This window comes from Micromonospora qiuiae (assembly GCF_016863555.1).
GTDB lineage: Bacteria > Actinomycetota > Actinomycetes > Mycobacteriales > Micromonosporaceae > Micromonospora > Micromonospora qiuiae.
Map to the genome: position 1 here is coordinate 55,157 of NZ_BOPC01000002.1, position 55,806 is coordinate 110,962.

The following is a 55,806-nucleotide window of genomic DNA, read 5'->3' on the forward strand; positions in this document are numbered from 1 at the left end:
CGGGGGTGGTTCAGCGGCGCACACTAACCTGGACCGGTGAGCGAGGAACTCGACGCCGAGACCCTGGAATTCGCGCACCGGATGTTCGACCTGGCGCGTGACGGCGTGACCGCGGAACTGGCCGCGTACGTCCATGCGGGGCTGCCGGTCAACCTGACCAACGAAAAGGGTGACAGCCTGCTGATCCTGGCGGCGTACCACGCCCATCCGGAGACGGTGACCGCGCTGCTGGCCCGGGGCGCCGACCACTCGCGCGCCAACGACCGGGGGCAGACGGCGCTGGCCGCGGCGGTGTTCCGTAGCAACGCCGAGGCGGTACGCGCACTGCTCGACGCCGGCGCCGACCCCGACGGAGGCGACCCGTCCGCGGTGGCGACCGCCGAGTTCTTCGACCTGCCCGAGATGCTCGCGCTCCTACGTTCCCGGTAAGGAAGGGCCCCTTTTTAACGCCTGGTGTAGAGGAAGGGCCCCTTTTTAACGCCGAGCCGCTCCCAAGCGCTCACCGACCGGAATCATCGCCGGTTCGTGTGGCCTCGATGAGAAAGCGGCGGGCGTGGGCGACGAAGCAGCCCTCGGCCCGGATCCGCTCATGCAGGCGCAACAGCGCGGGCCGGTGCGCCGCCACGGTGAAGCTGGGGACGGTCCAGATCACCTTGCGCAGAAACCAGACCACCGCCCCGATGTCGTGAAAAACGGTTCGCAGGGTCGCCTCGCGCAGGTCCACCACGGCCAGACCGGCGGCCCGGGCGGCGGCGACCGCCCGCTCCGGATGACGGTGCGCCGGCGGCGGCAGAGGCCCGAGGATCGCTTCGCTGAGTTCGCGTACGCTCCCCGGACCGATCTGTTGGGAGAGGAACGTACCGCCCGGACGCAGCACCCGTGCCACTTCCGGCCAGTCGGTGCGTACGGGATGCCGGCTGACCACCAGGTCAAAGGCGGCATCGCGGAACGGCAGTGGCGCGTCGGCGCTCACCGCCACCACCCTCGCCCTGATCGGGGCCAGGTTGACCCGCGCCACCGGCACGTTCGGCGGCCAGGCCTCGGTCGCGGCCAGCAGCCGGGGCGGGTGGGGCACCTCGGCCAGGACCTCTCCCCCGCCGGTGTCGATGTCCAACGCCGCGTCGGCACTCGCCATCCGCGCCGCCATCAGGCGCGCGTAGCCCCAGGGTGGACGCTCCTCGGTGGCACGCCCGGCGAGCCAGTCGAACGCCCACCCCTCGACCGGGGCGGTCGCCCCCTCGGCGATTAACTCCGCGAAGCTCTTGTCCCGCATCCGGGCAGCCTCCCCCGCGGACAACTGCTCGGCAACGGCTTAATGCGGTGCCTGCCCACACCGCATCCGCCGCAGTGGCACACCGCCTCGCGTCGGGCCCAGAGCCGCTCCGCACCGTGTCGGGCTCAGGACAGGTCACGCCGCATCAGACCCAAGACCGGATCGCACCGCATCAGACCCAGAACCGGGTCACGCCGGGTCGGGTTCCGGATCGGGTCGCGCCGGGTCGGCCGGTGGGACGCGGCGTGCCGAGCACGGCGTTAATAGGGGGCCCTTCCTCTACGTTAGGCGTTAAAAGGGGGCCCTTCCTTACATCAGGGTCGAAGTGGTGGATGAGGCGGGCGCCGAGACGTACGCCGACGCCGCCGACGGCGAGGGCGAGCAGTTCGAGGAACAGCAGCGCCGGCGCGGCGCTCCGGTGCGGGGCATCGGCCCGGACCAGGCAGGAGAGCAGGAACAGCCCGGCCATGCCGGCGTTGACCAGGTTGAAGGTGATCGCGGTGCGGCGGGTGCTGTCCGGCGGCACGTCCCACAGGTCGACCATTCCGGCGATCGCCGTCAGCGCCGCCGCCACCAGAGCGGCGACCGCCGTCCAGTAGCCGACCTCGCCGAGGAAGACCGGCCCGCCGGCCACGTCGGCGAGGTCGAAAATGGCCGCACAGACGAAAAGTCCGTAAGGGAAGGTCACCAGCATCGGTTGGATCGGATGCCCCTGCACCCGCAGCCGGCTCTGCATCTGTGTCCCCCTGGGATCGGCTCAGCCCGTCAGCCCAGGGTGCTACCCGGGCGCCAGCCGGGTGAAACGACCGGGTGTCAGTTGTCCCGGGGCCGGGACACGGTGCTCACCAGCCGCTCCGCCACCTCCCGCAACGGGATCGACAGGGACGCGGCGGCGCTGCGCAACACATCGAGGGCGTCCTCGGCCGGGCAGCCACGCTGCGTCATGATCACTCCGACGGCCTGGCCGATCACACCGTCACCGAGCATCGCGGCGTCCTGCTCGCCGGCCTGCGCCGCCCGCCGTTGCCGGTCGCGTACGGCGGCCAGCAGCAGGCCGGCATGCTCGGCGAGCAGCATCGCGGTCAACTGGTGACCGGTGGTCAGCGCGTCCGAGTCGCCGGCGTAGAGGTTGACCGCGCCGATGACCTGCTCGTCGACGTCGACCGGAGCCGAGATCACTCCGCGTACGCCCAGCTCGCGCGCTCGGGCGGTCCAGTCCGGCCAGCGGCGCTCCGCTTCCAGGTTCTCCGCGCCGACCATCTCCCGTCGCCGGATCGCGTCCAACGCCGGGGTGTCCGGGCCGTACCGCAGGTCGTCCAGTCCACTGAGCCGCGCATCGGAGGCAGCCACTCCAGCCGGCTCGCCGGCCCGCAGGGCGGTGAACCCGCACCAGCTCACTCCGGCCAGGGCGTCCCGGGTGATCCGTACCAGCGCGGAGAGCGCCTCGTCGAAGTCGTCCAGGGCGAGCAGCCCGGCGGTCAGTTCCCGCAGCAGCGCGGCCGTCTCCAGTACGCCGAGCGTCTCCACCAGTGGTGGCGTCGTCTTCAGGTTCACCGCCGCACAGCCCCCGTGCGCCTGGCCAGCGTCGTCACCCGTCTCCTCCTCGGCTCGTCCCGGCAAGCACCGCGCGTCGCGGCACGTCCGCACACCACGTGATTCTGTGCGCTCGTCCAGCGCCCGTGGCCGCACGGACGCGCCGTACTACCCACGGGAACATGGGTCGAAACGGTGCAAACCGGGGCCCCTCCCAGGGTACGGGTATCACCGGGAGGGGCGGACGCGGGCCGCCGAGACGGCCGCACGACAGCCCGCCGACGGGTGACGATCAGCGGATCCGGCACGCCGCGCGACACGCCCGCCGACGGGTGACGGACCAGCGGGATCCGGCACGCCGCGCGACACGCCCGCCGACGGGTGACGGACCAGCGGAATCCGGCACGCCGCGCGACACGCCCGCCGACGGTGACGGCTCAGCGGGATCCGGTGCCGCTGAGCCGGCGGCCGACCGAGGCGATCAGCCGGTCCAGCTCGGAACCGAACGGGTTGTCGTGCACGAGGTACGTCCAGGTCGCGCTCGGGCGGACCAGCTCGGCCTCGTCCGGCTCCCAGTCCTCGGTGAATTCGGTGTCGGCGAACGTGGCCAGAGTCCGGGCCTCGATCTCCGGAACCAGGTTGGTGAAGGCCGGCACCGCCGCCCGGTGGAACTCGTCGAGCGGGTCGAGCCGGCCCAGGGCGCGCAGGTGCACGCCCTCGCGGACCTCGGACAGCTCGGCCAGGTGCTCGGCCCAGAGCCGGTCGAGGTGGTAGAGCGCGATGGAGCGGGCCACCCGGGCGAGCAGGTCCTCGTCCATCTCGCCGGCCTTCTCGGGCGACTTGTCCAGCAGCATCAACGCCGCGACGTCGCTGGTCAGCAGCCGCTCGCGGCGCTCGGCCAGGGCCTTGCGCTGCTGCTCGATCACCACGCTGTAGCGCCAGGTGTTGCGGTGGATCTCGTGGTTGACGCCTTCGGCGACCCGCTGGGCGTGCTCCACGGCGTAGTCCACCTGCGGGTCGGTGACCAGGCCGTCGGCGTTCATCCGGGGCGACGGCGGCACTGTGTCGCCGGCGTGCCGGACGACCAGGTCGTCCTCCAGGCTGACGAAGAAGACCGACCCGCCCGGGTCGCCCTGCCGACCGGCCCGGCCGCGCAGCTGGTCGTCGACCCGGCGGCTGTCGTTGCGTCCGCTGCCGATCACGAACAGACCGCCGAGGCCGGCCACCCGATCCCGGTCAGCCTGGTCGCTGCCGCCGAGCCGGATGTCCACGCCCCGGCCGGCCATCTGGGTGGAGACGGTGACCGCGCCGTAGGCGCCGGCCTCGGCGATGATCGCCGCCTCTTCGTCGTCGTTCTTGGCGTTGAGCACCACGCACGGCACGCCGGCCGCGTTGAGGCCCACGGCCAACTGCTCGGACTCCTTGACGTCCAGGGTGCCCACCAGCACCGGCCGGCCGTCGGCGTGGCAGCGCTTGATCTCGTCGATCAGCGCCTCCTCCTTCTCCGCCCGAGTGGCGTAGATGCGGTCCGGCTCGTCCACCCGTACGCACGGGGTGTTCGGCGGGATCACCGCGACCTCCAGGCCGAAGAACTCCCGGAGCTGGTCGCCGACCAGCACCGCGGTCGCGGTCATCCCGCACACCTTCGGATAGAGGCCGATGTACGCCTGCACGGCGATGGTGCCGAGCACCTCGCCCTCGGCCGTGGCGTCCAGGCCCTCCTTGGCCTCCACCGCCGCCTGGAGCCCGTCGGGCCAGCGGCGCCGCTGGGCGACCCGGCCGCGCATCTCGTCGATCAGCTCGACGGTGTTGTCCCGGACGATGTAGTCCACGTCCCGGTGCAGCAGGGCGTGTGCGTGCAGCGCCACGTTCACCGCCGAGAGCTGCTCGACGTTCTCCTCGTCGTACAGGTCGATGCCGAGCTTGGCCTCGACGGCGGCCAGGCCGGCGGAGGTGAAGGCCACGCTGCGGCCGTCCTCGGCGACGGTGTAGTGCCGGCCCTTGCGCAGGCCGCGCACCAGCGCGGCGGCGGTGTGCACCGGATCCTGCTCGCCGGGCACCGAGCCGGCCAGCACCATCGGCACCCGGGCCTCGTCGATCAGGATCGAGTCGGCCTCGTCGACGATGGCCGTGCGAAGCGGCCGCTGCACCCGGTCGTCGATGTCGGTGACGAGTTGGTCGCGCAGGAAGTCGAAGCCGGCCTCGCTGACCGAGACGTAGGTCACGTCGCAGGCGTACGCGGCCCGCCGCTCGTTCGGCGTGGACGCCTCGTTGACCCAGCCCACGGTGAGCCCCAGCAGGGTGTAGACCGGCTCCATCCAGACCGCGTCGCGGCGGGCCAGGTAGTCGTTGACGGTGAGCACGTGCACCGGGCCGTTGCCGAGCCGCACGTGCCCGTAGGCGGCGATCGCGGCGGTCAGCGTCTTGCCCTCACCGGTGGCCATCTCGGCGACCTTGCCGGAGAGCAGCGACATCGCGCCGAGCAGCTGGACGTCGTACGGCCGCTGGTCGAGGCCGCGGCGGGCGGCCTCGCGGCCGAGCGCGCAGATCTCCTCGTAGCTCGACGCCGCGGCGGCCGCTTCGGTGAGCTCGGCGTCGTCGAAGGCCGACACCTCCTCCTCACGTGCCTCGATGGCCGGCAGCAGCTTCTCCAGCGGGGCCAGGTCGACCGTGGTCCCCGGGCGCTGGAGGAATCGGCGGAACCTGGTCTTCAACCGTTGCGACACACCCATGAGCCGCAACGGTACGCGACGCAACCGATCTTGAGGGTCCGCCCGCCCGCGTCATCGATCGCCGAGTCTCGGCGGTCCCGCATCTCCGGACCGGACAGAACGTGCCATCGGCACCCAACAGCGACCAGAAGTCGGGCGGATCAGCAGGTCAGGACCGTCTGGAGTTCGTGGCGGCGGTTTTCGGCCAGGGCGGTGAGGAGAGCGGGCGCTTCGGGGAACGGGACGACGGCCGAGATCAGGTGGGCGCGGATCGCCGCGCCGTCGGCGCGCAGCAGCTCGACCGTCTCGGCGGAGAGCCGTTCCCGATCCCAGACCGGCGCGAGCCCCCGGGGCACCCGGCCGATCTGGGCGCAGCGCACCGACAGACCGTTGTGGTGAAACTCCTCGCCGAGCCGGAGCGCGTCCGCGCCGGCCTGGTAGAAGGCGAGATCGATCACCGTGCCCTGGGGGCGCAGCAGGCGCAGCGCCAGGTGCAGCGCCCAGCCCTGCCCCCGGCACTGGAACACCACGTCCGCGCCCCGGTCGCCGGGTCCGTGCGCCCAGCGGGTCTTGAGCAGTACGGCCGGGTCGCCGTCGCCGGGATCGAGGGCCGCCAGACCGAGCGCGACGGCGACCTCGCGCCGCTTCGGCGTCGGGTCGAGCACCACCACCGGGGCGGCGCCGTGCCGCTGGGCGAACAGGGCGGTGACGAGTCCGACCGTACCCGCGCCGATGACCGCCACCCGGCGGCCGCGCACCCCGTCGCCGAGGTCACGGGCGCCGGCGCCGTACAGGTCGGCGGCCGCGTGCAACAGCCCGTTGGCGCAGATCGGCCCCAGGTGGGCGACGTAGATCCCGAGCATCGGATCGAGGTCGTCGGGCAGCGGCACGAAACGCGCGGTGACCGGATCGGCCACCGCGCCGCTGCGGTGGCCGTAGGTCATCGCGCCGACCGCGCCGACCGGCACCGCCGGGGTGTCGCTTTCCACCACCTGGGCCACCTGCATGTAGCCCAGGTTCCGCACCGGGTACGGGGTGCTCGCCGGACCGGGCGCGAACAGGCCCAGGTCGGCGTCCCAGCTGGCGTGCAGGTACGGGTTCGTGCCCTTGACGTAACTCAGCTCGGTGCCGGCGGAGATCCCGCTGTACCGCGTCCGGACCCGGAAGCCGCCGACCGGCAGCGGGGCGGGATCCTGCTCGACCAGCTCCACCCGCCCAGGGCCGGTGACCACCAGTACCCGCTCACGCATCGACCACCACCGGCACGGCCGCGGTGGCACCGGCGGACAGGCGGACGGTACGGCCGGTGGCGGCGGACTCCGCCACCGCCATGGCGAGCCGGTGGGTGGCCAGCGCCTCGGCGTACGGCACCCGAACGTCGTCGCCGACGCCGCGTACCGCGTCGATGAACGCCCGGTCCACCGCCACCCGGGCGCCGTCCGGGTCGGCGTCGACCTGCCGCTGCCCGTCGGCGTCGCAGATCACCAGGGCGTCCTCGGCGAGGGTGAGGGCCAGCCCGTCGGCCAGGACCTCCACTCCGGCCCGGTGCTTCCAGCCCAGCACGCAGGCGGCACCGAGGGTGCCCACGGCACCACCGGCGAAGCGCAGCGCCACCGCGGTCACCGAGTCGACGTCGGCGCCGTCGACCGGCGGTGGGCTGCCGTCGCCGTACGCGGTCAGCTCGGTCACCTCGCCGGCCAGCAGCCGGATCAGGTCCAGCACGTGGGCGGCCTGCTCGACCATCGGGCCCCCGGAGCGGTCCCGCCGGACCCACCAGTCGACCGGTGGCACCCGGTCCAGCCAGGCGCCGGTGACCAGGCGTACCGTCCGGCCGGCGAGCAGTTCGCGGGCCCGGGTCACGGCGTGCAGGTAGCGCCAGTGATGGCCGACGGCGGTGAGCAGTCCCCGCTGCGCCACCAGATCGGCGATCCGCTGGGCGGTGGGCAGGTCCACGGCCACCGGCTTCTCGACGAACATCGGTACCCCGGCGGCGACGACCGCCTCCTCGATCGGTCCGTGGGCGAACGGCGGTACGCAGACGTACGCCGCGTCCGGACCGGCCGCGAGCAGCTGCCCGATGTCGTCGTACGCCGGAATCCGGTGGGCGGTGGCCAGGTCGGCTGCGGCCCGGGCGGTCGCGTCGACCACGCCGATCAGCTCGACGTCGGGAAAGCCGGACAGCACCCGGGCGTGGCGTCGGGCGACTCCGCCGGCTCCCACCAGTCCCACCCGGCACACCCGCATCCGATCATCTCCTTCGTCGCCCCGCCGCCCGCGTACGGGCCCACGCCAGGCATACCGCTCGGTCCTCCCCCGGCCTGGCGCAATCAAACGTTCATCGGTCGACAACGTCTCGGGGGCAGGGTGCTGATCAAGCTTGGGGAACGGATCCGGTTAGCGTGCGGGGTGCTGGGAAATCCATCTCTCGGTTTACCCGCCATCAGGGGGTGCCTGTGCGGAACACTGAAAGTCTGGTCTCGCCCGTGGTCGAGGCCTGGGCCACCTATCGGACCAGTTCGCAGGCGGACTGGCCGACCCGGCGGCTGCTGCGCGCCAAGGGTGAGACGCGGGTCAGCGTGGTGCTGCCAGCGCGAAACGAGGAGGCCACCGTCGGGGCGATCGTGTCGACCATCCGCGAGCACCTGATGGACCGGATCTCGCTGGTCGACGAGCTGATCGTGGTCGACTCGCGGTCCACCGACCGCACCGCCCAGGTGGCTCGGGCGGCGGGCGCCGAGGTGGTTGGTCAGGACGCGATGACGCGCGGGCTGCCTCGGCTGACCGGCAAGGGCGACGCGCTGTGGGCCGGGCTGGCCGCGGCCGAGGGCGAAGTGGTGGCCTTCGTCGACGCCGATCTGCGGGAGTTCCGGCCGCACTTCGTCACGGGGCTGCTCGGGCCGTTGCTCACCGACGCCTCGGTCGACTTCGTGAAGGGCTTCTACCACCGGCCGCTGATCAGCAGCGGCGGCGTGGAGGCCGACGGCGGCGGTCGGGTGACGGAGCTGATGGCCCGGCCCGTGCTGAACCTGTTCTGGCCGGAACTGGCCGGTTTCGTGCAGCCGCTCGGCGGGGAGTACGCGGGCCGCCGCGAAGTGCTGGCGCGGGTGCCCTTCGTCTCCGGGTACGGCGTCGAGACCGCGATGTTGATCGACCTGCTGGAACTCGTCGGGCTGGACGCGCTGGCCCAGGTGGACCTCGGCGAGCGCAAGCATCGGCACCAGGACACCGCAGCACTGGGCCGGATGTCCGCCCAGATCATGCTGACCGTCTGGTCGCGGTTGCAGCGGCGGGGATGGGCGAACCCGGAGCTGCTGCCCACTGCCCTGTTGACCCAGTTCCGCCGGGGCGGCTCCGAGGCCCTGCCGAACCTGGACCGGGAGATCGTCGTCAGCGACGTCTCCGTGGCGGAGCGGCCACCCCTGGCCGAGCTGCGACACCTGCTACCGCGTCGGCGGGTCACCGCGGCGTGACCGGCGGCCATCGAGCCTGCCGTCGGCCGACCCGGTCACCGCTTCGCCCGAGGGGAGGCGCGACACGATGGGGCCCACCGTCCTGATGAACGCCGGTCCGTGGCTGCCCGTGCCGCCACGCGGCTACGGCGGGATCGAGAACGTGGTGGCCACCCTGGTGCCCGAGCTGCGGCGGCTCGGCGTCCGGGTGGTGCTCGCCTCGGTGGGCACCAGCACACTGCCCTGCGACGAGCGGGTCGCGGTCTTCGCCGAGGGCCAGTTCCCCGCCCTGCAACGGCCGTACAACCAGGTGTGCGGCATCGTCCAGGCGCACCTGGCGGGTGTGGTCCGCGAGCTGCGCGGCCGTGACGACATCGACCTGGTGCACGACCACGTGGAGGCGGTCGGCCTGGCCACCCTCGCCGCCATGGGTCCGGACGCGCCGCCGGTGCTGCACACCCTGCACTGGGACCTGGCCAAGCATCCCGAGCTGTACGGCGGCCTCGACGCAGGCGACCGGGTCCGCGTCAACGGGGTCTCCGCCGCCCAACTGGCCCGGGCGCCGAAGGCACTGCGGGACCACTCGGTCGGGTACGTGCACCTGGCCACCCCGCTGGCCGTCGAGGCGCACCGGGGACCGGGGCCGGAAAAGGGCGACCACGTGCTGGTGCTGGGCCGGATCACCCCGGGCAAGGGGCAGGACGTGGCGGCCCGGCTGGCGCGGCGGGTCGGCTTCCGGCTCGTACTGGCCGGGCCGGTCGGCCCGTACCACCGGCCCGACGATTTCGCGGCGGCCGACGCCGAGGCGCGGCAGAATCCGGACGTACGTTTCTTCCATGACGCGGTGGCCCCGCACGTCGACGGCGATCGGGTGCGCTGGGTCGGCACGGTGGCCGGCCGGGACCGCGACGAGTTGCTCGCCGGGGCGCGGGCCACGCTGTTCCCGCTGCGCTGGGAGGAGCCGGGCGGCACGGCGGTGGTGGAATCGCTGGCCCTGGGCACGCCGGTGGTGGCGATCGCCCGGGGCTGCCTGCCCGAGCTGGTCGAGCACGGACGCACCGGGCTGCTCACCGGTGACGAGGAGGAACTGGGCGACCTGGTGCTCGCCGCCGGCCTGCTGGAGCCCGACGAGTGCCGCCAGGAGGCCGCCACCCGGTTCACCCCGGCGGTGATGGCCCGCCGCTACGCCGCCCTCTACGACCAGCTGCGCCACGGCACGCCGGCCGCTCTGCGGGCCGCCTGATCCGCGTCGTCGAGGAACCGGCCGCGCGGTTTCGCGCGGCGGCCGGGGCCTGCAGCTGGTGCGGGCGCTCGCCGAGCGTTGGGGCAGCGCGCCGGGCGGCGGCGGCAAGGCCGTCTGGGCAACACTGCCGGCGAATTGACCGAAATTCCCTCTCTCGCCTGGTTACATGGTCGGCGGGGCGGGTAGCCACGCCCGTCCTTTTCCGTTCCTCAGCGGGGTGAGCACTCATGGCCAAGCGGGTAACCTCCGGATCCGGTCAGGATCGGGGGCCGGCCATCCTGGCGCCGGCCCGGTTCGGCGGCTACCCCGGCCCGGTCCGCAGCCCTCTGCGCGGCGGGTCGCTGATCAGGTTCCTGGGCACCACCGATCACAAGCGGATCGGGCTGCTCTACCTGATGACCTCGTTCGGCTTCTTCCTGGTGGCCGGGGTCGAGGCGATGCTGATCCGCGCCGAGTTGGCCCGGCCGGGCATGCAGTTGCTCTCCCCCGAGCAGTACAACCAGATGTTCACCTCGCACGGCGTGGTGATGCTGCTGCTGTTCGCCACGCCGGCGGCGCTGGGGTTCGCCAACTACATCGTGCCGATCCAGGTCGGCGCGCCGGACGTGGCGTTTCCCCGGCTGAACGCCATGGCGTACTGGCTCTTCCTCTTCGGTGGTCTGATGGTGATCGGCGGGTTCGCCACCCCGCAGGGGACAGCCGACTTCGGCTGGACCGCGTACACGCCACTGAGCACCGCGGACCACTCCCCCGGGCCCGGAGCGAACATGTGGGTGCTCGGCCTGGTCGTCTCCGGCCTGGGCACCATTCTCGGCGCGGTCAACCTGATCACCACGATCCTGACCCTGCGCGCGCCCGGCATGACCATGTTCCGGATGCCGATCTTCACCTGGAACATGCTCTTAACCAGCGTCCTGATCATCCTGGTCTTCCCGCTGCTGGCCGCCGCGCTGCTCGCGCTCGCCGCCGACCGGCTGCTCGGCGCGAACGTGTACAGCCCGAACACCGGCGGGCCGATGCTCTGGCAGCACCTGTTCTGGTTCTTCGGTCACCCCGAGGTTTACATCATCGCGCTGCCGTTCTTCGGCATCATCACCGAGATCATCCCGGTCTTCTCCCGCAAGCCGATCTTCGGCTACACCGGTCTGGTGCTGGCCACCATCGCGATCACCATCCTGTCGATGACGGTGTGGGCGCATCACATGTTCGCCACCGGGCAGGTGCTGCTGCCGTTCTTCGCCATCCTCAGTTATCTGATCGCCGTGCCGACCGGAGTGAAGTTCTTCAACTGGATCGGCACCATGTGGAAAGGCCAGCTCACCTTCGAGACGCCGATGCTGTTCGCTGTCGGCTTCCTGGTGACGTTCCTGCTCGGTGGCCTGACCGGCGTGCAGCTGGCCGCCCCGCCAGCCGACTTCCACGTCACGGACACCTACTTCGTGGTGGCCCACTTCCACTACGTCCTGTTCGGCACGGTGGTCTTCGCGCTCTTCGGCGGCTTCTACTTCTGGTGGCCGAAAATGACCGGCCGCCTGCTCGACGATCGCCTCGGCAAGCTGCACTTCTGGACGATGTTCCTCGGCTTCCACGGCACCTTCCTCGTGCAGCACTGGCTGGGCAACGAGGGAATGCCCCGGCGGTACGCCGACTACCTGCCCACCGACGGTTTCACCGGGCTCAACACCATCTCCAGCATCTCCGCCTTCGTGCTCGGCGCGTCCACCCTCTTCTTCATCTGGAACGCCTGGAAGTCCTGGCGGTTCGGCGCCCTGGTGACGGTGGACGACCCCTGGGGCTTCGGCAACTCCCTGGAGTGGGCGACCACCTGCCCGCCGCCGCTGCGCAACTTCGACCGGATGCCCCGGATCCGCTCCGAGCGCCCGGCCTTCGACGCCAAGTACGGCGAACTCGTCTCCGACCTGGGCCGCGACCTTCCACAGCGGACCACCAAGCCACCGCAGGAGTTCCGCGAGGAGTTTCACCGGGAGGCACACGTGCCGGAATCACCCAGCGCCGAGGGGGCGCACGGCGCGCGGGAGGCGGTCGACTACCATCCCGCACCGCAGTCCGGTGCCCGGCCGGTCGAGGTCCCATCGCCGGACGAGGTACGCCGGCCGGAATTCGAGGAGACCGACGAACCGGAACAGGATCCGCTGGGCGGCGGCCGAGGCCCGCAGCCCAACGACCGGTGGCGGCATCCGCGCGGGCACGGCGACACCCCGGAGAACTGACCCCCGCGGGGCGGCGCCGCTGTCGCGGCGCCGCCTCACGTCAGGCGTTCCGGCACCGCTGCGTCTACCGCGTCCTGGACGAGGCCGGGCCGGGCTGCTTCGCCTTCGACTCGGACTCGGCGGTGCCGTTCTGCCAGGGCGGCGGCGCGTCGGCGAGCATCGCCTGGCGCAGCCAGGTCAGCGCCCGCGACAGCAACCGCGACACGTGCATCTGGGAGATCCCGAACCGGGCCGCGATCTCGGCCTGGGTCTGGTTGCCGTAGAACCGCATGGCCAGGATGCGCCGCTCCCGCCAGGGCAGGCGATGCAGCAGGCCGCTGACGGTCACCCGGTCGTCCACCGACTCCAGCGCGATGTCCGACTCGCCGACCAGGTCGCCGAACTCGGCCGAACTCTCCCCGCCGACCGGGGCGTTGAGCGAGGCCGGGCTGTAGCCGGCCGCCGACTCCAGTGCGGCGAGGATCTCCTCCTCCGGCGTCTCCAGCCGCTTCGACAGTTCGGCGACCGTTGGTGCCCGGGACAGCTCGCTGGTCAACGTCGCCGTCGCCTGCCCGACCTCCAGAATCAGGTCGCGCAGCCGGCGGGGCACGTGCACACCCCAGGTGCGATCCCGGAAATGCCGCTTGATCTCACCAACGATGGTGATTGCGGCGTACGCGGTGAAGGAACCGCGTTCCGGGTCGTACCGGTCGACGGCGTTGACCAGGCCCAGCCGGGCCACCTGCTCCAGGTCCTCCAGCGGTTCCCCGCGCCCGCGGTAGCGGCGGGCCAGCCGGCCCGCGAACGGCAACGCGAAACGGACCAGGTCGTCGCGGGCCTCCTGACGCCGCTCCGGCGGCAGTCCCTCGATCCGCGCCGCGTACGCCAGCGCCGCCGCGTCGAGGTCCTCCAGGCCCCGATCGGTGGGTGGTGGTGTGGTCGTGCTGGTCTGTCCGAACATCCGCGCCTCCCTCAGGAAGGTCCCCGCCTGGATTCGCCGAACACCGGGCACGCGCGTGGACACGCACGGGCGGCGTGAGTGGGTTACGTGATTGGGATGCCAGCGGGCGACGGCGCCGTGCCACGCCAAGTGATCAGCCTGTCGCAGCCGGCGGTGTTCCCGCTCCGTAGGTACTCAATCACGGGATCACGGGTTCGCGAGGATGTTTCGCCAGCCCCGCTGCCCGGGCCTGCGGAAAGTCCTCGGTCTGCGCCTCGGGCGCCAGCTCACCGGGGAGGTAGCGGGTCTGCCGAGGGCCTAGCCGACGAGGAGGCCGTCCCGGCTGCCGGTTTCGCTCAACCGGGCCAGCGCGTCCGCCATCTCCAGCGGCGGCGGAGCGGGCAGGTCGCAGGGCTGGGCGCGGAGCACCTCGGTGGCCCGGCGGGTGGGCACCGAGGTGACCGGGTACCCCCGGGCGGAGGTGCGGTCCAGTGCCCGACGGCGTCGGCCGAACCCGGCCACCGCCAGCCACTGCGGCAGGCCGGCCAGCGCCGGCGAGCGGACCCCCGGCGGCTCCGGCAGCACGTCGACCGAGCTGAACGGCTCGCTGCCGGCCAACCACCACTCCACCTGCTCGACGCTGCGCCGGGTGGCGTTCTCGCACCAGTACGGCACCATCCCGGCCCGGAGCACCTGCCACGGGTCGAGCAGCCGGCCGCACTCGACCACCAACCGGTCACCGGTCTTGTCGGCAGCGCGCAGCCAGTGGCGGTACAGGTCGGCCACGGCCGCGCTGAGCACCTCTGGCGCCGGAAACAGCAGCCGCCGGACCCGATGGGCCTGCCGGCAGGCGAAGTCCCGGACGTCGAGTTCGAAACCGGCCTCCACGCCGTGCTCGGCGGGGGCCGGCGGGGCGCTGATCTCCGGCGGCTCCCAGTGTGCGCCGTTGCCGCCGGCGGACCGCAGCACCTGCCGCAGCGCGTGGCTGTCGGGGTGGAAGTCGACCGGTTCCAGCCCGCTGGCCGGGCAGCCCAGCTGGAAGCTGTGCCCGTCGGCGGCGTCGAGCACTGGCCAGGTGCGACCGTCACGCAGCACCAGCACCGACGCCCCCGGTGCGAGCCGCTCGGCCAGGAACCTCCGGTACGCCGCCGGGAGCCGGCGCCAGCGGGCAGCCAGCACCACCGTGGTGCCCGCCAGCACACCCCGGCTGGCCGGGCAGTGCACCTGACGCAAATGCAGGTCGGGGTTGCCGGCGAGCAGCCGCCCGGCGAGCCCGGCGCCGTGGTCCAGCGCCGCGCGGGGGCGGTCCACCGCGCCCTGCGGCCAGTGCGCGATGATTTCGAAGCCGGCGGGCAGCCACGGCATCCCGAGCGCCACCGCCAGGTGTGCGGCGGCGCCGTGCGGCGAGCCCACCAGCACCCCCGGGTAGCGGCGGGGCGGGTACTGGTCGGTGAACCAGCGGGCGACCCGCTCGGCGTCCACCGCGGCCGCCTGCCCGGCGGTCAGCGCGACCCGGCCGACGGCGCGGGCGGCCACGGCCCGGCGAACCGGTTCGGGCGTGCCGGCGAAGCGGGACACCGGCCCGGCGTGGCCGAGGTCGGCGCAGTCGGTGCCGCGAAGCGCGCGGGCGGTGGCCCCGACGAGGATCCGGGCGATGCTGCCGGCGGCCACGATCCGGTCGCCGGCCAGTCCGGCACCCTCGGCCGTCAGCCCCGGTCGCACCTTGCGCACCGGCCCCATTTTGCCCTGTTCGCTCGCCACGCGACCCGGCTTCCCGCCTCGATGCGGGTTAAACAGGGCATCACCTCACCGAACGGCATCAACCAGCGGATCTTGCCGATCCCGGCGACAGCGGTCAGGTCGGCGTCCGGAGCCACATCTCGGCATGCCGGCGAACAGCCGGCATACGCCCGGGTTCGCTGCGCTGCACCTGTGGGCGTGGAGAGGCCAGAGGCCGCTGCCCGGCTCGTACGCCTGGGCACCGCTGCGGTCAGGCGCCGTCCCGTCCCGGGGTGGCCCGGTCGACGTAGCGCAACACCGCACCGACCCCGTCCACCAGGTCCGGCGCCTCGTCCGGGCCCAGCACGGTCAACTCGGCGTCGGTACCGACCAGCGCGCGGACCAGCGCCGCGTCGGCGCGGACCCGTTGCGGGTCGGCGACGGCGGCCAACCGGTGCGGGTCGGTGGCGATGTCGGTGGCCGCCGGGCCGATCCAGAGCTCACCGTTGGCGGAAGGGTCGTCCACGATCAGCATCGTGTCGACCTGGTTGCGCTGCAACGCGGCCACCACGGCGTCGAGCCCGGCACCAACGTCCTCCTGCATGCCGAAGCGGTCCAGCGCGGCGGTCACCCGCTGGTCGGCGACCTCGGCGATGGTCTGCACGGTGACGTCGTCCAGCAGGGTCTGGTCGGCGCCGCCGGCCCGCGAACCCGCGTCGGTACGGACCACCAGGTCCTGCCAGCGCTCCGGCATCTGGGCGGCGATCATGCCGGTGGCCCGCACGTCACCGGCCACCACGACCACCTCGGCGCCGACCCGCTCGGCCAACTCCACGGTGGCGGCCGTGACGTCACCGGCGTTGTGATGCCACGCCTCCATGGCGGCGCGCTGGTAGCGCGACTGCGACCAGCCGCCGGGCTTGACCCGGCGCAGCTGATAGCTCTCCCGGCCGGTCACGTGGGCCCGGCGCGGTACGCCGCCGGCGCTGACCGACATCGCGTCGGCGCCGGTCCGGTCGGCCAACACCCGCACCCACGCCACCTGCTCGCCCCGTTGCGCCAGCAACGGCATCACGTGCGGCAGCGGGGCGTACGCGGCCAGATCGCGGCGCGGTGGTGCGTGCAGGTACTCGGAGAGCACGACATGTCCCTCGGCCGCGAAGACGGCCAGACCGTAGTCGCCGGGCATCGGGTCGTGGCCGCGTACCACCCGGTCGATGGCGGCGACGCTCGGCTCGTCGGCGCCCTGTTCGGCCAGTTGGCGTTGCAGGCCACGCCAGCGCAGATCGAGTGCCGGGTGCGCGTCCTGGGTGTCCAGCGAGGCGTCCAGGTAGACCGAGCACCATGGCCCCGGACGCTGGTAGAGCGGGCGCAGGAAGGACAGCTGCATGCTCGACCCCTTTCCAGCTCGGCCCACCGCTTACCCGCGCCCCCGGACTTGTCACCTGCCCGTCGCCGCGTGACCGGTTTTCATTCACGTCGTTCAACCCGAGGAATCGATACGATCTGTGCTCGTACGCAAACCCTCGGTGGTGATCATGGACACGACTTCGTACTCCCGGCGCAGCCTGCACCCCACCGGCCGGATCCTCACCGCCCAGGTCGTCCGCCTGATGGACGGCTACCCACGGGAGGTACGCGTGGGACAGCCGGTGCTGGTGGTGGTGCTCGCCGCCGCCGGGGTGGTCGGGCTGCTCGCCAAACTGGTCCGCGCCCTGCTCTCCGCCGGCTCCGGCACCGGCCGGCGAAAGTTCAAGGAGCTCAAGAAAGGCCCGGAGTTCCTGGTCACCCCGATCCGGCTACGCGACGCCGACGGCCGGACGTACGAGGTCGAACTGCACGGTCACCTGCCGCAGAGCGCGCTGCATCCGGCCGACCACGTCCAGCTGACCCTGCGCGACCAGGGCGACCCCGACCTGGCGCCGAAGATCGAACGGATCGTCAACCTGACCACCGGGCAGTTGCTGCGCCCGCGTACCGCCACGATGTGGTCGCACCTCGGCCCGCCGCTGCTGCTCCAGGCCGCGCTGGGCGGGCTGCTGCTCGCCGCGCTCGCCGCCTGCGCCGCGTTGACCTGAGGTCCTTCCGACGCGATCGCGGTGTCCCCCGGATCCGGCTCTCCAGCGGGCTGCCCTGCGGTCAGCCAACCGGAGCGGGCTTCGGGTCGGGCGGTCAGCCGACCGGGGCGGGCTCGCGGGCCGGCTCGGCGACGTCGAGCATGCCGCGCCGACGGGCCCAGCGTTCGAAGACCAGGGTGGCGAAGGGCGGCACCGCGCAGGCCAGCGCGACGGCGGTGGCCAGCAGGCTCCACCGGTGCACCCGGGCCACGGCCAGCACCAGCACGCCGTACGCCACGAAGAGCGCGCCGTGGATCGGCCCGAAGATCTGCACGCCCACCTCGTTGCCGGGCGGGCCGTACTTGACCGCCATGCCGGCCAGCAGGCCGGCCCAGGAGATCGCCTCCGCGATCGCCGCCACCACGAACAGCCGGGTCACCTTCTCGCGCACACCGGCCATGCTATCGGCGCCGCGACGTGGCGCACCGCATCCCGTGCCGGTGGCGCGACCGGCGTCACCGCACCGGAGTCTCCCGGCCCGGATCGAACGGGACTTCCGGGGCTGTACCGGATGGCATGGACGTGCGACGTTTGGGGTACCAGCGGTGGCAGGGTGGTGACCATGGGCAAGCAAGTCGGCGTGCAGACCTTCAGCCGTCAGGACCGGGCCCGCTACCGGGAGAAGGTGCGCCGCTGCCTCGACGTCTTCGCCGAGATGCTGCGCGAGTCCCGGTTCGACGTCGACCGGCCGATGACCGGGCTGGAGATCGAGCTGAACCTGGTCGACGAGGAGTCGATGCCGGCCATGCGCAACGCCGACGTGCTGCGGGCGGTGGCCGACCCGAGCTTCCAGACCGAGCTCGGCCAGTTCAACATCGAGATCAATGTGCCGCCCCGGCGGCTGACCGGCACCGGCAGCGCCGAGTTCGAGCAGAGCGTACGGGCCAGCCTGAACGCCGCCGACGAGCGGGCCCGGACAGTCGGCGCGCGGCTGGTGATGATCGGCATTCTGCCCACCGTGCGGCCCGAACACCTGACCGCGGCCACCCTGTCGGCCAACCCCCGCTACACGCTGCTCAATGAGCAGATCTTCGCCGCCCGGGGCGAGGATCTGCGGATCGCCATCAACGGGGTGGAGCGGTTGTCCGTCACCGCCGACACCATCACCCCGGAGGCGGCCTGCACCAGCACCCAGCTTCACCTCCAGGTCGGCCCGAACCAGTTCGCCGACTACTGGAACGCCGCCCAGGCCATCGCCGGCATCCAGGTGGCGCTGGGCGCGAACTCGCCGCTGTTCTTTGGCCGGGAGTTGTGGCGGGAGACCCGGATCCCGCTGTTTCAGCAGGCCACCGACACCCGGCCGGAGGAAATCAAGACGCAGGGGGTACGACCCCGGGTCTGGTTCGGGGAACGCTGGATCACCACGGTGTTCGACCTGTTCGAGGAGAACGTACGCTACTTCCCGGCGCTGCTGCCGGTCTGCCAGGCGGAGGATCCGGCCGAGACGCTCGCCGCCGGAGGGGTGCCGACCCTCGGCGAGTTGCGGCTGCACAACGGCACCGTCTACCGGTGGAACCGGCCGATCTACGACGTGTTCCGGGGCCGCCCGCACTTACGGGTGGAGAATCGCGTGCTGCCCGCCGGGCCGACCGTGCTGGACACCGTCGCCAACGCGGCGTTCTACTTCGGACTGGTCCGCGCGCTGGCCGAGGCGGACCGGCCGCTGTGGTCACAGATGTCGTTCAGCGCCGCCGAGGAGAACTTCCACACCTGCGCCCGGCACGGCATCGACGCCCACGTCTTCTGGCCGGGCCTGGGCTACCTGCCGGTCACCGAGCTGGTGCTGCGTCGCCTGCTGCCGCTGGCCCATCACGGCCTGGACCGCTGGGGGCTTGACCCGGGCGAGCGGGACCGGTTGCTCGACATCATCGAGCAGCGCTGCCTGACCGGCCGCAACGGGGCGAGCTGGCAGGTGGCGACCCTGCACCGGCTGGAGTCCGCTGACCATCTCGACCGGCCGGAGGCGCTGCGCGAGGTGGTCCGGCACTATGTGGAGTTGATGAACAGCAACCGTCCGGCCCACGAGTGGCCGATCCCCTGACCCACCACCACCTCCGCTGCGAAGGAAGGGCCCCTTCTTAACATCCGTTTGTTAAGAAGGGGCCCTTCCTCTACCTCAGGCGTTAATAGGGGGCCCTTCCTTTCACCGCAGGGCGGTGAGGGTTAGCTCGGCGGCGTGGGCGAGCAGGGTGTCGTCGCGCTCGGCGTCCTTGTCGGCCTTGCTGGAGAGCACGGCCAGCACGATCGGAGCCCGGTCCGGCGGCCAGATCACGGCGATGTCGTTGCGGGTGCCGTAGCCGCCGGAGCCGGTCTTGTCGCCCACCTGCCAGCCGTCCGGAGTGCCGGCCCGGATCGTCTTGTCGCCGGTGGTGTTGCGCTTGAGCCAGTCGACCAGCACCGCGCGGTCCTCGGCGGAGAGCGCGTCGTCGACGGCGTACGCCTTCAGCGAGGTGGCCAGGGCGCGGGGCGTACTGGTGTCGCGGATGTCGCCCGGGGTCGCCTCGTTGAGCACGGTCTCCATCCGCGATGGCTCGGTGACCTCGTCGCCGATGTCGCGCAGTGCCTGCTTGAAGCCGTCCGGGCCGCCGAGCCGGTCGAGCAGCAGGTTGCCGGCGGTGTTGTCGCTGTAGCGCACCGCCGCGTCGGCGATCGCCCGCAGCGACATGCCGGTCTGCACGTGCTGCTCGGTGATCGGCGAGTAGGTGACCAGGTCGTCGCGGGAGTAGGTGACGATCCGGTCCAGTTCCTCGGTGGAGGTGGCGGCGAGGACCGCGGCGGCGGCCAGGGCCTTGAACGTCGAGGCGTACGCGAAGCGCTCATCGGCCCGGTGCGCGACCGTGCGGCCGGTGCCGGTGTCGATCGCGTACACCCCGAGCCGGGCGTCGTACTGCTTCTCCAAGGGAGCGAAATCGACGGCCACCGGCGCGGCGGACGGCGGGGTGGCGGACGGCGACGCGGCAGACGGTGACGCTGGCGCGGCCGGAGTGCCGGGTGAGCATCCGGCCAGCAGGCCGAACGCCAGCGCGGCGGCGAGGGCGGTGATTCGGGTACGGCGGGTGGTGCTGGTCAAGACTGGTCCTTCCGTCGGTCGTCCCGGCGACCCGGAGACCTTCCCGGGTGGCCGGTAACCAGGCTCGCAGCGCTGGCCCATGCAGTCGAAGACGCCGACGGCGATACTGATGCTGTTTCAGCATAGGATCCCCGTGTGGACCTGGTGGCGGCCTGTCGGGCCTTCGTGTCGGTCGGCGATCACGGCAGCTTCACCGTCGGCGCGTCCGTCGCCCGCATCCCCCAGTCGGTGGCGAGCCGCCGGGTCGCCGCCCTGGAGCGGCACCTCGGCGGGCAACTGTTCGACCGCACGTCGCGCAGCGTCACACTCACCCCGTTCGGGCGGGACATGCTCCACTCCGCCCGGCGCATCGTGGACCTTGCCGAGGCGATGGAGCACGACGCGGAACGCGCCCGGCTGCGTCCGTTCCGGCTGGCCGTGCCGGCGGTCTGCGCGCCACGATCGCTGGCCGGCCTGGTGGTCGAGGCCCGGCGGCACGAGCTGCGCCTGGAGCTGCGCCGGGCCGAACCGGCGGAACGGGCACGGCTGCGCCAGAGCTTCGAGGTGCGCGCCGCGCTGGTCTGCGTACCGTCGGACGAGGCCGCGTGGCGGGTACCGCTGGGTCTCGCGAGCGGCACCGACCCGGGTGTCGAGGTGGTTCGCCTGGAGACGCTGCGCGCGCCGCGAGCCGACCGGCGAACCCGACGGCGGCGGGTCTGGATCTCGCCGGAGGACGACGTGCCGCACGTCCGCGACCCACTGACCCGCTTGCGCGACGCCGTCGGGCTGCAACCGGCCCAGGTGACGGTCTCGGCGTCCATGGTCGACGCCACCGCCGAGGCGCTCGCCGGCTCCGACCTGATGCTCTGCTCGCCCGCCGAGGCCCGCGAACTCGGGCTGCACTGGCGGCCTCTCGGCGACCTACGGCCGGTCCGCGGCTACCAGGTGATCGCCGGCGTACGCGAGGACGCCGAGCGGCTACGCGGCGTGCTGCGCGCCGCCATCGGCCGGTGCCTCGGCGCGGAAGAGCAGGTGCCCGAGGACCGCCCGGTGCACGGCTGGCGGGAGCCGGCATGACGGTCGGCCGGCTGCTCCGCACAGCTCGGGAGACGCTACGCGAGGCCGGGCTGCGCGGCTGCATCCTGGTCCGCGACCTCGACACCGGCGACGAGCTGGGGCTCGACAGCGACGTCGTCCTCCCGGTCGCGTCGCTGGTGAAGGTGCCGCTCGCGCTGGCCACCGTGGACCGGATCGAGCGCGGCGAACTCGACGGCGCCACCCCGATCACGGTGGCGCCCGGCCGGGTGCGGACACCGGGTCCGACCGGGCTGAGCCGGTTCCGGCACCCGGCCACCGTGGCAATCGACGACCTGCTCTATCTGAGCGTGGCGATCAGCGACGAGGGCGCCTCGGACGCGCTGTTCGCCCTCACCCCACCGGCGGAGGTCGCCGCCGCGCTGCGCCGGTTCGGCGTCGACGGGATCAGCGTCCGGCACCGCACCCGGGACCTCACCGATACTCCGGCCGAGCGCTTCGCCCCGGACGAGGTGCACCTCGCGCACTCCCTCGCCGCGTCCGCGACCACCGCCGGTCAAGGCCATCCGGTCCCCCAGCTCGACGTGGGCCGGGCCAACGCCGGCTCGGCCCGGGCCTTCGTCGAGCTGCTGCACGCCCTGTGGCGCCCGTCGCGCATCCCGGCGCCGGTCGCCGCCCGGGTACGCGAGCTGATGGGCGACAACCTGCTGCGGCAGCGGCTCGCCCCGGACTTCAGTTCCGACGCCTCCCGCTGGTCGTCGAAGACCGGCACCCTGCTCAACCTGCGGCACGAGGTCGGCGTGGTGGAACACGCCGACGGGCAGGCGTACGCGGTGGCCGCGCTCAGCGAGTCGACGGTGCCGGCCGCCGTGCAGCCGCAGGCGGAAGCGGCGCTGGCGCAGGTGGCGCGGGAACTGCACGACGCGCTTCGAGCCACCCACCGCTGACCCACCGGCGGGTCGCTGGGCGGGACCGGTCAGCGGCGTGGTCCCGCCCACCCGGACCGACGGTCACCCGCTGGCCAGCAGGTGCTTGCGCTCGTTCTCGATCGCGCTGAGGGTGGCGGGGTCCCGGGCGGCCCGCTGCGCCAGCCGGACCCGTACGTCGCTCACCAACCGCCGGCACTGCTCGACGTGGTGCACGGCCTGCGTGATCCGTTCCCGTACCGCCAAATCGGTGAAGATGTTGTCGAACCAGATGTCGACGAACCGGGTCAGGCCGCCGACGGCCAGCCGTGGCGCGATCACGTCGATGCCCGGCACGTCGGCGAGTTCGGTGCGCAGCGCGGCGAGGCACCGCTCGGCGCGGGCGGCGGCCTGCGCCGCGTCGTCCAGGCGGGAGTGTTTCATCGCGCTGGCCATCATCCCGCCGCCGAAGAAGGTGTCGTAGGTCGACCAGCCCGAGGCGCTGTCCAGCTTGCGCTGCACCTGCTCCAGGGCCTCCTGGGCAACGCGATGTGGTCATCGACACCGGCGGTGACCGTCCACTGTCGCTGCTGCGGCGCGCGCTCACCCCGCACGGGACGCTGGCGCTGGTCGGCGGCGACTGGACCAGGGGTCGGCTGCTCGGCGGCTACGGCCGACAGATGCTCGGGGCGCCGCTGCTGTCGGCAGTCGTCGGCCAACGGCTGCGCGCCGTCAGCGCCATGGAACGCACCGAGGATCTCGACGAGTTGGGTGACCTCCTCGGGTCCGGTGCGCTGACCCCACCGGTCGACCGCAGCTATCCACTCGCGGAAACGGTGGACGCGCTGCGCCACTTCGCCGACGGGCGCCCGGCCGGCAAGGTCGTCATCACCGTCGATCCACATTGGTGGCGTTGCCGAAACAGTGGTCGAAGTTGACGACTGACCCGGTGGGCCGCAGCGGCCTGGCGGTCCCACCCGGCCGTCACCGGGTGGGACCGCACCGGTCTTTAGGAGGAAGGCACGTACAACATCCGGTCGGTGGTGTTGGGCCGGGTGTTGAAGACCACTCCTGGTGTCGTGTCCGCCAGCACCCGGGCGTGCACCTGGGCCGGCGTCCAGGTCGGATTCGCGGCGAGGATCAGGGCGGCGGCACCGGCCACGTGCGGCGCGGCCATCGAGGTACCGGTCATCGTCGCCACCGCGGTGTCGCTGACGTGGCTTGCCGAGACGATGCTCTGTCCGGGCGCGAACAGGTCCACGCACGGGCCGTGGTTGCTCAGCCAGGCGGCACCGTCGTCCGGCCAGGTCGACCCGACGGTGAGCGCCGCCGGAATGAAGGCCGGCGTCTTCGAGCAGGCATCGCCGGCGTCGTTGCCGGCGGAGGCGACCACGGTCACGCCCGAGTTGATCAACCCGGTGGTCGCGGCCTCGTAGGCGCCGGGGCTCAGCGAGATCGCCCGGCCGAAGCTCATGTTGGCCACGGCGGGACGCTGCGCGTTCGCGGTGACCCAGTCGATCGCCTGGGTGGTCGTGGCGATGTCACCGGTGGCATCACACGCCCAGACACGCACCGCGACCAGGGTGACGTTCTTGGCCACCCCGTACGTCGCGCCCCCCAGCGTGCCAGCGACGTGGCTGCCGTGTCCGTAGCAGTCGTCCGCGGTCCCGCCGTCCACCACATCGATGCCGTTGACGACCCGACCGCCGAAGTCCTCGTGGGTGAAACGGATACCGGAGTCGATGACGTACGCGTGCACGCCCTGGCCACCCGAGGACGGGTAGCGGAAGGAGTTGTCCAACGGCAGGTGGCGCTGATCGACCCGGTCCAGTCCCCACGACGGCGGGTTCGGCTGCGTACCCGACGGGGTGGCGAAGGAAGCGGTGTCCGCCAACCGTACCCGGCGGTTCTGCTCGACGAAGGCCACCGACTCCTCGGCAGCGATACGCCTGGCCGCTTCCTCGCTGGTCCGGATGGTGAAGCCACGCAGGGCGGTTGCGTAGCGGTGCTCGACCGTGCCGCCGTGCCGGCCGACCAGCGCTCGCGCCGCCCGCTCCACCGCTTCGGCGGACGCGCGACGAGCCGATGCGGACATGACGCCTCGCGGCATTTGGCCGTCCCGCGCCAGCACGCCGCTGCCGCTGAGCACGACACTGTCCTTCAGCACCACGATGTAGCTGCCCGGCAGCGCGCTCGGCTCGCCGGCGCCGACGATCGTGGCGGGCTCCGCTGCCGCGGGTGCGGCGACGCCGACCAGCGACGCCATCGCGACCGCGACGGCCACCGCCGCCGCGGCGAGCCGTCGCGAGGTGACCTGCCCGTACGAGTTGACCTGCGGTAACCGCATCTGCTGCCCTTCCGACCGACCCCCGTTGCGGTCCCCGCTGTTCCGCTGCTGAACGGGAGCCATTGATCATCGGGGATGTTATCGGGCTGCGACCCATCTCGCCGACCCGGTCAGAATGCGTAGAGCACCGTCCGGAAGCCCCACAGCGCCGTGACGGCCAGCGTGGCCATCCCCACCGCGAAGGGCCACCAGCGACCGCTCGGGCGGACGACGGCGAGGGTGGCCGTGGCCAGGAGGAGCGCCGCGACGATCGCCGTCCAGAGGGTCGCGGTGGGCACCCGGTCGGCGCTCCGGCAGCCCGCGGGGGCGGGCAGCACCGCCGCGCACAGGTCGTAGCGGGGCACGGCCAGCCACCAGTAGCCCGCCCAGGCGAGCACCGCGACGCCGACGGCGGCGGCGATCCCGAGCCAGGAACCAACGCGCCCGGACCCACCCGAGCCGGAGGCTCCACTCATGCCGGTCAGTGTATTGGCCGGTTCCCGGCAGACCGCGCCCGATCAGTCGACGCCGAACTCCATGGCGGCGCGGTCGAGCGCCTCGTCCTCCGCCGGGGCCACGCCCCGGGAGGCGATCGCCTCGGCGCCGCCCTGCGGCATCGCGCCGATCAGCCCGGTCGAGGCCGCCTGGGCGGCACCGACCACCCGCTGCGGGGTGCCGCCGCCGACCATGCCGAGGCTCGCGTACTGCTCCAGCTTCGCACGGGAGTCGGCGATGTCCAGGTTGCGCATGGTGAGCTGGCCGATCCGGTCGGACGGGCCGAAGGCCGAGTCCTCGGTACGCTCCATCGACAGCTTGTCCGGGTGGTAGCTGAACGCCGGGCCGGTGGTGTCCAGGATCGAGTAGTCCTCGCCCCGGCGCAGCCGCAGCGTCACCTCACCGGTGATCGCGGTACCGACCCAGCGCTGCAACGACTCGCGCAACATCAGCGCCTGCGGGTCCAGCCAGCGGCCCTCGTACATCAGCCGGCCCAGGCGGCGGCCCTCGTTGTGGTAGTTGGCCAGGGTGTCCTCGTTGTGGATGGCGTTGACCAGCCGCTCGTACGCGGCGTGCAGCAGCGCCATGCCGGGCGCCTCGTAGATGCCCCGGCTCTTGGCCTCGATGATCCGGTTCTCGATCTGGTCGGACATGCCCAGGCCGTGCCGGCCGCCGATGGCGTTGGCCTCCAGCACCAGGTCGACCGCGCTGGCGAACTCCTTACCGTTGATCGTCACCGGGCGGCCCTGGTCGAAGCCGATGGTGACGTCCTCGGTGGGGATCTCCACCGACAGGTCCCAGAACCGGACGCCCATGATCGGGTTGACCGTCTCGACACCGGTGTCCAGGTGCTCCAGGGTCTTCGCCTCATGCGTGGCGCCCCAGATGTTGGCGTCGGTGGAGTACGCCTTCTCGGTGCTGTCCCGGTACGGCAGGCCGCGCTCGAGCAGCCACTCCGACATCTCCTTACGCCCACCCAGCTCGGTGACGAAGCTGGTGTCCAGCCACGGCTTGTAGATCCGTAGCTGCGGGTTGGCCAGCAGCCCGTAGCGGTAGAACCGCTCGATGTCGTTGCCCTTGAAGGTCGAGCCGTCGCCCCAGATCTGGACGTCGTCCTCGATCATCGCCCGCACCAGCAGCGTCCCGGTGACCGCCCGCCCCAGCGGGGTGGTGTTGAAGTACACCCGCCCGCCCGACCGGATGTGGAAGGCGCCGCAGGTCAACGCTGCCAGCCCTTCCTCGACCAGGGCGGCCCGGCAGTCCACCAGCCGGGCCAGCTCCGCGCCGTAGTTGAGCGCGCGACCGGGCACCGAGGCGATGTCGGGCTCGTCGTACTGGCCGATGTCGGCGGTGTACGCACAGGGCACGGCACCCTTGTCGCGCATCCACGCGACCGCGACCGAGGTGTCGAGGCCGCCGGAGAAGGCGATGCCGACACGTTCACCGGTGGGCAGGGAGGTCAGAACCTTGGACACAAGGAAGAGTATGCACCACCCCGCATACCCATGCAACTCGCCGCTGAAAGGAAGGGCCCCTTATTAACGCCTCGTGTATTGGAAGGGCCCCCTCCTAACAACTCCCGGGCATCGCGGTCCGTATCGCCATGCAGGTTCCTGATCGCGTAGAGCGCCGTGGTCGGGGAGCGCGGCTGCGGGCAGCGCCGCCGCCAAAGCCCGTGGCCGGCGAAGACCGCGGGCGACAGGATGCCGTCATGACTGTTGATCTGTTGCTGGCGCGGGCACGACGTTTGTGGGTCGAGTTGGCGGGTGTACCGAGGACATTTCCCATCCGGGGCACCGACGTGGCGGTGCCGGCGGAATCGCTGATCTGCCCGTCGGGCTGGATCGGGATCGTCGCCCTGGGTGGGGTGGCGATCAGCACCGTGCCGACGGAGGGCCTGGAGGCAGTCGTCCGGGAGGCGGCTCGACGATTTCCCCGTCGCAGCGCTGACCGACCCTGAACAGCTGGCAGCAGTGCTGCCCGTCGAGGAGGTTCTCGGGCTCGCGACGGTCGCCTACTGCGACGAGCGCGCCTTCCGGTCGTACGAGAAGGGCGCTTCGGAAAGGGTGCCCGCCGATCACCCGGAGATCGCCGACCTCCTGGCCTCCGTCCCGGTCGAGGACGCCGCGGAGTGCGGGCTGGCCGAGATCACCTCCCCGGCGTTCGTCGTCCGCGCGGGGAGCCGCGTGGTGGCGGCGGCGGGTTACCGGCACTGGCCGGAACGGGTGGCGCACCTCAGTGTGCTGACGGCGCCGGACCGGCGCGGGCGCGGTTTCGCCCGGGTCGTCGCCAGCGCTGCCGTGGCGGAGGGCCTGGACAACCAACTGCTGCCCCAGTGGCGGGCTCGGCCGGAACCGTCGCGGCGGGTGGCGCGGGCGCTCGGATTCCGCGAACTCGGCGTCCAGATCAGCGCCCGGATCAGTACGCCCGGAAATCGAACGGGAACCGGCATCGGATTGGGCACCGATTGAGCAAGTAGAGAGAAAAGCAGCCCCACTCGATCAGTCATCGTCAAATTTCACCCTCCGTGATGCCGAGGAGCGTTTCCGTGACCCAGACCGAGCGACACGCCAGCCATCCATCCGCCGTTGAGGAGGTTGAGGTTCGGCTACCGCCCGAGCCCCGCTCCACCTCCCTGTTCGTCGTCGGGCACGCGCCACGCCGACGCGGGCTGATCATCCTGCTCAGCGTGCTGGGCGGGTTCCTGCTCACCGTCGTCTGGTCGGCGGAATTCGTCGATCAGACCATCGGTGACAACGTCGCCAACACGCTGCTCGGCCACGACGCCAAGCAGACTCCGATCAGCGGGGTTGTGGCGGGCGTGATCTTCGCGTTCGTCTCGGGAGTTGCCGGCACCTTCACCGCCTGCAACGTCGCCGCCTTCGGCGCCCTCGCCCCCCTGGCCGGTACGTCCGGCAGCCGGCTGGGCCGATTCCTGGCACCGCTGCGCCCGCTGGGCTGGATGGCGGTCGGCATGATCGCGGTCTCCGCCCTCTACGGCGCGATCGTCGGCCTGGTCGGCACGTCCATGCCGCAGTTCTCCACCGCCCCGAACACTCCCGGCTCGCTGTCGCCGCGCAGCATCCAGTCCATGGTGGTCTTCGGCGCCATCGGGCTGATCATGCTCTACCTGGGGCTGGCCGCGCTGAAAGTGGTGCCGGATCCGTTTGCCCGGATCTCCCGCCGGTTTCCCAACGCCCCGCTGATCTTCATGGGTGTGCTCATCGCCGGCTTCCTGATCGGACGGCCGTTCCCGCTGTTCCGCCAGATGTTCCGCGACGCCGCGGAGAGCGGCAACCCGCTGTACGGCGCGGCCGCGTTCAGCCTCCAGTCGATCGGCAACATCGTCATCATGGCGGTGCTGTTCCTGCTGCTCGCGTGGTTCGCCGGCAGCCGGCTGCAGACCTGGTTCGCCGCCCGCCCGAGCCGCTTGGCGGCGACCATCGCGGTGGCGTTCCTCGTCGCAGGTGCCTTCACGTTCCTCTACTGGGACGTCCGCCTGCTCGCTCGCCGGGAGATCATCCCCTGGTATCCGACCGCCCCCTGGGCGTGACCGACGGCCCCTTCGTCCCGCGCCGCAGCCCGCTTCGCCGGTCCGCGTCACTCGCGGCCAGCGTCGGCTGCGGCGTCGGCGTCCTCGGGGCCGGCGTCGGCTGCGGCGTCGGCGTAGCGGCGGGCCAACTGCGCGAAGGCGGCCCGGAGCTCGGGTGGCCCGATGACGTGGATATCGGCGTCGAACCTACCGACGGCGGCGGCCAGGCCCGGCCACGACCACGACCACGACCACGAGCCGAGGGTCAGCCGGCAGCGTTGCGGGCCGAGTTCCTCGACCACGCCGTCGTGAATGAACGGTGACACCCCTGGCGGCGGGGAGTTCGAGGATCGCCTCCCCCGACAGGGCCAGTCGAAGCCGCGGAATCTGCTGGTGACGAAGTGGGCCACGGCACCCCCGGGTACTTGGCGCGGGGCGAAGCGAGGCCCGGTGGGGCCGTGCGGGGTGATCCGATCGGCACGGAAGGCGCGCCAGTCGCCGCGGTCGAGATCCCAGGCGACGAGGTACCAGCATCCGCCCCACGTCACGATGTGGTGGGGCTTCACCCGGCGCGGCTGGGGCGTACCGTCGTCGTCCCCAGGTGGAGCGGAGACGGAACGCCGGCTCCGATCCGGTGGGTGAAACGCTGGTCCGCCGCTATCTGGCCGCGTTCGGTCCGGCCGACACGGCCGACCTGCGCGCCTGGTGCGGCCTCACCGGGCTACGCGGGGCGGTGGCCGCGATACGCGAACAGCTCGTCGCCTTTCGCGACGAGCGCGGCCGGGAGCTGCTGGACCGGTGGCATACGTACTCCATGGACAAGCACTTCCCACCCGGCAGCACCTAGTGGCGGCCCATAAGCGAACGGAGGCCGTGGCAAACTCGGACTGCATGAGGCGTTTTCGCTCTTGGGACGGCACGGAACTGGCCTATCGGGTGGTTGGCTCCGGACAACCACTGGTGTGCGTTCCCGGTGGTCCCGGTCAGGCCGCCGAGTATCTTGGCGAGTTGGGCGCTCTCAGCGATCATCGGACGCTGTTCTTGCTGGACAATCGTGGGACCGGCGGGTCGCAAGCACCGCAGGATGCCACCACGTACCGGGTTGACCGGCTGGTACAGGACGTTGAGGCGTTCCGCGCACACCTCGGGCTGGAGCGGATGGATCTGTTCGGGCACTCGGCCAGCGGCGGGACCTGTCTGCTTTACGCGGCCGAGCATCCGCACCGGGTCGATCGCCTCGTGCTCGTCGCGCCGTCCCTGCGCGTCGTCGGCATTCGGTCTGACCTGGACGTTGACGCGGTGCTGACCCGGCGGGCACACGAGCCCTGGTACGCCGATGCGGTCGCCGCCCTACGCGCCGAGGCCACCACACCCCAGGAACTGGAGCGGTATCGCTGGCTGTCGGCGCCACTGCTGTACGGCCGGTGGAACGCCGCCGCCCAGGCGCAGGCAGCCGCCGAGCCGGCCCAGTTCTTCCAGCCGGCGACGGACGGCTTCTACGCCGGCTTCGACCCGGATCCCGCGCTGCCGAAGCGGCTTGCGGAATTGCCGGTGCCGGTGCTGCTGATCGCTGGTGAGTACGACATCTGGCCGACGTGCACGGCCGTCCGCCAGCTAGCCGACCTTCTCGACGAGGCCGACCTCGGGTTGCTGCCGGAAGCCGGACACTTCCCATGGGTGGACCATCCGGCCGCCTTCGTGACCGCCGTGCAGGGTTACCTGGCCGGCCATCAGCCGGCAAAATAGCTCACGGGCAGCAAGCGAGCCGGGGTGCCCGTGCCGCAATCGTGTTACGGGTTCGACTGGATCGGTCCGACGATGATGAGCGGCATGCGAGAAACTGTCGCCATCGCGCTGATTACGTCGCTGTCCACGCTGACGGCCGCCGGGCTCACCGGGCTGGTCACCGCGCTCACCGTGCGCCGGCAGGTCGCCGGGCAACTCGCGGCCGCTCGGGAGGAGCGTGCCGAGCAGCGTACGCTCCGCCGGCACCAGGCACGACGGGACACGTACGTGAGTTTCCTGGCTGCCTGCGACCGCGCGTACCGGGCGTTGGACACCGGGTGGGTCGGGGCGGACACCGCACCGGGCGAGGACGCGCCGTACCCGGCACTGCGCGCGCTCGACGAGGCGTACAACCTGGTGCTGCTGGCCGGTCCGGCCGGGGTGGCCGAGGCCGCCGGGCTCACCGTGCGCAGCGTCAACGAGGAGTACGCCCAGCAGCGCCGGCTTCAGCGGGAGGAGACCACGGACACCAACTCGCTGGCGGCCCGGCACCGTACCGAGCACCTTGCCATGATCCGGCGCCGGGCCGAGCGGCGCGACGCGTTCGTCACCGTCGCGCGCGGTGCGCTGGAGGTGGAATAGGTCAGCAGAAGTCTCTCATCGAGTGAGGCCGACCAGCGTGGCCAAGCCGGCGGGTGCCGGATGACCCGCCATGGTGGGATGATAGGTCGATCGATCGAGAGGGCGCTGCTGACCGGTCGCGAGGAGAGTCGAGTCGATGGATCTTGGCAAGCTGTGGTCCGACCTGACGACGGAACTGCTGGGCGTGCTCACGGCTTACCGGTCCCGGGTGGCCGCGTTGGATGTGCGGGAGAAAGCCGACCACACGCTGCTCACCGAGGCCGACCTCGCGATCGAAGAGATGATTATCAACCGGATCCGGGCCGTGGACCCCGCTGCTCGGGTGCTGGCGGAAGAGTCGGGCAGCGGCACCTGGCGGCCCGGTCTGGATGAGGAACCCGAGCGGATCTGGGTGATCGACCCGATCGACGGCACGGCCGAGTTCGTCAATCCGCGCAGCGCCGAGTTCTGCTCCGTCGTCTGCCTGCTGGAGCGACGGGAGCCCGTCGCCGCACTCATCGTCGCGCCCGAGTTGGGAGCCGACCGCACACCGATCGTGGTGGTCGCCTCCGGGGCTGATCACACGATCGCCGTCAATGGCAGACCGGCGGCGTACAACAATGAACCCTCTCGTGTCGCATCCCTGACCCGCAGCGCTCGTTCTGAAGCCCCGCCGCACGAGACCGCCATGGTCACTGCCGGCTACAACCTGAAGACGCGGACCACGTCACAGACGTTGGACATGCTGCGTACCGCCCTGGACCTCACCGACTTCGCGGCCGACACACCCCGTTTCGACCTTTTCTACCGTCCTCGACAAAAGGTCTGGGACGGTCTCGCGGGGTTGTGCCTCGGTGAAATCGTCGGTCTAATGTCCGCAAACGTGAATGGGGCCCGGCACCTGCCCGTGTCCATGGAAACACTCGCCCAGCCAGAGCCGACTTTCGCCAGCACCGTGATGGGTCGCCCGGAGGCCGTCAAGTGGTTCGTGGAGCTAGCCCGGGACTCCCACACCGGAACACCGAAGTCCTCGTAGACGTCACGTCGATCATCAGTGCCGAGGATTTCGTCGTTGCGCAGAACCGCGCTACTCGGCCAGACGATCCGTTCGCCCGCCAAGCGTTTGTCGAGCTGATCCAGTCCCTGATCTTCATGGAACGGGTGTGGATAGCCCATCCGGTGCTCGCCCACCCCTCGGTCGCCGACTTCGGCGGCAAGCCGTATCTCCTTCGCGCGTTGGCCGGTGCGGGCCTACTGCATCCGTTGCAGTTGGATGCCGGCGAGACGAGCCGGGTGCGGGCCGCGGAAGAGGCGGCACTACACGAATTGCAGAGCTGGCGGGGTCACAAGGTCCTCGGACAGTTCATCGGGCAGGCCGTCGCCTGCGACGACGTCCTACCTGATCAACGCAACTCGCTGTCGAAACGCATTCACGGCTGGTGTGCCTTTCAGGCGGCCAACGTACGCGTTGCGGGGCATCACGCGGATCGCATCGCCACCCCTGACGGGGTCGAAGATGACCCATTCGGCGCTTGGGCGCGAGCGGCCTCGATCGTGCTACGTGGCCCACTGCAATCCATGGCGCCCCCTGGCGAGGAGGTCTACGTTGCGGCGATCCTGGCGCGTGGACTGAAGTATCAGGCACGAGCGGATGCCACCCGCCTCTCCTACCAGGCCCACCCCGTCCGGCGCGATTTCCTGCTGACCTTCGACCTCTCCACAGAGGGCGCGACCGAGACAGTGGTGCTCGACGTCATCAGGGCCATCCGGGGCATCCATGAGTCCCTCGTCACAGCTGCCGATGACAGCGACACGCACCGGGTACAGCTTCTCGAACTCGAACTGCCGCTGCTCGGTGGCCGGCTCTGGCAGGCAGGCGAAACCGGCCGGATGGGCGAACGCGACTGGGTAGACCTGGTTGTCGCCCGCATCGCCGAGTACCGCGACAAGGCCGCCGACCTGCGCGCCGCCGTTGCCCGCTGCGTCACCGACGAGGACTACCTCCGTCTCGCCCGCGACATCAACGGGGCGAAACGGCAACTGCTGGAACGACTCGGGCTGCGCAAGGTCGCCCTCTCGCCGGTGGAGCAGGAACTGGTCAACGGGGTGGCCTCGGTGACCGAGTCGGTGCCCGGCGTACCCAAGGTCGCCGGCATGTGGATCGGAGCACGAGCGATCGGCAAACAGGTCTCCCACGGGCACGCCGGTCCAGCGATTCCTCTACAAGGAGTTCTACCGCGCCTGGAAACGCGCCGGCCGCTGAATCGAGCGCACTCGCGCCGATCCGGGACGCGGCCACGCCAGGCCCTCGGCGACAATCTGGTCGCCGCGCGGGAGAGGGTCGTGCGATCGTGGCCCGATGTCTCAACCGGTCCTGCGTACCGCTCTGTTGCTGGTCCCGCTCGCCGATCGGCACCTCGATCTGGAGGTCCAACTGGACTCCGACCCGGAGGTGCTGCGATACCTCTACGGCCGGGCCCGCACCAGGGACGAGGTGGTCGTCTCGCATGCGAACCGGATCGCGCTGGCCGGCAAGGTGGACGGCCTGGGCTACTGGATGGCGTTCGGCACCGACGCCGGGGTGCGCGGCTCGACACCCCCGGCGACCGAGGAGGACGGCGAGTTCGTCGGGCTGATGATGCTTCCGCCGGCACATGGCCCCGACCAGCCGGACGACCCGAGCGTCGCCGAGCTGGGTTACCGGCTCCTCCGGCGGCACTGGCGCAAGGGCCTGGCCAGCGAAGCTTCCCGGGAACTGCTGCGGCACGCCTTCGACACGGTCGGCCAGCGCCGGGTCATCGCGCAGACCATGGCCGTGAACATCGGATCCCGCCGGGTGATGGAGTCCGTCGGCCTGCGTTACGCCCGCACCTTCCACCCGTCCTGGGATGATCCGCTACCCGGAACGGAACACGGTGAGGTCGAGTACGCGATGACCCGAGAAGAGTGGCAGACCCTCCGGCACGGGTGAGCACGGCAGCCCGCCGGCAGCACCGCTGACCCGTCACCGTCCTACCGTGCATGCGCGGGGTGGGCGGCGTCCCGCAACGCGGCGACCGCCATCCGCGCCGCCGGTGTGTGCTCGACCGCGTCGTGCACCACCACATGGATCGACCGGGTCGGCGTCGGGCGGACCAGTCTGACGCGTGTCACGCCATCCGGCACATCTGCCGCGCCGAGCGCAGGGAGCACCGTGAGGCCGATGCCGGCGGCGACGAAGGCGAGCGCCGTCCGATAGTCGTGCGCCTCGACGCGGAAGGCCGGGCTGAAACCGGCGGCGGTGCAGGCTTCGAGGAGGTTGGCGCGGCACCAGCCGCGGGCGATGTCGTTGTCGATCCAGCGCTCGTCGGCGAGGTCGGCCAGGTCCGTCTCCTGCTGGTCGGCGAGGCGGTGCCCGGCCGGCACCACGGCGACGTACGGGTCGTCGAGGAGGTGGTGGGCGGTGAAGCCCGATCCGGGGTCGAAGCCGCTGCCCGCCACGACCACCTGGACGTCGGCGCGTTCCTCCCGGCTGTCCGGGATGTGTTCGCGCAGTTGCAGGTCGAGCCGCACGCCGGGGAGTTCGGTGAGGATGCGTCGCACCACGAGCGGCATCCACGCCGCACCCACCGACGCGAAGTACGCGATGGACAGTGCGCCGGTACGGCCGGTGCGCAGGTCCGCGATGAGCGATTCGGCCGCACCGACCCGGGCGAGCACCCGATCAGCTTCGGCGGCGAGAGCGTGCCCGGCGGCTGTGGGCCGCAGGCCCCGCCCCGCTCGGGCGAGGAGGGTGAGGCCCGTCTCGCGCTGTAACGCGGTGAGGTGCTGACTGACGGCGGAGGGGGTGTAGCCGAGGTTGGCGGCGGCGGCCTGGACCGACCCGGACGCCACGACGGAACGGAAGACCCGAAGGCGGTGAACGTCGAGCACGGCACAACGATAAAGCCTGACTGAACAGTCGTGAAGAAACAATCACTGGTGCTGAACGATCGGTCTGCCGAGAATCACCCCATGAGCAGTCCGTCGATCACCGGGCCCACCGCCCCGACCAGGGCCCTCCGGGAGGACACCGTCACCGCGGCGTACGCCCGGGGCGAGGAGGAGCGGCCTCGGTCCTGGCCGATTGTCGCCGCCGCCGCGACCACGGTCCTCCTGTGGGCCTCCGCGTTCGTCGGCATCCGTTTCGCCGGGCACGACTATTCCCCCGGCGCCATGGCGCTGGGGCGCATGGTGACGGCCTCCGCCGCGCTGAGCGTGTTCGTCGCGTTCACCGCCGGCCTCCGGCGGGCCCGAGCGCCGCACGCCCTGCGAAGGCACGGCGATTTGATGCCCCGCCGGGCGGCCCTGCCTCGCGGCGGAACGCTGGGACTGGTCGTGCTCTGGGGCGTGGCCTGGTTCGGCGGGTACAACCTGGCGCTCAACGCCGCCGAGCGGCTGGTCGACGCCGGGACGGCGGCGCTACTCGTGGCGGTCGCACCCATCCTCGTCGCGGTGGCCGCAGTTGTCGTCCTGGGCGAGCGGCTCACCGGTCGGCTCGGTGTCGGGGTGGCGGTCGCCTTCCTGGGCGTGGCGCTGATCGCGGCAGGTGGTTTCACCGGGCACGCCGACAGGCTCGGCGTCGCGCTGGCGGTGGTGTCCGCGATGCTGTACGCCTTCGCCGTACTCCTTCAGAAACGCCTCCTGACGCGGATCGACGCCGTGCCGATGACCTGGCTCGGCGCGCTGGCCGGGACGGCGGCCCTGCTGCCGTTCGCCCCCACGCTGCTGAAAGAACTCGCCGCGGCCCCGCTGCCAGCCACCCTGGGCGTGCTGTTCCTGGGCGTATTCCCGACCGCCATCGGCTTCCTCACCTGGGGTTACGTGCTGTCCCGCTGGACGGCCGGCCGCACCACCGCCGCCACCTACCTGGTCCCGCCGGTGACCGTCCTGCTGTCCTGGGCGCTGCTGGGCGAGGTGCCGGCACCGCTGGCCCTGCTGGGCGGCGCGCTCTGCCTGACCGGCGTGGTGCTCGCGACGCGCCGCTGACGGGGTCAGCGGGTGAGGCCGACGAGGGTGGCCAGGCGGGCCACGCCGGGCGGTACAGGTCGACCCCGGCAAGCTCGCCGAGGAGGCGCCCGCGCGGCGTCCACCAGGTAGGCACCCCGATACTCGGCCGGCAGCCGCCGCCACCCGTCATTGGCTGGCATCAGCCAATCGGGGCCACAAGTTGGACGCTACCCCGCCCGTTGCCGTTAGGAGTCGCGTGAGCAACGCCAAAGTTCGAGCAGCCCCGTCAAGAACCGACGTCTATCGTCTATCTGCCTAGGAGGAGACGGAAGCACCGGCTAGAAGGGATGGGCAAATGAGCGACGACCACGAGGCCGCAGGCGCCATAAGCTTCATTTTCGAAGCAGGCGTACTCAAGCGCGCAGCCCGCACCGGCTGGTGGTTCGCCGGTGTCAAGCACCCCGAGTCGATCGCCGAGCACTCGTTCCGCACCGCGCTCATCGGCATGATGCTCGCCGCTATGGAAGGCGCAGACCCTGCCCGGGTGTCCATGCTCTGCGTCCTGCACGACACCCAGGAAACCCGAATCACCGACATCCCGCACATCGCCAAGCGCTACCTCACCGCCGTCCCCAACACCACGGTCACCGCCGATCAGGTCGCCGCCTGCCCATCCGCCGTGGCCGACGTCATCACCGCCGCCGTCGTCGAGTACGAGGCCGGCGAAAGCCTCGAAGCCATCGTGGCCCGCGACGCCGACAAGCTCGAATGCCTCGTCCAAGCCGTCGAATACCGCCACCAGGGCATCGACAACGTCCAACGCTGGATCGACAGCTCCCGCGCCGCCCTCAAGACCGCATCCGCCCAACGCCTCGCCGACGCCGCCCTCACCGGACAACCCCTCGCCTGGCTCACCCCTGCAAGTTCCGCCGGTCCCGCTCGGTCACGCGGGGAAGTAAATCAACGGTAGGTAGCCGTCGTCGCCGTACGCCTTGAGGTCGCTGGTGAGCAGAGATGCCTCGTGTTCCAAGGCGGCCAGCAGGGCGGCGGCGCAGTCGAGGCGGCCGGTCATGTCCCGCCAGTGCGACAGTTCCAGCCAGTCGTCACCCCGGGTCGACAGCATGGCACACGCTTCGCGCTCGAAGAGGGCCTTCAGGAGCGCCCGCTCGGTGGTGTCGGTGGTGGTCGCGAGGGTCTCGGCCGCGACGACGGACGGTATGCCGAACCGCACGCCGTCCTCGGTGACCTCGTGGATCGGCTCGGCGACGTGCATCGAGCCGGCGACGTAGGCACGAAGCGCGGACCGGTCGAGGATGAGCCGCACCGGCGGCTCGTCGCGTTCACTCATGCGGCCGATGGACGCGCGGAGGTGATGCCCTTGTCACGCGCTCCTTGGCGGGCACGTTCCCGGACGGCGGCCCGCCGTTCCGGGGTCCACTCGGCTTCCACGGCGGCGCGACGGGCACGGGCGCGGGCCACCCCCTCGGGGGTGACCGTGATGCCGAATTCCTCGTGCATGGTGGTGAGGTTTTCAAGCCGCATGCGGGCGCGGACGGTGTCGACGAGGAAGGCGCTGGTGTTGCTCTCCCGTTCCAGCCGTTCGGCCACATCCTCGGGCACGGAGATCGACAGCTTACGGAACCGCTCGGTCATACCAGGATAGTAACTCGGTATGACCCGGCCGCCCTGCCAACACACGCCGTAGCGAATGAACCTGAAATGCGTTACGGGCCGCTGCGTTGGCCCGTGGAGGCCCTTTCGCGCCGATCAGCCGAGAACACCGCACGTCTAGAGCGCCACGATCGCCGCTGTCTCCGCCGGCAACTCGATGCGGTCCCGCCCGCCGGGCCGGGGTGGGTGCGCTCCGGCCCGGCGGGCACCAGGGCTCACTTGTGCTCGACGCGGTAGGCGCCGTCGCTGGCCGCGGCGCTTTCGGTAAGAGCTTTCCATGCCGTGCCGTCGAGGTCGAAGGTGTCGAAGAGATAGGCGGAGACCGCGTCGGCGACCAGGGCTACGCGGGCGGGATCCTCGTCGCTGGTCTCGGCGACCTGCTCGCCGGCGATTCCACCGAGGGTGTGTTCACCGTCGGTGATGGTGAACAGGCTCTTGGGCGCGGGGCTGAGGTGGTAGGCGTCGGTGAACCACTCCGGCCCGCGGGTGGACAACGCCGACTGGTCCTTGCCTCCCGTGACGACGAGGGCCGGCGTGGTCATCGTGGAGTAGTCCGGCCGCATGAACGGCAGATGCTCCACCGCGAACGGGGTGAGCGAGTCGCCGGTGCCCGTCGCCGCGAGAAGCGACCCGGCCTTGACCGAGGGATGGGAGAAGTCCTCGCCTGGCGTGCCGTCGGCGTCGAGCACACGGGCGCCGAGGAGGGTGCCGACGCTCTGACCGCCCCAGGAGTGCCCGACAGCGGCGATGCGCTCCCGGTCGACACGGCCGGCCAACCCGGCCTGGGTGAGGATGTCGTCGAGGTTGTCCAGGACGGCATGCAGGTCGGCGATCCGAACGCGCCAGATGATGCCGAATCGCGGGTCGTCGAACCCGAGGCCGTGGCGGCGGGAGTCGAGGTGGGTCGGCTGGACGACGACGAAGCCGGCGGCGGCCCACCGGTCGACGAGCGGCTCGTACCCGTCCATGGACCAGGCGTTGCCGTGGGAGAACACGATCACTGGGAGGTCGTGGCCGGACACCGGGGCGGTGACCTTGACCGCCAGGTCGATGTCGCGGCCGGTGGTGGGCACGGGGACGGGCTTGATCGCCATGATCTGCTGTGCGAGCTGGTGCAGGTGCATGCTGTTGCTGCTTCCTCTGCGCTGGGGAGGGTGTCTGCCACAATCAGGCGGAACGCTGTTCCACAAACTTAGCGGAACACCGTTCCGCCAGCAAGGGAGGAACTGTGACCGAATCGCCTGGGGCACGTGAGGCAGGCGTGCGCCGTAACCGCGAAGCACTTCTCGCCGCTGCCGCGGCCGTGTTCGTGGAGCAGGGAGTGCAGGCGCCCATCCGCGACATCGCCGGGCGGGCCGGGGTGGGCCTCGGCACGGTCTACCGCCACTTCCCGAACCGCGCCGAGCTGGTCATCGCGGTGTACCGCCATCAGATCGAGGAGTGTGTGGCGCTGGCGTCGGCGCTGCAGCGGGAAAGCATCGCGCCCGGTGAGGCGCTGACGCGCTGGATCGGGGCGTTCGTGGAGTTCCTGGTGACCAAGCACGGGCTCGGCGTCGCCCTGCAGTCGGAGGACCCGAGCCTGATCACGCTGCATGCGCTGATGCTCGAGAAGCTCGTCCCGGCATGCGCGTCGCTGATTGCCGCAGGCGTGTCCGCAGGCGAGATCGACCCCAGCGTGACCGCGTACACCCTCATGCGTGCCGTGGGGAATCTGTGCATCCTCGGCCCGGGTTACGAGCGGGCCCACGCGCAGGACATGGTGGCCCGCCTGCTCGTCGGATGTCGCAGCGCCCGGTGATGCCCCATGATCGTTGACGGCGGAGCGACTCAACACGCTGAGAGAAAGGCAGCCGAAACGTCAACGATCAGTGCGCGGGAGGATGCCGGGTCAGCGGGTGAGGCCGACGAGGGTGGCCAGGCGGGCCACGCCCGGCGGTGCGGGCCGTCCTCGGGCAAGCTCGCCAAGGAGGGTACGAGTCGACGGCCGCGCCCGGACCTCGGCCGGCGCGATCCCGTCCGCCGCGACCAGCATCCGCCCTGCCCCGGCCAGGTCACCGGCGAACAGGTACGCCCGCGCGGCGTCCACCAGGTAGGCACCCCGATACTCGGCCGGCAGCCGCCGCCACCCGTCCCGCCGGATCACCAACTCGTGCCGGGTGACCGCCTCGGCCAGTTCGCCCCGCTCGACCGCCACCATCACCCGCGCCATCTCCACGGCGACCGGCCCGAAGCTCGTACGCTGTGGATCGTCTGCGACCTCGGCCCGGCTCGCCACGCCCTCGGCCCAGTCGAGCAGCGCCTCGGCCTGCCGAGATTCGCCGCAGCTGGCGGCGGCGAGGGCACCCTGGAGCAGCAGTGTCCCGCCCACTGCCCACTCCTGTGCCCGCCGACCCGACGGCGTCGGCCTGTCCCCCGCCGGCACTCGGGACGGGCGCTTCGCCGCCATGGTCAGCCGCTGCGCGGCGACGACGGTGGCCGCCAACGCCAGCCGCTGCCGGCCGGCGAGCCGCAGTGCCTGGCCGAGCGAGATGGTCGCCGTACCCGCCAACACCGCGTCTCCGCCGGCCGCCACCAGCGCCCGGTCGGCGGTCAGCCACCCGAGATCGGCCTCACCCAGTTTCACCAGCACGGACGAGGCGATTCGGTACGCCTGCACCGTCGGCTCCGCCTGCACCGGCTCCCCCACCGGCCTGGTCTGCACGGCGTCGAGCAAGCTTGGCAGCGCCCGCACCACCTGCGTGTACTGCCCATGCTGGAAACTCAACCAGGCATGCCCCACCTGCCGGCGCAGCTCCGCCGTCGACACCGGGCGCATCTGCGCCCGGAACACCCCGTACCGGGCGAGCGCCGCCCGCACTCCGTCGAGCCCGTCGCGTACGTCACCACCGGCCAGCGGCGGATGCTCACCGAGCAGCACCGCCGGCTCGACACGCAACACCTCGGCGATATCCTGGATCACCGAGAACCGGTCGAGTCGCCGCGCACCCCGCTCCACCTTGTCCACCCAGCTCTTCGACTTCCCCAGCCGGTCGGCCAGCCCTTGCTGCGTCAACCGCCGCCGTACCCGCCACTGCGCCACCCGCCGCCCGATCGGCAACTCACTCCGGCCGGTCACGCCGCCACCGCCGATCCGGCACCGCCCGCGTGGTCTCCTCCACCGGTACGCGCTCCGCCTCAGCCTGCTCCAACAGCCGCCGCTTCGCCGCCTCCCGCTCAGCCGCCTGAATCCGCTCCCCCCGACTCATCTTCGACTCGTCATCGTGACCTGGCATCTCCACCTCCAGCGAGTTCGCTCTTGCCTTCTTGGAGCAGAGGCGTGGATGCCCGATCACGAGAGTGCGCCGGACATCCACGCCAGCGAGGACGGCCCGACAGCGCCAACCGAGGGGATCGACCTCCTCGGCAACCTCCCATAGGTACCGTTGGGTAGTCAAGGGCTGACGTAGGTGGTCTACTCGTGTTGCCAACCGAGGGGAAGACCGTGCCACCGCGTTACCGCTACGAACAGATCGCCGACGACCTTGCCGAACGCATCTCGTCCGGCGAGTTCCCGCCCGGCTCGAAGCTGCCCAGCCGGCGCGAGTTGATCGAGCAATATGAGGTCACCGAGCCGGTCATCGACCGCGCCATGCAGGTGCTACGGATCAAGGGCATGACCGAAACGCTGCCCGGCGTCGGCGTCTTCGTCAGAGAGTAGCGCCAGCGCAGGCGGCGCGCCCGACAACACAAGGCCGTTGAATTCTGCCATCAGCTCTACAGCCACGCTCGATCAGAGCTAATCACCGCAATACGACTCACAGAACAACAGTCCGAACGTGCCCGACCAAAGGGTTGACCGCACAGCCAAGAAGGATTGTCCGAACGCATGGGCGACAAGCAGGGGACGTTAAAGCAGCATACCGTACTGTGGAGCGCAGTCGGGCATCAGGTGTGGGACTTGTCGTCGTTGGCGTTACAGCCGCAATCGCTGGAGCCCTAATCTGGACAAAGCCATGGGTGCATATCCCCTGGCCATCGCGGCCCGGCGTTTGGTGGCACTCCTTTTACCGCTATGTCACGACAGACCTACGTTGGCTTGCGCTCGCGTTGGGCGCGATCGCGATCGTAACCCTTATAGTAGGGGCACGACAGCTACGCCAATCCAAGACGGACACACGGGAAAGCTCCGCCCAGACCGCTGGTCGCTCTGCCGTCAACACGACCGGCGACAACCCCATTCGGCGACGCGAGGACGATGCCTTAAATCGCGATGCGTTAGTGATCAGTATCGCTCTGGAGCTACGCAGCCTGGACGCCTCCGACGGCCACGTAGTGGCCCTCTTAGGGGCATGGGGCTCAGGGAAGACCTCTTTACTCAACCTCCTTCGGCTCCGCCTACAGGAGGAACCTCCACTTACCGTAGTTGATTACAACCCCTGGATGTTCTCAAGCACAGAGCATCTCGTAGAGTCATTCTTTGGTGAAATTGCCGCCCAACTTCGGTTGAAGGAGGGCCGCCTTGGCACGGTTGCGTCGGAGATCGAGGCATATGGAGAGCTACTGACGCCGCTAGCATGGATACCTGGCGCGGGATCCATACTTGATCGGATACGTAACGCCGCAAGCGGCATCCGAAAGTTTCAGGAGCGGCGCGAGAAGAACAGCATTCTTGCGCGTAGAGACAGATTAGCAAGAGAACTCACCAAGCTTCAGTCGCCAATTATCGTAATACTTGACGACATCGATCGCCTTTCGGCGGGCGAGGTCCGTGAGATATTCAAACTCGTCCGCCTCACCGCCAGCTTCCCCAACATTATCTATCTCCTCGCTTTCGACCGAAAGATTGTCGAGGAATCCTTGAACAGCCAAAATAGCGGAGGACGCGTCTATCTGGAAAAGATTGTCCAGACTGTGATTGACCTTCCCGAAGCCTCCGAAGAACTACTAGTCACACACTTGACGGAAATTCTCGATGAGACAGTAGGCGGCATATCGAATCCAGGGCCATTCGATGAGGGTCGATGGCCAGACGTACTTCTTGAGATTCTTCGGCCACTGATACGAAGCATGCGAGATGTTCGCCGTTACGCCGCCTCGATACGCATCACGCTTCACTCACTCGAAGGACAAGTGCAGTTAGTGGATGTATTGGCACTTGAGGCCTTAAGGGTTTTCCTGCCCGATGTTTTCATACGTATCGCAAATACACGTCTGGCCCTGACTGAGACGCGGCACCTTGAATCGCACTCAGAAGACAGAGCCAACTACCAGGAATCCATTCAACGAATCCTCGCTACAGCTCAGGACAGCGAGAATGTTGCGCGCGCTGCGATAAAACTCCTATTTCCCGCTGCACTTCATTACATCGGAGGCTCTTCCTACGGAAGCAGCTGGAAGCACAGCTGGTTGAAGAGTCGGCGAGTCGCACATGCCGACATACTGCGGCTCTACCTTGAGAGAATTTACTCGTCAGGGATGGCGGCCTTCAGGGATGCCGAGCAGGCTTTCGAGGTTCTTTCTGATCGAGCAGCCCTTGAACGGCTCTTTTCATCCATTGAAGCAGAGCGCATTGAGGATGTAATTGCTGCGCTTGAGATCTACGAGGAAGATTATCCGGGTGAGGCCGTTCCGATTGCCACCATTGTCCTACTGAATCTCATGCCCACCCTACCTGCCCGCCCTCGCGGGATGCTGGACATGGATGCAAGGATGGTAGTCGGGCGTGTCATCCTCCGACTATTGCGTCAAATACCATCACCCGACGACGTAGCGAGAATCGTGAAGGAAGTGCTCCCCGAGATAACCACCCTGTCCTCCCGCTTCCAATTGATATCAATTGTCGGCCACGTTGAGAATGCTGGGCACAAACTCGTGGCACCGGAAATTGCAAGCGAAATGGAGGGCGAGTTCGCGGCGGCGGCTCGCGGCGACCTACCCGCCGACATTAGCGACGAGTGGGATTTACTGACTACACTGTATTGGGCTTATCAGAAATGGGGAGCACAGCCGTCAACAGTGGATCTGAAGCTCGGTGGCCACGTGCATGCTCAGATACTTCGCACCGCTCAAACCGAGGCACGCAGCACAACTGGATCAAGCCACGCGATTTGGCGAGAGAAGAGACTCCCATGGAACACCCTAATAAAGCTATACGGAGACGAGGAAACACTTCGCCAGGCGATCGAATCGGCTAGATCATTTGCGATGGAAGACGGTCGGTTTGCCGAATCCATCAACTTGGCTGACAAATATGTTCAGGGCTGGCGTCCTGATTTCAAAAACTGATGTCGGAGATGCCATCAGTTGTCAGAGCGCCACAATCGCCGCTGTCTCGGCTGGTAGTTCGATGCGGTCGCGCTGCACCGTGACGCCCTCCCCCGTGGCGAGCAGCACCCGCCGGGCCACCCCCGGCAGCGTCACCCGCTGTGGCTTGTCGGCCAGGTTGGCGGCCACCAGACACCCGCCCCGCCGCATCACCAGGAACCGGTCACCGTGCCGTACCTCGACGGCGAACAGGTGCGGGTCCGACAGCTCCGGGCGGGACTTCCGCAGCGCGATCAGTCGCCGGTAGAAGTCGTACATCTGCCGGTGTTCGGGTTTGTCCAGCTCGGCCCAGTCCAAGCGAGAGCGGGCGAAGGTCTGCCGGTCCTGCGGGTCCGGCACCTCAGCCGAGGGCCAACCGTGCGTGGCGAACTCGCGCCGCCGGCCGGACACCACGGCAGAGGCCAGCTCCGGCTCCGGGTGCGACGTGAAGTACTGCCACGGCGTCGAGGCCGCCCACTCCTCCCCCATGAACAGCATCGGGGTGAAGGGGGCCGTCATCAGCAATGCCGCCCCGACCCGCAGCAACGCAGGCGAGACGGTAGCGGAGAGACGATCACCAACCGCGCGGTTGCCGATCTGGTCGTGGTTCTGGAGGTAGGCCACGAAGCGGTGGCCGGGGGTGCGCGGGTCGACCGGGCGGCCGTGTTGGCGTTGGCGGAAGCTGGACCAGGTGCCGGTGTGGAAGAAGGCGCCGCGCAGCACCTCGGCCAGGCATTCCATGGTGCCGAAGTCGCCGTAGTAGCCCTGTTCTTCGCCGGTGAGCAGGGTGTGCAGGGCGTGGTGGGCGTCGTCGTTCCACTGGGCGTGCAGGCCGTAGCCGCCGGCCTCGCGCGGGGTGATCAGCCGGGGGTCGTTGAGGTCGGATTCGGCGATCAGCGACAGCGGGCGGCCCAGATGGGTGGAGAGCGATTCGACCTCGACGGCGATCTCCTCCAGCAGGTGCACCGCGCGGGTGTCGGGCATGGCGTGCACGGCGTCCAGGCGCAGGCCGTCGACGTGGTAGTCGCGCAGCCACATCAGGATGCTGTCGATGATGAAGCGGCGTACTCCGTCGGAGTGCGGGCCGTCCAGGTTGACGGCCCGGCCCCAGGGGGTGCTGCGGTCGCCGAGGTAGGGAGCGAACAGCGGTGCGTAGGCCCCGGAGGGGCCGAAATGGTTGTAGACGACGTCGAGGATCACCCCCAACCCCTTGGCGTGGGCGGCGTCGACCAGCCGTTTGAGGCCGTCGGGGCCGCCGTACGGCTCGTGTGGGGCGTACCAGCAGACGCCGTCGTACCCCCAGTTGTGTTCGCCGTTGAAGGCGTTGACCGGCAACAATTCGATCATGTCGACGCCGAGGTCGACCAGGTGGTCGAGTTTCCCGATGATCGCGTCGAAGGTGCCTTCCGGGGTGAACGTGCCGACGTGCAGCTCGTAGAGGATGCTGCCGGGCAGTTGCCGGCCGGTCCAGGAGTCGTCGGTCCAGGAGAACGCCGAATGGTCGTAGACCCGGCTGACGCCGTGCACGCCGAAGGGCTGCCACCGGGACCGGGGGTCGGGCAGCGGCCGGTCGTCGTCGTCGAGCAGGAACGCGTAGTCGGTGCCGGCGTCGGGCACCTCGATCTTCCACCAGCCGCCGCGGCCGGCGCGCATCTCGTGGTCGGCGCCGCCGGGCAGGCGCAGCCGCACCCGCTTCGCCTCCGGTGCCCAGACCGTGAACTCGGACATGACGCAACCTCCCGGGTCAGGTGGTGGGCACCAGCAACGCGACGGGATAGGTGGCCAGCAGATCAGTCAGGCGGACCTGGTTGTCACTGTAGACCCGCCCGGTGAACAGGCATGACATCTGATTAACGGGCTGTGACAGGGTGGTGTCGCGCCAGCCGCCGGCGGCGGCCAGGCGCAGCGGCAGCCGGGTGGCGACGGCGGTCCGCCCTCAGGCCACCCTCTCCAGCACCACCAGGGAGCGGTCCGGTACGCAGAGCGCACCGCCGGCCTCGACGGTGACGCCCTTGTCCTGGTCGGGTTCGGCGGTGCTGATCACCATCTCCCAGCGCTGGCCGAACTCGGCCGGCGGCGGGGTGAAGTCCAGCGGCGCGTCGTGGGCGTTGAAGCAGAGCCAGAAGGAGGCGTCGTGGTGGCGTTGGCCGTACCGGCCGCGTTCCCGGATGCCGTCGCCGTTGACGAACAGCGCCACCGAGCGGCCGAAGTCGTTGCCCCAGTCCTCGCCGGTCATCTCCCGCCCGTGTGGGGTGTACCAGGCCAGGTCGGGCAGCGGCTCGTCCGCCTCACGGCCGCGTACGGGCAGCCCGGTGAAGAAGCGGCGACGCCGGAAGACCTGGTGCCGGCGGCGGAACCCGACCAGCCGGCGGGTGAAGTCCAGCAGCTCGTGGTCGACGTTGTCCCAGTCGACCCAGGTCAGCTCGCTGTCCTGGCAGTAGGCGTTGTTGTTGCCGCGCTGGGTGCGGCCCATCTCGTCACCGTGGCCGATCATCGGCACGCCCTGGGACAGCAGCAGGGTGGCGAGAAAGTTGCGCCGCTGCCGGGCCCGCAGGGCCAGCACGCCCGGGTCGTCGGTGTCGCCCTCGACGCCGCAGTTCCAGGACCGGTTGTGGTTCTCGCCGTCGCGGTTCTCCTCGCCGTTGGCCTCGTTGTGCTTGTCGTTGTACGACACCAGATCGGTCAGGGTGAACCCGTCGTGGCAGGTGACGAAATTGATGCTGTGGAAGGGGCGGCGGCCGTCGTCCTGGTAGAGGTCGGCGGAGCCGCAGATGCGGGAGGCAAACTCGGCGAGGGTGGCCGGCTCGCCGCGCCAGAAGTCGCGCACGGTGTCGCGGTACTTGCCGTTCCACTCGGTCCACTGCGGCGGGAAGTTGCCGACCTGGTAGCCGCCGGGGCCGACGTCCCACGGCTCGGCGATCAGCTTGACCCGGCCGACCACCGGGTCCTGCTGCACCACCTCGAAGAAGGTGGAGAGGCGGTCCACCTCGTAGAACTCGCGGGCCAGGGTGGCGGCCAGGTCGAAGCGGAAACCGTCGACGTGCATCTCGGTCACCCAGTACCGCAACGAATCCATGATCAGTTGGAGCGAGTGCGGGTTGCGGACGTTGAGGCTGTTGCCGGTGCCGGTGTAGTCGACGTAGTGGCGGCGGTCTTCCTCCGACAGCCGGTAGTAGCTGGGGTTGTCGACGCCCTTGAAGCTGAGCGTCGGGCCGAGGTGGTTGCCCTCGGCGGTGTGGTTGTAGACCACGTCGAGGATGACCTCGATGCCGGCGGCGTGCAGCGCCTTGACCATGCCCCGGAACTCCTGCACCTGCTGGCCGAGGTGGCCGAGCGCGGAGTAGGCGTGGTGCGGGGCGAAGAAACCGATGGTGTTGTAGCCCCAGTAGTTGCGCAGACCCAGGTCGGCCAGGCGGTGGTCGTTGACGAACTGGTGCACCGGCATCAGCTCGATGGCGGTGACGCCGAGCCGGGTCAGGTGCTCGATCATCGGGGGCGAGGCGATGGCCGCGTACGTGCCGCGCAGCTCGTCGGGGATGCCGGGCAGTCGCATGGTCAGCCCGCGTACGTGCGCCTCGTAGATCACCGAGTGGTGGTACGGGATGCGCGGCGGGGCGTCGTTGCCCCAGTCGAAGTACGGATTCACCACCACTGATTTCGGCATGAACGGCGCCGAGTCGGTGACGTTCATCCGCTCCGGGTCGCCGTGGGTGTAGTCGTAGACCGCCGGGTCCCACCGCACGTCGGAGTCGATCGCTTTGGCGTACGGGTCGATGAGCAGCTTGTGCGGGTTGCAGCGCAGCCCGTTCGCCGGGTCGTACGGGCCGTGCACCCGGTAGCCGTAGCGCTGCCCCGGCCCGAGCCCGGGGAGGTACGCGTGCCAGACGTACGCGTCCACCTCGCGCAACTCGATGCGGCGCTCGGTGCCGACGTCCCACTCGTCGAGGACGTCCCACTCGTCGAAGAGGCAGAGTTCGATCTTCTCGGCAACTTCCGAAAAGATCGCGAAGTTGGTGCCCAACCCGTCGTAGGTGGCACCGAGGGGATACGGCTCGCCCGGCCAGACCTGCATCTCGCTCCTTCGGCCACGTGTAGGTTGCCGTGCCGTCGGTCACTGTGACCGTCATCAAGGTGCAGAACCGGCCGTGATGGAGTTTCCTTGAACGCGGGCGCGTGTCTGCGTGCCTGTTGATCCTCGCACCATCGGGCGCGTACGCGCGTGTCCGAAACCCAACGCTGCCCATCCGCCGCCAACGATGTCGGCGCGCTCCCTGCTGCAACGGAACGGAGACTGTTGTGACGACCACGCGGGTCGGCGGGCGTGCCGCCACCGCCACGGACCGTACTCACCGACCCACTCTCCCCTCGCGACCCCAACTCCCGGCGCAGTCCGGGCCGGCCGGCCCGGCCCAGACCCGCCGCATCCTGATGCTGTCCTGGGAGTACCCGCCGGTGCTGGTGGGCGGGCTGGGCCGGCACGTGCACGCCCTGTCGGTGGCCCTCGCTGCCGCCGGGCACGAGGTCACCGTCGTCACCCGGCATGCCGAGGGCGCCCCGCTGGAGGAGTACGTCGACGGCGTACGCGTGGTGCGCGCCGCCGAGGATCCGGTCACCTTCCCGCTGGCCACCGAGAGCCTGCTGGCCTGGACCATGGCGTTCAACCACACGCTGACCCGGGCCGCGCTGCGCGCCGCGGGCACCGGCGGGTACGACGTCATCCACGCCCACGACTGGCTGGTCGCGCACACCGCGATGACCCTGCGCGAGCACCTGGACCTGCCGCTGGTCAGCACCATCCACGCCACCGAGGCGGGCCGGCACCAGGGCTGGCTGCCCGGCGAGATGAACCGCACCATCCACGGTGTCGAGCACTGGCTCGGCAGCGAGTCGACGCGGGTCATCGTCTGCTCCGGCTACATGCGTGACGAGGTGACCGGGCTGTTCGGCGTACCGGCCGGCCGGGTCGACGTGGTGCCCAACGGGGTCGAGTCGCAGCGCTGGCGGGTGCCGGCCAGTGCGATCACCCAGGCGCGGGCCCGGTTCGCCGCCGACGGTCCGCTGATCAGCTTCGCCGGCCGCCTGGTCTACGAGAAGGGCGTGCAGCACCTGCTCGCCGGCCTGCCCGGGTTGCGTGATCGGCACCCGGGGCTGCGCGCGGTGATCGTCGGTGACGGCCCGTACCGGGCCGAGTTGGAGGCCGACGTGCACCGGCTGGGCCTGACCGACACCGTCAGCCTGCCCGGCTTCCTCGGCGGCACCGACCTACCGGCGGTGATGGCTGCCTCGGACTGCTTCGCGGTGCCCAGCATCTACGAGCCGTTCGGCATGGTCGCGCTGGAGGGGGCCGCCGCCGGTGCGCCGCTCGCGGTCGCCGAGACCGGCGGGCTCGCCGAGATCGTCGAGCCGGGCGTGACCGGGATGACTTTCCGTCCACACGACCCGGACGCCCTGGCCGACGCGGTGCACGCCCTGCTGTCCGACACCGAGCGGGCCCGCACCCTGGCCCGCCGCGCCCGCACCATGGTCGACGAGCGGTACGGCTGGTCCGCGATCGCCAGCCGCACCGCCGCCACGTACGCCGCAGCGATCGCCCAGTCCCCCAGCTTCGTCGCGGACCGTGCCGCCCACCAGATGGCGTACGGCCGGAACCTGCCGACGGTCCCGGAGGGCAACCTGCTCGCCGCCGCCGGCCTGCGCTGACCAGCCCATATCGTTCGGTTTCCGGTCCGGGCACGACGTGACCCGGGCCGGTCCGAGCCGGTTGACGCCAGCCGACGGCGGCGGACGTCACCGGCCCGAATACCGCCCGATCGAGCCACCCTGGAAGCTGGCCGTACTCGGTATGTACCGTGGGGCGAGTAACAGGCAGGGTTCGTGGCTCGATCCATGGGGGAGTCAAGCGGTGCCCACCGAATCGGTGTCCAACATGGCCGGTCCAAGCCCACAGGCACCGGATCCAGACCGCTCCACCCGCGCCAGGCTGCTGGTGGGAATCAGCAGCGAAGGCGTCAGCCTCGCCAGTTGCTCCGCATGCTCCGACGGCGCCCGCGTCCGTTACGTTGGCCGGCTTACCACGCCCCGATGAGTCGGTTCGTCCCGTACGTCGCACTGTGCCGGGCCATGCTGCTCGGCAGGCTGGCGCTGACGTGGGCGGCGGTCGGCGTCGGCATCCGATTCGTCGACGACATCTGGCAGACCGCCGGTGCCCTTGTGGTCATCACTACCGCCACCACCGTGCAGGTCACCGTGTTGGGCCGGTGGCCGGACGTGATCCGACGGCGGTTGGGCGTGCTGGCAATCGACGCGGCCATCATGATCGCCGTGTTGGTGCTCAGCGAGGGCGGCGTCGCCTTCTTCTGCTACGCCGCCGGCTTTGCCGCGCTGACCGGCGTCCTGCTGGGCACCCGCGCCGCGCCACTCTGGTTCGCCGACGCGGGGCTCGGGCTCGTCGTGGCGGCGCAACTGCTGGCAAGCGACGGGACGGCAGACTCCAACGCCGCGTCGTTCGTACTGGCGTTCCCGGTGATCGACATCCTCTGCGGATACGGCGCGGCCTTGATGACCGCAACTGTGGCCCGCTATATCGACGCCTCGATCGCGATGGCGGCCAGCGCCCACCGCTCGGCGGCGGCGTCCGAGCGGGCGCGGTTGGCACGCGAGCTTCACGACTCGGTCGCGAAGACGCTGCGCGGGGTGTCGTTCGCCGCGGTCGCCCTGCCCACCCTGCTGCGCCGCCAGCCCGACCTGGCCGAGGAACTCGCCAGCACCGTCTCCGCCGGAGCCGATACCGCGATCCGGGAAACCCGTGAACTGCTCACCGGGTTGCGCCGGGACGCGCTGGACCGGCCCTTCTCCGAGCATCTGCACCAGGTGTGTCGCGCCTGGACGGAGCGGACCCAGATCCCGGTACGGCTCGATGTCACCGCGGTCATGGAGCCGACCCCGGCGGTCCGCTACGAGCTGACTGAGATCCTGAACGAAGCGTTGGAGAACGTGGCCCGGCACGCGGACGCGACACTGGTTCACGTCAGCCTGCACGAACGGGAGAGGCAACTGCTGCTGACCATCCGGGATGACGGCGCGGGCTTCGCCCCACCCGATGACCTGACCACGCTCTCCACCGAGGGTAGCTTCGGCATCGTCGGGATGACCGAACGCGCCCAGGCGGCCGGTGGCAGACTCCGGGTCGACTCGGGCAGCGGAAGGGGCACGACCGTGGCGGCCTGGGTTCCGCTCGTTGCTGCCGCCGACGCCGCCACGGTCCTGGCCGCCACAGTCCTACCTGTCGGACGGTGACCATGATCGAAATCATGATCGTCGACGACAATCCGATCGTTCGGATGGCCTTGCGCGGCTACCTCGCCAGCGCCGAGGACGTCACCGTGGTCGGTGAGGCGCCAGACGGACGAAGCGCGGTGACCATGGCCCAGCGGATACGTCCGGAGGTGATCCTCCTGGATCACCGGATGCCGATCGCGGATGGGCTCAGCGTGGTCGGTCAGCTCGCCGAGCATTCTCGCATTCTCGTCCTGACCAGCGACGACACCGACGATCTCATCGCCGGGATGCTGCGCGGCGGTGCCCGCGGTTACCTGGTGCACGGTGAGTTCGATCCGGCCGAGTTACTGCGCGCGGTGCGGGCCCTGGCCGCCGGCCAGGGCTGGTTGTCGCCGCGCAGCGCCTCGGTCACCATAGCCGCGCTTCGCGAGCAGGCGGCCCGCGAACAGCAGGACGCGGACCGTACGGAGAACGCGCGGGCGCAGCGCGCGGGGTTCGGCCTGACCCGCCGCGAGCAGGAGGTGATGGCGCTGCTCTCCGCCGGGCATTCGAACGCGGCGATCGCCCGCCAGCTGCTGCTCACCGAGAAGACGGTCAAGAACCATCTAGCCAACATCTTCGCCAAGCTCCAGGCCACCAACCGCACCGAAGCGGTGGTGCGGTGGACGGGCCGACACTAGGACGACATCGCCCATTCGAGCACCCGCTCGGTTGAACGCCGCGGCCCGAGCACCCGTTGTACTGGCGACGGGCGCTTCCGCCCGGCACCACCGCCTGGATGGGGTAGCCATGAGCGACATCAGCGGAGAGCCGAGCAACGGTGACGGCAACGACAAAGAGCTCGTCACTGCACTTATCGTTCACCCCTGCTCGGCGGAGCGGGCCGACCTGGGCGCGGTGCTCGAATCCGGCGAACGGATCCAGGTCGTCGGTCTCACCGGTGACGGCAACGAGGCGGTGCACCTGGCGCACCGCCTGCGTCCCGCCGTGATTCTGCTCGACGACGGGGTCACCGCGCCGGGCAAGCCGAACCTGGTCCGCGCCCTGGCTCAATGGTCACCAGTGATCGCCCTGACCGCCGCCACGGAATGCCGGGCGATCACGGCGCTGCTCTGCGCGCCGGTGCGCGGCTGCCTGGTGTACGGTCACTTCGAAACGTCCGATCTGATCGGTGCCGTCCGCGCGGTCGCCGCCGGGCTCGGTTGGCTCTCACCGGTGGCGGCAGCTGCCGCCAGTTGGCGATTGCGGACCCGATGACGGGCCGCAGCGGCCCGCTCGGGCCGGCCTACCAGGCAGCGGCTCGCTCGGGCTGGTAGACCAGCGGTCATGACACCGGCTTCGTCGGCTTCGAGGATTCCTCGCGCGGCGCGCAGAGCGTAGAACGATCGGGACCGCACCGTCCCCTCCGGCACCCCCATCCGGGTGGCCACCTCGGCAACCGAGGCGCCACCGTAGTAGAGCTCGACCAGCACGGTGCGGTGCTCGGGAGAGAGCCGACAGAGCGCGTCGGCCAACGCCAACCGGTCCACAATCTCCTCGTAGGCATTTTCCGATGACGGCATCCAACCCACGTCCACGCCGTAGGTCTCGGTCGGCCGAGCGGCACGGGCCCGGGCCGCGTCGATCATCAGATGTCGGGCGACGATAAACATCCACCGGCGGATGCTGATCGCGTCCGACGGTAGTTCCTCCAGCCGACGCCAGGCCCGCAGCATGGTTTCTTGCAGCAGGTCCTCGGCGAGTTCTCGCTGCCCCCGGGTCAGCCGGAGCAGATAGGAGTACAGCGGTCGGGCGTTCGCGGCGAAGACGGCCCGCATCCGGCTTACGGCGTCGGCGTCGGCGTCGGCGTCGGCGTCGGCGTCGGCGTCGGCGTCGGCGTCGGCGTCGGCGTCGATCTTGCCGGGCAGGCGCATGTCGATGTCCACGTGGTTCTACTCCTTCAGCCCGGAAATGATCTAACCGGGCAACCACGACGGATGGTAGTGAACCTCTAGTTCGAGACACCTGAGGCGAAGGACCCAGAAAGGCCCAGACGCGATCCCGGACGGGCCGGCCAACCTCCGCGGAGGGAGGGTCGCCTCCGGTCGTTTGGCCGACCGGTCCGCGACTTCGGCGGCAGAGTTTGGGTGTCGATTGAACCGGTCGGGCCGCTAGCCCGTAAGGCGGTCATCCGGTTCTCCGGGCGCCGGGAGTTGACACAGGAGAGGACCCACGTGGGCAAGAAGGACAGGGACAAGAACGACATCAAGATGAGCCGACTGACCTACGAGCGGCGCCTTCGCCAGATAAACGGCGGGCGAGAGCCCGCGTCTCAGTCGAGTTCGGACTCCGACGAGGCCGACCTCCGGGACGCCACGGCCATGCGGATGGGAGATGTCCAGTTTGTGGAGCTTGCCGATGGGCAGGCCGCCCATTGGAGCTCGACCGGGCCCGGTCAGCCCAATCAGGTCACCTACGATCCCAACTACCCCTACGCCGCGCCGGGGCAGCCGGGCCTGACGGCCCAGGGCAGTCTCAACCACGAGGTGGGCGGCCACGAGCACGCGGACCAGGTATATCAGCATCCTGACGACCCGGACCTACGGGCGGTCAACATGCACCTGCCCGGCAACGACGCGGACGACCCCGCTCTCTCGGCGTCCTTCCAACAGCAGACCGACACCATCGTCGAGAACTGGAACGAGGTGCGGAATGCGATCGGTCGTGATTCGAGCATCCACGCACATGCCGACTGGGCCAGATACGTGGACACCCGAGTTGAATATGCTCAAGCGACCGCGCACGTGCACAACGAGTCGGTCGCCGGTGACACGCTCGACTCGCTGGGCAGGGCGAGGCTTGCCGACGGTCCGGTCGGTAACCAACTCCGTGCCATCTTGCAGGAGGCCAGCATTCGCCAGCAACACGGCGGCGAGGTGCAGCGAATCGGACCGGTGGTGAGCAGCTCATCCACCCGGACATCGTCGTACCGCAACTCCCTGCCTGCCGAGAAACCCCAGGGCAGGAAGAAGTGACGGCACCGACCGAGCGCCGTCACGAGCCGGATTCGGCGACTCCGCTCTCCCCGCCGGGCCGACTGCCCGCGCCGCCCCCACCACCCACCCCACGCTTCATCTACTACCTCGATGGAGACGAGTACGACAAGGCGATGATCCGCCTGAGTCTCTGGGTCGAACACGTCCTGCTACCGACGTACGGCCGAGAGACGACCTCGGCCGCGCCCTGGTGCCCGACCTGGTGGCACCACACCGAGGCGGTGGCCCACCTGCACGCGCTGTGGATGGCCTGGGAGGAGTTGACCGGCAACCCGGGCGGTGCCCTGGGCCCGGCCAACTGGCATCGGGACTACCTGGGTCCGACAATGAGCGCCCTCCGCGACCCGGCTGGCCCCTTCGCCGGCTGCAAGGCGGGCGTGCATCGCGACAAACAGCCACCGACGGTCGCCGAGTATCCGGGTTCATTCTCGGATGACGGCGGCGCATGAGGCCGGCCCGTCGTTGACACCGGGCGGACCTCGCGAGGCGAGGGCCGCCCGGTGTACCGCTGCACGCCCCTCGGGCTCGGGATGACCGAACGCGCCCAAGCGGTCGGCGCCGGCCTACCAGCCGTATCGACCCGTACGGTGCCCCGGCGCCCGTTCACCTGGTTCTAGAAGTACTCGTGTCACTTCACTTCGTGCTGTTGTCGGTCCACATGCCTGCGCGAGACCGACGTTTGGCCTAACACCTCAGGGCGCCCTCGTCGCCGGGATCGACGCCCAGGGTGGCGGCGAACCGTTTGTACGCGTCGACCCGAGCCTGCACCTGGGCGCTGTTGCCGCCGCCGCATTCCAGGGCACCGTTGATGGTCCGGATGGTCTCACCGAATCCCCCACCTCCGGTGATCGCGTCGTGGGCGGTCATCGACCCCGCACCGCTCTGAGTCATCCAGAACCAGAGCGCGGTCTGCCAGGCCACCGAGGAATCGTTCTTCACCAGATCCGGATTGTTGAGCAGGTCCAGACCGAGCGCGTCGCCCGCGGCCTTGTAGTTGGTGTTCCAGCTGAGTTGGATCGGCCCGCGACCGTGGTAGGCGGTCTGACCGGCCGGACATCCATAGGGCTGGCCGGCGTCGCAGTAGTTGCCCCAGGCAGCCTGGTTGATCTCCTCGACGTGCACCAGCCCACCAGATTCATGGTTGATGTTGGCGAGGAAGGCGGCGAGTTCCCGCTTGCGGGTCTGTTCGTTCCCGGTGCCGGCGAAGGCGGGGAACTTTTTCATCGCGTCGGTCAGGCCGGCGTAGCTGTAGAAGGAGTTCCGGTGGGGAAACATCGCGTTGAACGTGGATCCGCTGAGCAATGTCGCACCGTCGCCGTCCGGGTCGGCATTCGTACCGTCCTGGGTAGGAGGAGTGGTCGGGGAGGTCGGGTCAGCGGCCGGGTCGTCGCCGTCACCATCAGCGTCGGTGTCGGGCTCCTCGTCGTCGGTGGCGGTGTACTTCGCGAACAGCCCACGAATCTGGAACGGGTAGCTATCCAGGACGAGTACGGGCATGCCTCCGTTGGCCTCGACTGCCGGCAGCCCCATTTCCCAGGCCATCAGGGTCAGGGTGAGATGGTCGCCGGCGACCTTTTTGTCTTTCAGAAGCCGCTGGGTCTCCACGGCCAGATGGCAGAAGTACCGGGCGTGGGCGTGGATGGAGTCCTCGGCGTCGAGCACGGAGGCTTCGCCGCTGTCGTCGTCGTC

General features: G+C 70.2%; 55 protein-coding genes (1 of these 55 running past the window's edge). 28 read left to right on the forward strand and 27 right to left on the reverse strand.

Features of this window, described 5'->3' with window-relative positions:
• The first annotated feature begins 81 nt into the window (after positions 1–81).
• On the forward strand, positions 82–429 hold the full coding sequence (locus Vqi01_RS00500; RefSeq protein ID WP_372444286.1) for an ankyrin repeat domain-containing protein: 348 nt from the start codon (positions 82–84) through the stop codon (positions 427–429).
• 70 nt (positions 430–499) lie between these two features.
• Here Vqi01_RS00500 and Vqi01_RS00505 read toward each other — a convergent pair whose 3' ends face one another.
• From Vqi01_RS00505 to Vqi01_RS00530, 6 genes are all read right to left on the reverse strand, one after another.
• Entirely contained in the window at positions 500–1,273 is a 774-nt protein-coding gene (locus Vqi01_RS00505; RefSeq protein WP_204031850.1) for a class I SAM-dependent methyltransferase, read from the reverse strand.
• Between the two features lie 172 nt (positions 1,274–1,445).
• Complete coding sequence (locus tag Vqi01_RS00510) at positions 1,446–2,009, reverse strand: DUF2231 domain-containing protein (protein WP_204031852.1); 564 nt, start codon at positions 2,007–2,009, stop codon at positions 1,446–1,448.
• 77 nt (positions 2,010–2,086) lie between these two features.
• Positions 2,087–2,827 (reverse strand): GAF and ANTAR domain-containing protein, encoded by a 741-nt coding sequence (locus tag Vqi01_RS00515; protein ID WP_204031853.1) that lies wholly within the window; start codon positions 2,825–2,827, stop codon positions 2,087–2,089.
• A gap of 416 nt (positions 2,828–3,243) precedes the next feature.
• A complete protein-coding gene (secA2, locus tag Vqi01_RS00520; RefSeq protein WP_204031855.1) occupies positions 3,244–5,538 on the reverse strand; it encodes an accessory Sec system translocase SecA2 in 2,295 nt (764 codons plus the stop codon).
• A 140-nt stretch (positions 5,539–5,678) separates the two neighbouring features.
• Positions 5,679–6,767, reverse strand: coding sequence for a zinc-binding dehydrogenase (locus Vqi01_RS00525; protein ID WP_204031857.1), 1,089 nt, complete (start codon positions 6,765–6,767; stop codon positions 5,679–5,681).
• Positions 6,760–7,761 (reverse strand): Gfo/Idh/MocA family protein, encoded by a 1,002-nt coding sequence (locus tag Vqi01_RS00530; RefSeq protein WP_204031858.1) that lies wholly within the window; start codon positions 7,759–7,761, stop codon positions 6,760–6,762. The genes Vqi01_RS00525 and Vqi01_RS00530 overlap by 8 nt, the downstream gene beginning before the upstream one ends.
• Before the next feature lie 299 nt (positions 7,762–8,060).
• Here Vqi01_RS00530 and Vqi01_RS00535 point away from each other — a divergent pair, with 299 nt between their 5' ends.
• The 3 genes from Vqi01_RS00535 (at position 8,061) to ctaD (ending at position 12,440) form a co-directional block, all read left to right on the forward strand.
• A complete protein-coding gene (locus tag Vqi01_RS00535; RefSeq protein ID WP_372444287.1) occupies positions 8,061–8,987 on the forward strand; it encodes a glucosyl-3-phosphoglycerate synthase in 927 nt (308 codons plus the stop codon).
• A 67-nt stretch (positions 8,988–9,054) separates the two neighbouring features.
• A complete protein-coding gene (locus tag Vqi01_RS00540) occupies positions 9,055–10,209 on the forward strand; it encodes a glycosyltransferase (protein WP_204031862.1) in 1,155 nt (384 codons plus the stop codon).
• A gap of 227 nt (positions 10,210–10,436) precedes the next feature.
• Positions 10,437–12,440, forward strand: a complete 2,004-nt coding sequence (ctaD, locus tag Vqi01_RS00545) for an aa3-type cytochrome oxidase subunit I (protein ID WP_204031863.1) — start codon at positions 10,437–10,439, stop codon at positions 12,438–12,440.
• Between the two features lie 64 nt (positions 12,441–12,504).
• Here ctaD and Vqi01_RS00550 read toward each other — a convergent pair whose 3' ends face one another.
• The 3 genes from Vqi01_RS00550 to Vqi01_RS00560 form a co-directional block, all read right to left on the reverse strand.
• Positions 12,505–13,380, reverse strand: a complete 876-nt coding sequence (locus Vqi01_RS00550; RefSeq protein WP_204031865.1) for a SigB/SigF/SigG family RNA polymerase sigma factor — start codon at positions 13,378–13,380, stop codon at positions 12,505–12,507.
• A gap of 297 nt (positions 13,381–13,677) precedes the next feature.
• A complete protein-coding gene (locus tag Vqi01_RS00555; RefSeq protein ID WP_204031967.1) occupies positions 13,678–15,099 on the reverse strand; it encodes a hypothetical protein in 1,422 nt (473 codons plus the stop codon).
• Between the two features lie 250 nt (positions 15,100–15,349).
• On the reverse strand, positions 15,350–16,468 hold the full coding sequence (locus Vqi01_RS00560) for a baeRF2 domain-containing protein (RefSeq protein ID WP_204031867.1): 1,119 nt from the start codon (positions 16,466–16,468) through the stop codon (positions 15,350–15,352).
• A 148-nt stretch (positions 16,469–16,616) separates the two neighbouring features.
• Between Vqi01_RS00560 and Vqi01_RS00565 the strand changes: the two genes are divergently transcribed.
• Complete coding sequence (locus Vqi01_RS00565) at positions 16,617–17,156, forward strand: hypothetical protein (protein ID WP_372444283.1); 540 nt, start codon at positions 16,617–16,619, stop codon at positions 17,154–17,156.
• A 94-nt stretch (positions 17,157–17,250) separates the two neighbouring features.
• Here the strand turns inward: Vqi01_RS00565 and Vqi01_RS00570 are convergent, their stop codons facing one another.
• The gene (locus Vqi01_RS00570; RefSeq protein ID WP_204031870.1) at positions 17,251–17,595 is read right to left on the reverse strand and encodes a DUF3817 domain-containing protein; all 345 of its coding nucleotides are present in this window, start codon (positions 17,593–17,595) and stop codon (positions 17,251–17,253) included.
• 162 nt (positions 17,596–17,757) lie between these two features.
• Here Vqi01_RS00570 and Vqi01_RS00575 point away from each other — a divergent pair, with 162 nt between their 5' ends.
• Entirely contained in the window at positions 17,758–19,236 is a 1,479-nt protein-coding gene (locus Vqi01_RS00575; protein ID WP_204031872.1) for a glutamate-cysteine ligase family protein, read from the forward strand.
• Positions 19,237–19,338: 102 nt separating this feature from the next.
• Here the strand turns inward: Vqi01_RS00575 and bla are convergent, their stop codons facing one another.
• On the reverse strand, positions 19,339–20,265 hold the full coding sequence (gene bla / locus Vqi01_RS00580) for a class A beta-lactamase (protein ID WP_204031874.1): 927 nt from the start codon (positions 20,263–20,265) through the stop codon (positions 19,339–19,341).
• 135 nt (positions 20,266–20,400) lie between these two features.
• Here bla and Vqi01_RS00585 point away from each other — a divergent pair, with 135 nt between their 5' ends.
• Both Vqi01_RS00585 and Vqi01_RS00590 read left to right on the forward strand, forming a co-directional pair.
• Complete coding sequence (locus Vqi01_RS00585; RefSeq protein WP_204031875.1) at positions 20,401–21,321, forward strand: LysR family transcriptional regulator; 921 nt, start codon at positions 20,401–20,403, stop codon at positions 21,319–21,321.
• A complete protein-coding gene (locus Vqi01_RS00590; protein ID WP_204031877.1) occupies positions 21,318–22,226 on the forward strand; it encodes a serine hydrolase in 909 nt (302 codons plus the stop codon). Before Vqi01_RS00585 ends, Vqi01_RS00590 begins: the two co-directional genes overlap by 4 nt.
• Positions 22,227–22,289: 63 nt before the next feature.
• Here the strand turns inward: Vqi01_RS00590 and Vqi01_RS30480 are convergent, their stop codons facing one another.
• The gene (locus Vqi01_RS30480) at positions 22,290–22,706 is read right to left on the reverse strand and encodes a hypothetical protein (protein WP_239098082.1); all 417 of its coding nucleotides are present in this window, start codon (positions 22,704–22,706) and stop codon (positions 22,290–22,292) included.
• Positions 22,707–22,735: 29 nt separating this feature from the next.
• Here Vqi01_RS30480 and Vqi01_RS30485 point away from each other — a divergent pair, with 29 nt between their 5' ends.
• Positions 22,736–23,122, forward strand: a complete 387-nt coding sequence (locus Vqi01_RS30485; RefSeq protein WP_239098083.1) for a zinc-binding dehydrogenase — start codon at positions 22,736–22,738, stop codon at positions 23,120–23,122.
• A gap of 71 nt (positions 23,123–23,193) precedes the next feature.
• Here the strand turns inward: Vqi01_RS30485 and Vqi01_RS00605 are convergent, their stop codons facing one another.
• The 3 genes from Vqi01_RS00605 to argG form a co-directional block, all read right to left on the reverse strand.
• Positions 23,194–24,531 (reverse strand): S8 family peptidase, encoded by a 1,338-nt coding sequence (locus Vqi01_RS00605; protein WP_204031882.1) that lies wholly within the window; start codon positions 24,529–24,531, stop codon positions 23,194–23,196.
• A gap of 110 nt (positions 24,532–24,641) precedes the next feature.
• Entirely contained in the window at positions 24,642–24,986 is a 345-nt protein-coding gene (locus Vqi01_RS00610; RefSeq protein WP_204031884.1) for a hypothetical protein, read from the reverse strand.
• Positions 24,987–25,028: 42 nt separating this feature from the next.
• Positions 25,029–26,480: an argininosuccinate synthase gene (gene argG / locus Vqi01_RS00615; protein WP_204031886.1), complete on the reverse strand. Its 1,452-nt coding sequence runs from the start codon at positions 26,478–26,480 to the stop codon at positions 25,029–25,031.
• A gap of 236 nt (positions 26,481–26,716) precedes the next feature.
• Between argG and Vqi01_RS00620 the strand changes: the two genes are divergently transcribed.
• The 3 genes from Vqi01_RS00620 to Vqi01_RS00630 all read left to right on the forward strand — a co-directional run bounded on the left by Vqi01_RS00620 (position 26,717) and on the right by Vqi01_RS00630 (position 28,558).
• Positions 26,717–26,965 carry a hypothetical protein gene (locus Vqi01_RS00620; protein ID WP_204031888.1) on the forward strand — a complete coding sequence of 83 codons (249 nt, stop codon included), beginning with the start codon at positions 26,717–26,719 and terminating at the stop codon, positions 26,963–26,965.
• 13 nt (positions 26,966–26,978) lie between these two features.
• Positions 26,979–27,476 carry a GNAT family N-acetyltransferase gene (locus Vqi01_RS00625; RefSeq protein WP_204031890.1) on the forward strand — a complete coding sequence of 166 codons (498 nt, stop codon included), beginning with the start codon at positions 26,979–26,981 and terminating at the stop codon, positions 27,474–27,476.
• A 77-nt stretch (positions 27,477–27,553) separates the two neighbouring features.
• On the forward strand, positions 27,554–28,558 hold the full coding sequence (locus tag Vqi01_RS00630; RefSeq protein ID WP_204031892.1) for a hypothetical protein: 1,005 nt from the start codon (positions 27,554–27,556) through the stop codon (positions 28,556–28,558).
• A gap of 47 nt (positions 28,559–28,605) precedes the next feature.
• On the opposite strand, the gene Vqi01_RS31745 is transcribed toward Vqi01_RS00630, so the two are convergent.
• Positions 28,606–28,863, reverse strand: coding sequence for a WCX domain-containing protein (locus tag Vqi01_RS31745; RefSeq protein ID WP_443673745.1), 258 nt, complete (start codon positions 28,861–28,863; stop codon positions 28,606–28,608).
• Between the two features lie 275 nt (positions 28,864–29,138).
• Here Vqi01_RS31745 and Vqi01_RS00640 point away from each other — a divergent pair, with 275 nt between their 5' ends.
• The 4 genes from Vqi01_RS00640 to Vqi01_RS00655 all read left to right on the forward strand — a co-directional run bounded on the left by Vqi01_RS00640 (position 29,139) and on the right by Vqi01_RS00655 (position 31,919).
• Positions 29,139–29,384, forward strand: coding sequence for a DNA glycosylase AlkZ-like family protein (locus Vqi01_RS00640; protein WP_372444284.1), 246 nt, complete (start codon positions 29,139–29,141; stop codon positions 29,382–29,384).
• A 44-nt stretch (positions 29,385–29,428) separates the two neighbouring features.
• On the forward strand, positions 29,429–30,283 hold the full coding sequence (locus Vqi01_RS00645) for an alpha/beta fold hydrolase (protein WP_204031895.1): 855 nt from the start codon (positions 29,429–29,431) through the stop codon (positions 30,281–30,283).
• Positions 30,284–30,367: 84 nt separating this feature from the next.
• Positions 30,368–30,904, forward strand: coding sequence for a hypothetical protein (locus Vqi01_RS00650; RefSeq protein ID WP_204031897.1), 537 nt, complete (start codon positions 30,368–30,370; stop codon positions 30,902–30,904).
• Positions 30,905–31,040: 136 nt separating this feature from the next.
• Positions 31,041–31,919 (forward strand): inositol monophosphatase family protein, encoded by an 879-nt coding sequence (locus Vqi01_RS00655; RefSeq protein ID WP_204031899.1) that lies wholly within the window; start codon positions 31,041–31,043, stop codon positions 31,917–31,919.
• A 521-nt stretch (positions 31,920–32,440) separates the two neighbouring features.
• Here the strand turns inward: Vqi01_RS00655 and Vqi01_RS00660 are convergent.
• The gene (locus tag Vqi01_RS00660; RefSeq protein ID WP_204031901.1) at positions 32,441–33,079 is read right to left on the reverse strand and encodes a hypothetical protein; all 639 of its coding nucleotides are present in this window, start codon (positions 33,077–33,079) and stop codon (positions 32,441–32,443) included.
• A gap of 163 nt (positions 33,080–33,242) precedes the next feature.
• Between Vqi01_RS00660 and Vqi01_RS00665 the strand changes: the two genes are divergently transcribed.
• The gene (locus Vqi01_RS00665) at positions 33,243–33,854 is read left to right on the forward strand and encodes a GNAT family N-acetyltransferase (RefSeq protein ID WP_204031902.1); all 612 of its coding nucleotides are present in this window, start codon (positions 33,243–33,245) and stop codon (positions 33,852–33,854) included.
• A gap of 41 nt (positions 33,855–33,895) precedes the next feature.
• Here Vqi01_RS00665 and Vqi01_RS00670 read toward each other — a convergent pair whose 3' ends face one another.
• Positions 33,896–34,795, reverse strand: a complete 900-nt coding sequence (locus tag Vqi01_RS00670) for a LysR family transcriptional regulator (protein ID WP_204031904.1) — start codon at positions 34,793–34,795, stop codon at positions 33,896–33,898.
• An 81-nt stretch (positions 34,796–34,876) separates the two neighbouring features.
• Here Vqi01_RS00670 and Vqi01_RS00675 point away from each other — a divergent pair, with 81 nt between their 5' ends.
• The gene (locus tag Vqi01_RS00675) at positions 34,877–35,890 is read left to right on the forward strand and encodes a DMT family transporter (RefSeq protein ID WP_204031906.1); all 1,014 of its coding nucleotides are present in this window, start codon (positions 34,877–34,879) and stop codon (positions 35,888–35,890) included.
• Between the two features lie 316 nt (positions 35,891–36,206).
• The gene (locus Vqi01_RS00680; protein WP_204031908.1) at positions 36,207–36,821 is read left to right on the forward strand and encodes an HD domain-containing protein; all 615 of its coding nucleotides are present in this window, start codon (positions 36,207–36,209) and stop codon (positions 36,819–36,821) included.
• On the opposite strand, the gene Vqi01_RS00685 is transcribed toward Vqi01_RS00680, so the two are convergent.
• The 3 genes from Vqi01_RS00685 to Vqi01_RS00695 form a co-directional block, all read right to left on the reverse strand.
• A complete protein-coding gene (locus tag Vqi01_RS00685) occupies positions 36,795–37,199 on the reverse strand; it encodes a hypothetical protein (RefSeq protein WP_204031909.1) in 405 nt (134 codons plus the stop codon). The genes Vqi01_RS00680 and Vqi01_RS00685 overlap by 27 nt on opposite strands.
• A complete protein-coding gene (locus Vqi01_RS00690; protein ID WP_239098084.1) occupies positions 37,196–37,504 on the reverse strand; it encodes a hypothetical protein in 309 nt (102 codons plus the stop codon). The genes Vqi01_RS00685 and Vqi01_RS00690 overlap by 4 nt, the downstream gene beginning before the upstream one ends.
• 233 nt (positions 37,505–37,737) lie before the next feature.
• On the reverse strand, positions 37,738–38,646 hold the full coding sequence (locus Vqi01_RS00695) for an alpha/beta hydrolase family protein (protein WP_204031911.1): 909 nt from the start codon (positions 38,644–38,646) through the stop codon (positions 37,738–37,740).
• 104 nt (positions 38,647–38,750) lie between these two features.
• Here Vqi01_RS00695 and Vqi01_RS00700 point away from each other — a divergent pair, with 104 nt between their 5' ends.
• A complete protein-coding gene (locus Vqi01_RS00700) occupies positions 38,751–39,320 on the forward strand; it encodes a TetR/AcrR family transcriptional regulator (protein WP_204031912.1) in 570 nt (189 codons plus the stop codon).
• 90 nt (positions 39,321–39,410) lie between these two features.
• Here Vqi01_RS00700 and Vqi01_RS00705 read toward each other — a convergent pair whose 3' ends face one another.
• Positions 39,411–40,637: a helix-turn-helix domain-containing protein gene (locus Vqi01_RS00705; RefSeq protein WP_204031914.1), complete on the reverse strand. Its 1,227-nt coding sequence runs from the start codon at positions 40,635–40,637 to the stop codon at positions 39,411–39,413.
• Entirely contained in the window at positions 40,621–40,794 is a 174-nt protein-coding gene (locus Vqi01_RS00710) for a hypothetical protein (protein ID WP_204031917.1), read from the reverse strand. The genes Vqi01_RS00705 and Vqi01_RS00710 overlap by 17 nt, the downstream gene beginning before the upstream one ends.
• A 185-nt stretch (positions 40,795–40,979) precedes the next feature.
• Between Vqi01_RS00710 and Vqi01_RS00715 the strand changes: the two genes are divergently transcribed.
• Together Vqi01_RS00715 and Vqi01_RS00720 are read left to right on the forward strand one after the other, a co-directional pair.
• Entirely contained in the window at positions 40,980–41,219 is a 240-nt protein-coding gene (locus Vqi01_RS00715; RefSeq protein WP_204031919.1) for a FadR/GntR family transcriptional regulator, read from the forward strand.
• A gap of 560 nt (positions 41,220–41,779) precedes the next feature.
• Positions 41,780–43,786 carry a KAP family P-loop NTPase fold protein gene (locus tag Vqi01_RS00720; protein WP_204031920.1) on the forward strand — a complete coding sequence of 669 codons (2,007 nt, stop codon included), beginning with the start codon at positions 41,780–41,782 and terminating at the stop codon, positions 43,784–43,786.
• 21 nt (positions 43,787–43,807) lie between these two features.
• Here Vqi01_RS00720 and treZ read toward each other — a convergent pair whose 3' ends face one another.
• Both treZ and glgX read right to left on the reverse strand, forming a co-directional pair.
• Entirely contained in the window at positions 43,808–45,532 is a 1,725-nt protein-coding gene (gene treZ, locus Vqi01_RS00725; protein WP_204031924.1) for a malto-oligosyltrehalose trehalohydrolase, read from the reverse strand.
• Between the two features lie 208 nt (positions 45,533–45,740).
• Positions 45,741–47,876 carry a glycogen debranching protein GlgX gene (gene glgX / locus Vqi01_RS00735; RefSeq protein WP_204031926.1) on the reverse strand — a complete coding sequence of 712 codons (2,136 nt, stop codon included), beginning with the start codon at positions 47,874–47,876 and terminating at the stop codon, positions 45,741–45,743.
• 224 nt (positions 47,877–48,100) lie between these two features.
• On the opposite strand from glgX, the gene Vqi01_RS00740 reads away from it, so the two are divergent.
• From Vqi01_RS00740 to Vqi01_RS00755, 4 genes are all read left to right on the forward strand, one after another.
• On the forward strand, positions 48,101–49,504 hold the full coding sequence (locus Vqi01_RS00740; protein WP_204031927.1) for a glycosyltransferase family 4 protein: 1,404 nt from the start codon (positions 48,101–48,103) through the stop codon (positions 49,502–49,504).
• Positions 49,505–49,885: 381 nt separating this feature from the next.
• The gene (locus Vqi01_RS00745) at positions 49,886–51,100 is read left to right on the forward strand and encodes a sensor histidine kinase (RefSeq protein ID WP_204031929.1); all 1,215 of its coding nucleotides are present in this window, start codon (positions 49,886–49,888) and stop codon (positions 51,098–51,100) included.
• Between the two features lie 2 nt (positions 51,101–51,102).
• Positions 51,103–51,762, forward strand: a complete 660-nt coding sequence (locus Vqi01_RS00750) for a LuxR C-terminal-related transcriptional regulator (RefSeq protein WP_239098089.1) — start codon at positions 51,103–51,105, stop codon at positions 51,760–51,762.
• 109 nt (positions 51,763–51,871) lie between these two features.
• Positions 51,872–52,339, forward strand: a complete 468-nt coding sequence (locus Vqi01_RS00755) for a response regulator (protein WP_204031932.1) — start codon at positions 51,872–51,874, stop codon at positions 52,337–52,339.
• Here the strand turns inward: Vqi01_RS00755 and Vqi01_RS00760 are convergent.
• Entirely contained in the window at positions 52,228–53,007 is a 780-nt protein-coding gene (locus tag Vqi01_RS00760; protein ID WP_204031934.1) for a sigma-70 family RNA polymerase sigma factor, read from the reverse strand. The genes Vqi01_RS00755 and Vqi01_RS00760 overlap by 112 nt on opposite strands.
• Before the next feature lie 288 nt (positions 53,008–53,295).
• Between Vqi01_RS00760 and Vqi01_RS00765 the strand changes: the two genes are divergently transcribed.
• Positions 53,296–54,096: a hypothetical protein gene (locus tag Vqi01_RS00765; protein ID WP_204031936.1), complete on the forward strand. Its 801-nt coding sequence runs from the start codon at positions 53,296–53,298 to the stop codon at positions 54,094–54,096.
• Complete coding sequence (locus Vqi01_RS00770; RefSeq protein ID WP_239098085.1) at positions 54,093–54,566, forward strand: DUF4913 domain-containing protein; 474 nt, start codon at positions 54,093–54,095, stop codon at positions 54,564–54,566. Before Vqi01_RS00765 ends, Vqi01_RS00770 begins: the two co-directional genes overlap by 4 nt.
• Positions 54,567–54,801: 235 nt before the next feature.
• Here the strand turns inward: Vqi01_RS00770 and Vqi01_RS00775 are convergent, their stop codons facing one another.
• On the reverse strand, positions 54,802–55,806 hold the 3' portion of the coding sequence (locus tag Vqi01_RS00775; protein WP_204031937.1) for a glycoside hydrolase family 19 protein. 477 nt of this gene lie beyond the right edge of the window; only the last 1,005 of its 1,482 coding nucleotides appear in the window; the start codon falls outside the window, past its right edge; the stop codon is at positions 54,802–54,804.

Coding starts and splice junctions, on each gene's coding strand:
- Vqi01_RS00745 (WP_204031929.1), top strand. CDS start 49,886: ATGAGTCGGTTCGTCCCGTACGTCGCACTGTGCCGGGCCATGCTGCTC.
- ctaD (WP_204031863.1), top strand. CDS start 10,437: ATGGCCAAGCGGGTAACCTCCGGATCCGGTCAGGATCGGGGGCCGGCC.
- Vqi01_RS00675 (WP_204031906.1), top strand. CDS start 34,877: ATGAGCAGTCCGTCGATCACCGGGCCCACCGCCCCGACCAGGGCCCTC.
- Vqi01_RS00755 (WP_204031932.1), top strand. CDS start 51,872: ATGAGCGACATCAGCGGAGAGCCGAGCAACGGTGACGGCAACGACAAA.
- Vqi01_RS00680 (WP_204031908.1), top strand. CDS start 36,207: ATGAGCGACGACCACGAGGCCGCAGGCGCCATAAGCTTCATTTTCGAA.
- Vqi01_RS00610 (WP_204031884.1), bottom strand. CDS start 24,986: ATGAGTGGAGCCTCCGGCTCGGGTGGGTCCGGGCGCGTTGGTTCCTGG.
- Vqi01_RS00695 (WP_204031911.1), bottom strand. CDS start 38,646: ATGCACCTGCACCAGCTCGCACAGCAGATCATGGCGATCAAGCCCGTC.
- Vqi01_RS00665 (WP_204031902.1), top strand. CDS start 33,243: ATGTCTCAACCGGTCCTGCGTACCGCTCTGTTGCTGGTCCCGCTCGCC.
- Vqi01_RS00750 (WP_239098089.1), top strand. CDS start 51,103: ATGATCGAAATCATGATCGTCGACGACAATCCGATCGTTCGGATGGCC.
- Vqi01_RS00560 (WP_204031867.1), bottom strand. CDS start 16,468: ATGCAGCTGTCCTTCCTGCGCCCGCTCTACCAGCGTCCGGGGCCATGG.
- Vqi01_RS00710 (WP_204031917.1), bottom strand. CDS start 40,794: ATGCCAGGTCACGATGACGAGTCGAAGATGAGTCGGGGGGAGCGGATT.
- Vqi01_RS00510 (WP_204031852.1), bottom strand. CDS start 2,009: ATGCAGAGCCGGCTGCGGGTGCAGGGGCATCCGATCCAACCGATGCTG.
- Vqi01_RS00505 (WP_204031850.1), bottom strand. CDS start 1,273: ATGCGGGACAAGAGCTTCGCGGAGTTAATCGCCGAGGGGGCGACCGCC.
- Vqi01_RS00620 (WP_204031888.1), top strand. CDS start 26,717: ATGACTGTTGATCTGTTGCTGGCGCGGGCACGACGTTTGTGGGTCGAG.
- Vqi01_RS00655 (WP_204031899.1), top strand. CDS start 31,041: ATGGATCTTGGCAAGCTGTGGTCCGACCTGACGACGGAACTGCTGGGC.
- Vqi01_RS00650 (WP_204031897.1), top strand. CDS start 30,368: ATGCGAGAAACTGTCGCCATCGCGCTGATTACGTCGCTGTCCACGCTG.
- Vqi01_RS00530 (WP_204031858.1), bottom strand. CDS start 7,761: ATGCGGGTGTGCCGGGTGGGACTGGTGGGAGCCGGCGGAGTCGCCCGA.
- Vqi01_RS00565 (WP_372444283.1), top strand. CDS start 16,617: ATGGACACGACTTCGTACTCCCGGCGCAGCCTGCACCCCACCGGCCGG.
- Vqi01_RS00570 (WP_204031870.1), bottom strand. CDS start 17,595: ATGGCCGGTGTGCGCGAGAAGGTGACCCGGCTGTTCGTGGTGGCGGCG.
- Vqi01_RS00550 (WP_204031865.1), bottom strand. CDS start 13,380: ATGTTCGGACAGACCAGCACGACCACACCACCACCCACCGATCGGGGC.
- treZ (WP_204031924.1), bottom strand. CDS start 45,532: ATGTCCGAGTTCACGGTCTGGGCACCGGAGGCGAAGCGGGTGCGGCTG.
- Vqi01_RS00500 (WP_372444286.1), top strand. CDS start 82: ATGTTCGACCTGGCGCGTGACGGCGTGACCGCGGAACTGGCCGCGTAC.
- secA2 (WP_204031855.1), bottom strand. CDS start 5,538: ATGGGTGTGTCGCAACGGTTGAAGACCAGGTTCCGCCGATTCCTCCAG.
- Vqi01_RS00590 (WP_204031877.1), top strand. CDS start 21,318: ATGACGGTCGGCCGGCTGCTCCGCACAGCTCGGGAGACGCTACGCGAG.
- Vqi01_RS00690 (WP_239098084.1), bottom strand. CDS start 37,504: ATGACCGAGCGGTTCCGTAAGCTGTCGATCTCCGTGCCCGAGGATGTG.
- Vqi01_RS00575 (WP_204031872.1), top strand. CDS start 17,758: ATGGGCAAGCAAGTCGGCGTGCAGACCTTCAGCCGTCAGGACCGGGCC.
- Vqi01_RS00555 (WP_204031967.1), bottom strand. CDS start 15,099: ATGGGGCCGGTGCGCAAGGTGCGACCGGGGCTGACGGCCGAGGGTGCC.
- Vqi01_RS00645 (WP_204031895.1), top strand. CDS start 29,429: ATGAGGCGTTTTCGCTCTTGGGACGGCACGGAACTGGCCTATCGGGTG.
- Vqi01_RS00605 (WP_204031882.1), bottom strand. CDS start 24,531: ATGCGGTTACCGCAGGTCAACTCGTACGGGCAGGTCACCTCGCGACGG.
- glgX (WP_204031926.1), bottom strand. CDS start 47,876: ATGCAGGTCTGGCCGGGCGAGCCGTATCCCCTCGGTGCCACCTACGAC.
- Vqi01_RS00540 (WP_204031862.1), top strand. CDS start 9,055: ATGGGGCCCACCGTCCTGATGAACGCCGGTCCGTGGCTGCCCGTGCCG.
- Vqi01_RS00685 (WP_204031909.1), bottom strand. CDS start 37,199: ATGAGTGAACGCGACGAGCCGCCGGTGCGGCTCATCCTCGACCGGTCC.
- Vqi01_RS00525 (WP_204031857.1), bottom strand. CDS start 6,767: ATGCGTGAGCGGGTACTGGTGGTCACCGGCCCTGGGCGGGTGGAGCTG.